This is a genomic window from Streptomyces sp. NPDC002788, from assembly GCF_053592115.1.
Map to the genome: position 1 here is coordinate 47704 of NZ_JBSFVB010000009.1, position 57671 is coordinate 105374.

Genomic DNA, 57671 nt, shown 5'->3' on the forward strand with positions numbered 1-57671 from the left:
GCGCGTATCCCGCCCGGCCCCGTCTACCCCCCCCCCGGGCCCCTCGGGGGTCCTTGCACTCGGCGCGTCGCATCGGGGGGTGTGGTCTGGTGCCTTGCGATGCACGGCACCAGACCACGCGGACCTGGGCGGGCACAGTGCAAGGACCCCTCAGTGCGTCAGCGGCGGACGCGGCTGCTGCGGGGCGTCGCCACCCGGCTCCTCCCTGACGACCTCGCCCTGGACGACCTTGCCGTCGGGCCGGTACATCCGCGCCTGCTGGAACGCACCGCCCAGGGTGCCCTCGGCGGCCTGCCTGAGCTTGCGCACGAAGGTGCGCTCGGCGGAACGGCTCACGGCCTTCTGCACCGGGGGCAGCAACAGGAGCAGGCCCACCGCGTCCGACACCAGGCCGGGGATGATCAGCAGCAGACCGCCCAGCATCATCAGGCCGTTGCCCCCGCTGTCCGGCCGGGCCGTCCCGGGCGTCACCCCGCTCTGCTGCTGTTGCAGCGCCTCGGAGAGACTGCGGAAGGCACGCCGTCCGGCTCGCTTGATCACCACCGAGCCGAGGACGAGGCCGGCCAGCAGCACGAGGAGGACCACCAGGCCGTTCGACGCCCCCGCGACCAGCGTGAGCAGCCAGATCTCCAGCACGAGCCACAGGGCGATGCCCAACGGCAGGAACGTGCGCAGCCGGGAGCGCCGGGGCCGGGCGGGGTCGGGGGTCTGAGCGCCAGTCGTCATGCGTCCAGTGTGCCTGGCCCCGGCTCAGCGCGGGATAAGCCCCCGATCAGCTGTTCCTGTGAGCGGCCGACCCGGATGCGGCCCGATCGGCGGCTACGGTTTCGACGGCTTGCCGCCGTGCCCCGTGACCTTGCCGACGCGCTCCCCCACACCCCACGCCGTGACCCGCCACAGGGCCTCGACGAGGATGTCGCGGTTCATCTTGGAGTCGCCGAGTTCGCGCTCGACGAAGGTGATGGGCACCTCGACGACGTGGTAGCCGGCCTTCACCGCGCGGCGGGCGAGATCGACCTGGAAGCAGTAGCCCTGGGACGCGACCTCGTCGAGGCCGAGGCCCTCAAGGGTCCCGCGGCGGAAGGCCCGGTAGCCGCCGGTGATGTCGCGCAGCGGCAGGTCGAGCGCCAGCCGGGAGTACAGGCTGCCGCCCCGGGAGATCACCTCGCGGGACTTCGGCCAGTTCACCACCCGGCCGCCCGGCACCCAGCGCGATCCCAGCACGAGGTCGGCGCTCTTGAGGGCGGTGAGCAGACGGGGCAGCTCCTCGGGCTGGTGGGAGCCATCGGCGTCCATCTCGACCAGCACGCCGTAGTCGCGCTCCAGGCCCCAGCGGAAGCCCGCGAGGTAGGCGGCGCCCAGGCCCTCCTTGCCCTTGCGGTGCAGCACGTGGACGTGGTCGTCCTCGACGGTCAGCTCGTCGGCCAGCTTGCCCGTTCCGTCCGGGCTGTTGTCGTCGGCCACGAGCACGTGCGCCTCGGGGACGGCCTTGCGCACGCGGCCGACGATGCTCTTGATGTTCTCCGCCTCGTTGTAGGTCGGGATGATCACCAAGGCCGTGCCGAGCGGGCCGAACTTCCTCCCCTGGGCTCCTGCCGCGAGGGTTCCGTCGCCGTCGTTCACTGATGCCCCTTCATGTCCATACGCAGGGGTCCACCATAGTGGGCCCGGCCTGCGATGACGTGACTGGACGTTCGAATCGTGGTGTCGAATCCGCAAGACGCGGGTAAGAGCGCGCCTGCGGTGCGCAGCGTACGGCGGATGGGGGCCCGGCAGCCCTTCGGGCCGACCTGGGATCCGCCGGCTGCGGATCGACCGAAAGCCGTTGTCTACTGAGCGCCCGGGCCCCACCCGGGTCACACCTCCCCGACCGGCCGGGAACGCTCCCCCGGCGCTGCGCCGGCCTGAGCCTGGCTCCCAGTGGCGGTGCCCCGGTGCGGCACACCGTCCCTGACCCGGCGGCGCCGCGGCGCGTTCTGGGACGTTCCCCGGTCGGGCGTCCGGTGGTGGACTCGGCCGAACCTACCGGCCCCCTGCGCCGCCTTCAACAGCCGCCCGACCTGCGCGTCTTCCGGCAAAGCCCTGGTCAGGGCAGAGGATGCGCAGGTCGCGCGCCGGGGGCGTGGCGCGCGACTTCATGCGCGCCACCCCCGTAGATCACTCGCCCGGCCGTACGAAGACCGTGCGGCCGCCCACGACAGTGCGCAGGCAGACGGGCAGGTCGCGGCCCGGGGTCAGGTCGGGCAGTCCCGGGGTGCCGGAACGGGGGTCCGTGGACCATCGGGCGACCCGGTCGTCCGGGGCCTGGACGACGAGATCGCCGGTGCGCCACACGGCGTAGTCGGCGGGGGCACCCGGGACCAGGACTCCGGCGTCGTCACGTCCGACGGCCCGCCAGCCGCCACGCGTGTGCGCCGTGAAGGCGGCGCGTACGGAGACGCGGTGCTCCGGCGTGCGATGGAAGGCGGCGGCCCGGACCGTGCCCCACGGGTCGAGCGGGGTGACCGGGCTGTCGGAACCGAAGGCGAGCGGGACACCGGCCCGCAGCAGGGCCGCGAAGGGGTTGAGTCCCCGGGCCCGCTCCGCCCCCAGTCGCTGGGCGTACATGCCGTCCTCGCCCCCCCACAGGGCGTCGAAGGCAGGCTGGACGGAGGCGGTGAGGCCGAGTTCGGCGAAGGCGGCGATCGACTCCGGGGTGAGCATCTCGGCATGCTCGACGCGGTGCCGGGCGGCCCGGACAGGGGCCGGACCGAGCTTCTCGCAGGCGGCGCGCACGCCCTCCACCACGGCGTCCACGGCCGCGTCGCCGATGGCGTGGAAACCGGCCTGCAGGCCCGCCTCGGTGCACGCCACGACGTGCGCGGCGACCGCGGCGGCATCGAGGTACGCCCTTCCGGTGTGTCCGGCGTCGGCGTACGGCTGGTGCAGACAGGCCGTGTGCGAGCCGAGGGCTCCGTCGACGAACAGATCCCCCGCGGCGCCGACCGCCCCCAGTTCCCGCGCCTTGGCGGCGTCCTGCTCGGCCCAGTAGCCGACGACGCGCGGCCCTGGCTCCTCCCCCGCGAGGCGCAGCAGGCCGGTGAAGTCGTCCTCGGAGGAGATCTCCGGGCCGGCGCACTCGTGCACCGTGCCGATCCCCAGGGAGACGGCGTGCGCCAGGGCCGCCCGCTGCGCCTCCGTGCGCTGTTGCGGCGTGACGGCGCCGAACGCGGCGGACCGGGCGGCGTGATGGGCGTCGGCCGTGAGCGGCCCGTCCTCGCGGCCGGCCTCCGGGACCAGATCGAGCAGGGCCGTGCTGACGACCGCCGAGTGGACGTCGATCCGGCTGAGGTAGAGGGGCCGGTGCCCGGTGGCCTCGTCGAGCTCGGCCCGCGCCGGGGGCCGGCCTCCGGGCCAGCGGGCGGCGTCCCACCCGTGCCCGAGCAGCACACGGTCGTCCGGACGGGCGGCGGCGAATTCCCGTACGAGGGTCAGGGCCGCCTCCAGGGAGGGAGCGGCGGACAGGTCGAGTCCGGTGAGGGCGAGACCGGTGGCGGTGGTGTGCACATGCGCGTCCGTGAACGCCGGGGTCACCAGGGCGCCGTCGAGGTCGATCACCTCGTCGACCCCGTCGGCGAATGCGTCGGCTGCCCCCTCGGAACCGACCCAGGCGACCTGCCCCCGCTCCACGACCATCGCGGTGGCGAACGGATCGGCAGGACTGTGCACCTCTCCGCGGCGGAGTAGAACGGTCTCGGTCGGGACACTGGACTCACTCATGGGGCACAGTCTCACAGGGCTGGGCCCAGCGCCCTCGACCAGGGGCGCGGGGAACTGCGCGACCAGCCCCCTGCGGCCCGCACGATCAAATCCGCGGCGGCCGCGCCTCGTACGGCGTGGACAGCACCACCGTCGTCCGCGTGGAAACCCCCGCCAACGACCGCACCCGGGCCAGCAGCTCCTCCAGTTCGTGCGGCGTGGCCACCCGCACCTTGAGGATGTAGTTCTCGTCCCCCGCGACGCTGTGGCACGCCTCGATCTCCGGCACCCCGGCCAGCCGGTCCGCGATGTCGTCCGGCGCACTGGGATCGAACGGCTTCACCGAGATGAACGCGGTCATGGGCAGCCCCACGGCTTCCGGGTCGACGACCGCCGCGTAGCCCCGGATGACACCCCGCTGCTCCAGCCGCCGCACCCGCTGATGCACGGCCGACGTGGACAGCCCCGTGGCCTTGCCCAGGTCGGTGTAGCTCATCCGCCCGTCCTTGACGAGCAGCTGCACGATCTGTCGGTCCAGCTCCTCCATGGCGCAAGAACCTACAGTGCGGCTGATCTCCTCGGATACCTGAGCAGGCCGGATCATGCCCGGTTCGTGATGTGGCCGGAAGCCGGCTGTCAGTCTTCCGGGGGACAAATGCGCCGCAGTGGACACCCGCGCAGGGCGTGTGACGAAGGCCACAGCACTCGAACAGTCTCCGTAATGTTCTCGTGATTACCACCGAGGGGGGACGGGAAGTGCTTGCTGTGGTCGAGGCCGCAGCGCCTGAACGGCCCAGCCCGAGGGGGAGAACCCAATGCAGAGTCTTAAGCGCCCTGGTCGCACCGCACCCAAGCGGCAGCAGCCCATCGTCGAGCCCGAGCCGGAGGGCGTCGAACCCGACGCCTTCGACGACGAACTCGACTACGACACCTTCGAGATGTTCCGGGTCGTCTGCCCGGACTGCGCGCAGCCCATCGCCCTGCTGGCGGACGAGGAGGTTCTGCCGGAGCACGCGCTGTGCGCCTCGCCGTGGAACCCGTTCGGACTCACGGTCTGCGCCGGAACCGGCCGCATGGCCTCGGACGCCCGCCCCGCCGACGAGTCCGTGGATCCTCAGGAGCAGGACACCGCCCTGCTGTTGACGCTCCCTCAGGGACTCGACTGGCGGACCCAGCCGTTCTCGCACGTCGGTGGCCCGGGCTCGCGCCCCATCAGGGTCCCGGTCATGCGCCGCGCGGCCTGAGCGCGGGGCTTTCCCGCACGCACGCCGCACTTCCGTAGCCGCCCCGCGCCACGGCTCTCGCACGCCGCCGTGGTGCGGGTCCGGCGTGTCCGGGTCCGCCGGAAACACGGTCAGCACGCCGGTCCGGGCAGTACGTCAATGCCGGGCAGCACGTCGGTGCCGGACCGTCCGTCGGTGCAGGACAGCACGTCGGTGCAGGACAGTACGTCGGTGCAGGGCCGGCCACCCGTCGATCCCGGACAGCACGTCGGCCCCGGGCCGCCCGAAGATCCGGACGCCCCTGAACGCACGCCCGATTGCCCACTCGGGTGACCTGTCCGCCCTCCCCCGCGTTGCCCTGGTATGACCCCCATCTCCTCAGCGACCGGGCGTCAGCGCCTCATGTACGTCCCGCCGCCCGCAGAATCGGTTCGGCCGACTCCGCCGCGCTACCAGGACCCGCCGATCTACCGCGACTTGATGCGGACCTGGGCCGAGGGCGGCCGCACCCTGCCGGGCCGGCACGACCCGGAGTGGATGCGGCTCGCGGCGCCCTGGCGGGGCCTCGACCAGTTCAGCGTCCCTCTGGACCCACGAGATGGCGGGCGATGACCATCCGCTGGATCTGGTTGGTGCCCTCGACGATCTGCAGCACCTTGGCCTCGCGCATGTAGCGCTCGGCCGGGAAGTCGGCGGTGTAGCCGTAGCCGCCGAGAATCTGCACGGCATCGGTGGTGACCCGCATCGCCGTGTCGGTGCAGTGCAGCTTGGCCATGGCGGCCTGCCGGGCGAAAGGCCGGCCCGCGTCCCGCAGCCGTGCCGCCGCGAGGTAGAGCGCGCGGCCCGCCTCGATCTGCGTCGCCATGTCGGCGAGCATGAAGCGCAGCCCCTGGAAGTCGGCGATCGGCTTGCCGAACTGGCGCCTCTCGGTCGCGTACGTCAGCGCCTGGTCCAGCGCCGCCTGCGCCACGCCGACCGCGCACGCGGCGATGCCGAGCCGCCCCGAGTCGAGCGCCGTAAGGGCGATCGTGAGGCCCTGCCCCTCCTCGCCGATGCGCCGGGCGTCGGAGACCCGGACACCGTCGAAGTGCACCTGAGCGGTGGGCGAGCCCTTCATGCCCATCTTCTTCTCGGGCGCCGCGGCGCTCAGCCCCTCCGCGTCGCCGGGCACCAGGAACGCGGTGATCCCGCGCGGGCCCTCCTCGCCGGTGCGTGCCATGACCGTGTAGAAGTCGGCGATCCCGCCGTGGGTGATCCAGGCCTTGGAGCCGGTGATCACCCAGCCGTCCCCGTCGCGCACGGCCTTGGTGCGCAGGGCGGCCGCGTCCGATCCGGAGTGCGGCTCGGAGAGACAGTAGGCCCCGAGCATGCCGCCGCCGAGCATCGCGGGCAGGTGCTCGACCTGCTGCTCCTTGGTGCCGTGGGCGGCGAGGGCGTAGGAGGCCAGGGAGTGCACGCTGACGCCGAGGCCGACGGTGAGGCGGGCCGCGGCGAGCTCCTCCAGGACCTGGAGGTAGACCTCGTAGGGCTGGTCGCCGCCGCCGTACTCGGAGTCGTACGGCAGGCCGAGCAACCCGGAGCGGGAGAGCAGGGTGAACAGTTCGCGGGGGAAGCGTCCGGCGTCCTCCTCCTCGGCCGCGTTCGGGATGATCTCCTGCTGCGCGATGTCGCGGACGAGTGAGATCAGGTCCCGGGCCTCCTCCGTGGGCAGTTGCCGGTCCACCGGCTGCGGGGCGCGGTCGGGCATGGCGACGCTCTCCTCCCTGTCGGGCACTGGCGGACGGGCCCGTGGGTGTGGGCGGCGCCGCCGGGTGGCTCTGGTGCCTGGCCGATGCTTGCAGTCCCGGGTCACGGAAGCTGCTGACCAGCGGCTGTGCGCTGTGAGTATGCCCGATCGGAGGCATCCCGTCACCAGTTAACGACCGCTTACTTCAAGAAAGGGCCGGGGGCGTCCGGAGCGGCGAAATCGGTCCGGCCCCTTGACCCAACTGGTCTAGTCCTCCTACCGTTTCCTCCACCGATTCACCGCGCAGAACCATCGTGCCCACGGCCTGCCGCGCTCCTCGACGCCGGTCTGCCGGCCGGCGCGGGCACCTCCGCCACCGCGGCGACCTCGGCTCAGGAGGCCGCCGCGAGCTCGAAGGCCGCTCGCACTGCCCCGACCGCCGGGGCCAAGGTCATCGGGGTGCGGTTGCCCTCGACCTGCGAGAGCCGGCAGGTCTGGGCGCGCGTTCTTCCGGGAGCTGAGCGGCGACACGTCGAACGGTGAGTTGATCAAGGGCATCGAGCAGGGCGGAGGAGTGAGGGGCGGAGGTCCTCGGCGGGCCCGCCGCCCTTTCTCATGCCCCCCGGCGGGCCGGCTGCGGGGCCGGGTAGGCGGGGTCCAGCTCCTCGATCGCCCGCAGGGCGCCGCCGAGCGTCTTCACCAGCAGCTCGCGCATGGTCGCGCGGGGCAGTTCGGGCCGGTCGATCCATTCGAGGGTGGCGCCCTCGACGCTGCACACCCACGCCAGCAGGCCCATACGCGCCAGCGGGGTGATGTCGACGCGGCCGTACGTGCCCTCGGCGATGGTCGTGACGACCGCCTCGCGCACCCCGTCGCGGATGGCGTGCACCTCGGTGTCGAAACCGACGCCGCCGCTGACGATCGTCCGGTAGGCGGCCTGGTTGTGCTCGGCGTAGCGCAGATAGCTGTCGACGGTGCGCTGGACCCGGTCTACCGGGGGAAGTTCGAGACCGCTCGCGGCCAGCGTGATCAGCTCGCTGACCGAGTCCTGGATGATGGCCAGGTAATAGCCCCGCTTGGACTGGAAGTAGTAGTAGATCAGCCCCTTGGCGACGTGCGCCTGCCGGGCGATGTCGTCCATCGACAGGGCGTCGTAGGACGTGTCGGCGAACAACCTGCGCCCGATGGCGATGAGTTCGGCACGGCGCGCCATCGAGCGCTCGGTACCGCGGGCTCTGGGGCGCGCGGCAGGCTGTGGGCTGATATTCAATTTCGACCCTGGTCTCAACGGGCGGGGTGGGACATCCGCAGTATGGCAGGCCGGAGTGCCGGGTCGTGGGTCAGGCCGCAGCACGCCGGACCGGGGTCACAGCAGCCCGAGCTGGGTCACGAGCATCGCGACGACCACGACGAGGGCCCAGCCCATGACGTGCTCGACGATCTTCGGGCCGTCTTCCTGAGGGCCGCCGGTGCGGACGCGGGTGGCGGTGGCGGAGTACGCGGTCATGGCTTCTCGCTGGCTCGGTGGTACGGACGGACTTCCCCCGAAGTTCTGTCCACCTTGCCACCCGGAGCGGCTTTTGCGGCCGAGAGCTTGGTCACACACGGACGCCCAAGGCCGCCAGCGCCTTGCGCTGGGCGGCGGTCGGGCGCGCCGGGAAGTAGAGGTAGCAGACGCCGCCGGTGCCGGAGACGACCTTGCCGGAGGCGTTGTACCGCTTGGTCCGCAGCCAGACGTTCTCGAACTCGCGCCGCCGGTAGACGCGCCGCACGGCCGCGTTGCTCTCCGAGGCAGGGTCGTTGGCAATCACGTCGCCCTCGGCGGTGAAGCCGATGACGGTCATCAGATGCCCGGCGGTGCCGTACCCGGCGCCGGTCAGCTCCTCCTTCAGGAAAGACTGAGACGTGATGGCCGGGATGCCCGCCGCGATCAGCTCCTCCAGGTCGGTGAGCGAGCCGAGCCGGGTGACCACGGCCTGGAGATCCTTGAACGTGGCAGCGTAGGCGGCGTTGAACGGCCAGTTGCCGCAGCCGGCGTACTGGTGGTCGTACGTGAACCGGGCGGCGTGGCAGACCTGCGGATCGGTGTACGACGGGTCCACCCAGGCCAGCTGCCCGGGGGTCAGCCGGCCGCCCCAGTACTCGATGATCATCTGGGAGGAAGTGGGGCTGCACCAGGCCTCGCCGCCGTTGTCGTACTCGGGGTACCGGCCGGTGTGGATCTCCTGCGAGTACCGCGGGACGATCAGCTCCTTCACGAGGCCGGGCGCGGATGCCGGGACGGTGAACCGGTCGGGCACGTCGGAGCCCATCGCGCCGAGCCGCCACACGGTGGGCGTGGCCCCGGTGCCCGGCTTGCGGTACAGCGTCAGGCGCAGCCGGTAGGAGGCGAGGCGCAGCCCTGTCGACGGGTCGTCGATCGCCAGGGTGTCGGTCCGGACGGTGCTCCTGCCGTCGCTCTGGCCGTCGACCGAGGTACGCCGGATGTCCTGGTCGCCGGCTGCCCAGCGACCCATCACGTACCAGGGGGTGCTGGTGCCGTCGGTGCAGGTGCCCTTGAGCTCGGCCTGGATCCAGGTGCCGGCGGGGGTGTGGGCGTTCCAGGAGACGATCGCCTCGGTCGCGGGGACGGTGAGCCTGTGCACGGGGGACGTCCACGTGCCGTACTCCCAGCGGGCGGTGGTGCCGGTGTGCGGGTCCGTGTAGTCGGTGGTCCCCGCGGGCTCGGCGATCGCCACGCCCGGGCGGGCGCCCGCGACGGCACGGGTGCCCTTGGCGGTGCCGCCCTGCCAGTCGCCGTGCGAGAGCCACGCCCGGTTGTCGACGGTGCGGGCAGGTGCCACCCGGGCGGGGTCGGCGGTGTCGGTCGTCATGGATGCCTCTGGATCGGCGGCCGCCGGGCCCGTGCCCGCTGCGACGGCGGCGATCGCGGCGGCCAGGACGGTTCTGCGGGACGGCTGTTCGGCTCTGCGCATGGCGGGGACCCCCGGATGTCGGAGTCGGGCAGGGTGGGCAGGTCCGCTGCACGGTCGGTCACACACGTGTGCGCCACATATGAGCACAGCCCGCGGTGCCCTGCCAGCACTTCGACGCGCGCCACGCCCACCGATATCGGCGTCGACCAGTGGCACCCGCCGCCGGCACCGTCGTTAGAGTGCTGCGCGAGATGAATCCGCCCTTCCGCCCCGCACCGGGGTCCGCCGTCCGTGATCTTGCCGCCCGGATCCGCCGCCTCTCCCCCTCCTGCGGCCCGGTCCGGCTCGTCGGTGTCGACGGGCACGCCGGCTCCGGGAAGTCCACGTTCGCTGGGCAGCTGGCCGCTGAGCTGGGCGGCGCGCCGGTACTGGGCCTCGACGACATCGCCAGCCACGACGAACTGTTCGCCTGGACCCGACGCCTGCTGGACCAGGTGATCGAACCGCTCTCCCACGGCCGGACCGCCCACTACGCCCCTTACGACTGGCGAACCGGCCGCTTCGGTCCCCCACGCCCCCTGCCGCCCGCCCCGGTGGTCCTCGTCGAGGGCGTCGGCGCGGGACGCCGGGTGCTGCGCCCCCACCTGGCCTTGCTGCTGTGGATGGAACTGCCGGGCGAGGAGGCCTGGGCGCGGGGACGCGCACGGGACGGGGAGGAGCAGCGCGACTTCTGGGACGGATGGGTTCCGGCGGAGCGCCGGCACTTCGCCGACGATCCCTCGCGGCCGTTCGCCGATCTCCTGGTGCGGCAGCGAGAAGGGGGGTACGAGGTACTTCCGGGACCTGCGGGGACCGTGGGACCGGACCAGCGGCTCACGCAGGGTGACGGACCGCCCCCAGCGCGCTGAACTCGCGAAGGGCCTTGCGGGACGACTTGCCGAAGTGCTTCAACTCGGCTTGACCGGCGGGCCGTACAGGACTTACGTTCTCAATGCGCGGCCATTCGGAGCCGCCCACAGACACGAAGCCCCCGGTTGTTCCCCCGTGATCGGGGGCTTCGTTCTGTCTTCTCCCGGTTTTCCGGCCGCCGCGCGGCGTGAACCGATCACCCTCGGTCACGATGCGCGAGTACGCCACATCGTCTCCCACCTCGCCGAACGGCCTGGGCGGCACCCTACGGGCGCGCCGCCCCCGCAGGTACGATGCCCTCGTCGCGACCTGCGGACGGTCGCTTCGCGCACGCTGCAACTCCCGTCCGCGGCACAGCGGTTCGAGCAGGGCAGTCGACCGGGGGACGGCTCGTTGGCATACCGACGGGGGCACGGTTCGTGGGGGACGTGATGGACTTCGGCACGCAGGGCCCTCAGGCCCCGGCCGACCTCGCCTGGCTGCGAGGCATCGATGCCTACACCATGGGCGCCTATCCGCAGGCGGAGGAGGAGTTCCGCGCCGCCGTGCGGATGGACCCCGGGATGGCCGACGGCTGGCTCGGGCTGCACGCGCTGCGCGTCGACACGACGACCGCGCTGCTGAAGATGTTCCACCACCGCGACCGCTTCGGGGAGCAGCGCACCCGCTACCGCCGCACCCTCAACTCCTGGTACTGGCTGGGCTGGTGGGTACAGCCCGTCCTGGAGAGCCCCCGCGACCTGCTGCTCGCGCACGCCTCGCACTGGCTGGACGGCCGCCACGTCCCCGAGCTGGACCGGGCTCTCGCCGGGGTGCCGCCGGTGGACACCGACCACCAGGTCCGCTTCCTGCACGCCTGCCGGGCCTACCTGGTCAAGGACTGGGAGCAGCTGCTCCACCACACCGACCCGCTCCTCGACGATCCGATGCTCGGCATCGAGGCGGGCCTGTTCGGCGGCATGGCACGGGTCCGCCTGGAGATGTACGGCCAGGCCGAACCGTTGCTGTCCGCGGCGTTGATGCGCTGCCGCAGTGAGCAGCCGCAGCGCAAGGAGCTGCGCTACTGGCTGGCCCGGGCGCACGAGGGCACCGGCCGCAGCGCCGCAGCGCTCCCCCTCTACCGGGCCGTGCACCGCGTCGACCCGGCCTTCATGGACACCTCGGCCCGGCTCACCGCGATAGCCGAGGGCGACGGGTACGAGGACTCCGCCGACCTCGCGGCGATCACGCTCACCGGAGCCGGCCAGGACGTCCTGGACGGACCGGACGGGTTCGACCCGCTCTTCGGCACGGAGGGACGTGACCTGCGACTGTCCGACCCCGAGCCGCCGGCCTCCGCTCCCTTGCCGCCGGTGGCCGGCCCGGCGGTCCGGGAGAGGACCGGCCCGGCTCCCTCCCTGCCCACCGGGCCCACCGACCCCGCCTTACTCGAGGAGGCGCTCGCCGAGCTCGAGCGCATGGTGGGTCTGGAGCCGGTGAAACGCCAGGTCAAGGCGCTGTCAGCGCAGCTGAACATGGCCCGGCTGCGGGCCGGGCAGGGCCTGCCGGTCCAGCCGCCGAAACGCCACTTCGTCTTCTCCGGCCCCTCCGGCACCGGCAAGACCACGGTCGCCCGCATCCTCGGCCGTGTCTTCTACGCCCTCGGACTGCTCGGCGGCGACCACCTCGTGGAGGCACAACGGGCGGACCTCGTCGGCGAGTACCTCGGGCAGACGGCCGTGAAGGCCAACGAACTGATCGACTCCGCCCTCGGCGGCGTGCTCTTCGTCGACGAGGCGTACTCGTTGTCCAACTCGGGCTACGGCAAGGGGGACGCCTACGGCGACGAGGCGCTCCAGGTGCTGCTGAAGCGGGCCGAGGACAACCGCGACCATCTCGTGGTGATCCTGGCCGGCTACCCGGAGGGCATGGACCGCCTGCTCGCCGCGAACCCCGGGCTGTCGTCCCGTTTCACCACCCGCGTCGACTTCCCCTCCTACCGGCCCCTCGAACTCACCGAGATCGGCAAGGTGCTCGCGGCGGAGAACGGTGACCTGTGGGACGAGGACGCCCTCGACGAGCTGCGGTCCATCGCCGGGCACGTGGTGGACCAGGGGTGGGTCGACGAGCTGGGCAACGGGCGGTTCCTGCGGACGCTGTACGAGAAGAGCTGTGCGTACCGGGATCTGCGATTGTCCGTGTATCCCGGCGTGCTGGGGAGGGAGGACCTGGCGACGCTGCGGCTGCCGGACCTGATGCAGGCGTACGGGGAGGTGCTGTCCGGGCGGGGGCCGCAGGATCCGTCCGGACTCTGACGGCCCGGCCGGCCCCCACCCGGCCCCGGCTACGTCGCCAGCACCTCCTCGCCGGACCTGGGCTCGGTCAGCTTCACCTCGCGCAGCTCCCGATGCGCCGGGTCCCGCACCTCGCCCACCAGCAGCTCCAGCACATCCTCCAGCGCGACCAGCCCGAGCACCTTGCCCGACCCGTCGGCCACCTGGGCCAAGTGCGTCGCCGCCCTCCGCATCACCGTGAGCGCGTCGTCCAGCGGCAGCTCGGACCTGAGTGTCGTCATGGGCCGCCACAGCTGCTGCGGCACGGCCCGGTCCGAGTCCTCCAGGTCTAGGACGTCCTTGACGTGCAGGTACCCCATGAAGGCACCGTTGTCCGCGGCGACCGGGAAACGCGAGTAGCCCGTGCGGGCCGTGAGCTCGACGATACGGCCGGGCGTGACCGACGGGCTGACCGTCACCAGGGACTCGCGCTTCAGCAGGACATCCGTCACCGGGCGGGAGCCCAACTCCAGGGCGTCCTCCAGGCGTTCGGCCTCCTCGGGGTCGAGCAGGCCCGCCTGCCCGGCGTCCTCCACCAGCCGGTTGAGCTGCTCGCTGGTGAAGACGGCCTCGACCTCGTCCTTGGGCTCGACGTGGAAGAGCCGCAGGATGCCCTGGGAGCAGGCGCCGAGGGCGGCGGTGATCGGCTTGCAGAAGCGGGCGAACCAGACCAGGCCGGGGCTGAGCCACAGCGCGGCCTTCTCGGGGGCCGCCATCGCCAGGTTCTTCGGCACCATCTCGCCGATGACGAGGTGGAAGAAGACGACCGTGGCGAGGGCGATGACGTAGCCGAGCGGGTGGATCACCGCTTGCGGCAGGTGGATCCACTCGAAGACCGGCTCCAGCAGATGCGCCACCGTCGGCTCGGCGACCGCGCCGAGGGTGAGGGAGCAGATGGTGATGCCGAACTGGGCCGCCGCCATCATCTGCGGCAGTCGCTCCAGGCCGTAGAGGACCTGTCGGGAGCGGGCGGTGCCGAGGGGTTCGATCTGGCTGCGGCGTACGGAGACGAGCGCGAACTCGGCGCCGACGAAGAAGCCGTTGGCGAGCACCAGGAGTGCCGCGAAGGTCAATTGGAGCACGCTCATCGGGCCGCCTCCACCACGGCGACCGGGGCCGTCCTGACCAGCCGCACCCGCTCGGCGCGGTAGTGGCCGACCTGGCGCACCGACAGCCGCCAGCCGGGCAGCTCCGCCTTGTCGCCGACGGCCGGGATACGGCCCAGCAGGTCGGCGATCAGACCCGCGACGGTCTCGTACGGGCCTTCGGGTACGTCGAGGCCTATACGCTGCAGGACGTCGATCCGGCAGCTGCCGTCGACGTCCCAGGCGGGCCTGCCGTCCTCGGGCGGCGCGGAGGCCAGCTCGGGCAGGTCGTGCCTGTCGTGCTCGTCGCGGACCTCGCCGACGAGTTCCTCGACGATGTCCTCCAGCGTGACGACACCGGCGGTGCCGCCGTACTCGTCGACGACGACCGCGATGGGCTGCTCGCTGCGCAGGCGCGCCAGCAGCGGCCGCACGGGCAGGGTCTCGGGGACGAGCAGCGCCGGGCGGGCGATGCGGCCGACGGGGGTGCGCAGCCGGTCCTGGACGGGCACGGCCAGTGCGTCCTTGAGGTGGACCATGCCGACGACCTCGTCGATCCGTTCCCGGTAGACGGGGAAGCGGGACAGGCCGGTGGCGCGGGTCAGGTTGACCACGTCCTCGGCGGTGGCCGAGGACTGCAGGGCGCTCACCTTCACGCGCGGCGTCATCACGTGCTGCGAGGTCAGCTCGCCGAGCGACAGGGTCCTCACGAAGAGGTCGGCCGTGTCCTGTTCCAGGGCGCCGGCCCGGGCCGAGTGGCGGGCGAGGGAGACGAGCTCGCCGGGGGTCCGGGCGGAGGCCAGTTCCTCGGCGGGCTCGAAGCCCAGGGCGCGCACGAGCCGGTTCGCGACGGCGTTGAGGCCGGCGATGACCGGCCGGAACAGCCGTGCGAAGACGTGCTGCGGACCCGCGACGAAGCGTGCGACCTGGAGCGGTCTGGACACCGCCCAGTTCTTGGGCAGGAGCTCGCCGATCACCATCTGCACGGCGGAGGCCAGCAGCATGCCGACGACGACCGTGACACCGGAGACGGCCCCCTCGGGGACGCCGATCGAGGTGAACGGGCCGTGCAGCAACTCGGCGAGTGCCGGTTCGGCGAGCATGCCGACGACGAGCGAGGTGATGGTGATGCCCAGCTGAGTGCCGGAGAGCTGGAAGGACAGCTCCTTGAGCGACTCGACGACGCGGAGGGCGCGCCGGTCGCCCTCGGCGGCGGCCTTCTCAGCCTCCGGCCGCTCGACCGTCACCAGTCCGAACTCGGCCGCCACGAAGAACCCGTTGGCGAGAATCAGCAGGAATGCGGCTGCCAGGAGCAGCAGGGGGGTGGTCATGATGCCGCCGCCTCCACACGGTCGCGGACAGGGTCCGCGTTATGTCGGCAGGGGGCGGCGCAGGTACTGCAGGACGATCCGTCCATCGCCGGAGGTGGTCACTCCTCGGTTAGCAGGAGCCCTTCTGCGCACCGGTCGGGGCAGCAGGGGCGGAGGCGCATCCTTCGCGCCTCCGCCAACAGGTTAATCAAGACACGGCCCGGTGCGGCAGTGGCGACCGCTGTGAGGATCCTCCGAGTCAGTTCTGATGCCGCTCGCGGTCCGCGACGGAACGGGCCTCGACGAGGGCCTTGAAGGCCCGGGCGTCGGCGATGGCGCGCTTTTTGGCCAGGCCGGGCTGGATGCCGAGGGCGGGCAGGCTGGTGCCGTCGCTGAGGTTGAGGAACACCCAGGGGTCGCCGGGCCGGAGGGTCACCTGAAGGATCTCGGCCCACTCCAGCCGGCGCTTGTTCGTGAGGTTGACCACGGTGACGCCGTCCTCGTCGGCGACGACCTTGGGACGGGCCAGCAGGAGCAGCACGGCGTCCAGCAGGAGCGCCGTGATGACGAAGCTGAGGCGCTCGGCGGGGCTGAGCTGCTTCAGCAGCATCGCAACGGCCGTGATCACGACGAGGATCGCGACGGCGGCGCAGAACAGCACCACACGGGTGCTGCCCGGCCGGAACGTGACGGGGAGGGTGGGCAGATCGGACATCAGCGCACGCCCCTCAGAGACGGCAGGCGTGGATGGCCGTGGTCAGGATGGCCCGGGCGCCGATGTCGTACAGGTCGTCCATGATCCGCTGCGCCTCCTTGGCCGGAACCATCGCACGGACGGCGACCCAGCCCTCGTTGTGCAGCGGGGAGACGGTCGGCGACTCCAGACCGGGCGTGAGGGCGACGGCCTTCTCCAGCTGCTCCACGCGGCAGTCGTAGTCCATCATCACGTACGTCCGGGCGACCAGGACGCCCTGGAGGCGGCGCAGGAACTGCTGCACCTTGGGGTCGTCGCCGTCCGCGCCGGTGCGGCGGATCACGACGGCCTCGGACTGCATGATCGGCTCGCCGACGACCTCCAGGCCGGCGTTGCGCAGCGAGGTGCCGGTCTCGACGACGTCGGCGATGACCTGGGCGACGCCGAGCTGGATGGCGGTCTCGACGGCGCCGTCGAGGTGGACGACGGAGGCGTCGATGCCGTGGTCGGCGAGGTGCGCCGCGACGATGCCCTCGTAGGAGGTGGCGACGGTCTTGCCCGCCAGGTCGGCCAGGCCGCTGATGGTGCCGGGCTTGCCGGCGTAGCGGAAGGTGGAGCGGGCGAAGCCGAGGGCGAGGATCTCCTCGGCGTCGGCGCCCGAGTCGATGAGCAGGTCCCGGCCGGTGAGGCCGATGTCGAGCTGCCCGGAAGCGACGTAGATGGCGATGTCGCGGGGGCGGAGGTAGAAGAACTCGACGTCGTTCACCGGGTCGACGATCCGCAGTTCCTTGGCCTCCCGGCGCTGCTGGTAGCCGGCCTCATGCAGCATCTCCGCCGCAGGGCCTGACAGGGAACCCTTGTTGGGGACGGCGATGCGCAGCATGAGGTCGGCTTCCTTTGCGTGGGTGTCTTGCGGGAACGGGGGCGGCTTACAGGTGGGCGTAGACGTCGTCGAGGGAGATGCCGCGGGCGACCATCATCACCTGGACGTGGTACAGCAGCTGCGAGATCTCCTCGGCGGCCGCCTCCTTGCCCTCGTACTCGGCGGCCATCCAGACCTCGGCGGCCTCTTCGACGACCTTCTTGCCGATGGCGTGGACGCCCTTCTCGACCAGTTCTGCGGTGCGGGAAGTGGCGGGATCGCCCTGGGCGGCCTTGTGCTGGAGCTCGGTGAAGAGCTCCTCGAACGTCTTCTTGGACATGGTGACGCTCAGCCTATGCCACAGGTGGCTTCCGTCAGCGCCAGGGTTCGGATACTGAGCGGAGGGTGGCCGCGGTCGCCACCGCCGCCGTCACCGCCTCGTGCCCCTTGTCCTCGTTGGAGCCCTCCAGGCCGGCGCGGTCCAGGGCCTGCTCCTCCGTGTCGCAGGTCAGTACGCCGAAGCCGACGGGGACACCGGTGTCGACGGAGACCTGGGTGAGGCCCTGGGTCACGCCCTGGCACACAAAGTCGAAGTGGGGGGTTCCGCCGCGGATGACGACACCGAGGGCGACGATCGCGTCGTAGCCGCGGCCCGCGAGGACCTTGGCGACGACCGGGAGTTCCCAGCTGCCGGGGACCCGGAGCAGGGTCGGCTCGTCGATGCCCAGGTCGTGCAGGGCGCGCAGGGCGCCGTCGACCAGACCGTCCATCACCTTCTCGTGCCACTGCGCCGCGATGACGGCGACCCGCAGGTCACCCACATTGCGTACGGACAGTTCCGGTGCACCCTTGCCGCTCACGTCTCTCCCTCTGTGCTCTCTTACTGGTTGCCGCAGGCCGGCACGGTGGTCGTGTCCAGCCAGGGCAGGTCGTGGCCCATCCGGTCCCGCTTGGTGCGCAGGTAGCGGAGGTTGTGCTCGCCGGCGCTCACGGGCATCGGCACACGGGCCTTGACCGCGATGCCGTGGCGGACGAGCGCGTCGGTCTTGTCGGGGTTGTTGGTCAGAAGGCGGACGCTGCGCACGCCGAGGTCGGCGAGGATCTGGGCCCCCGCGCCGTAGTCGCGGGCGTCGGCGGGCAGGCCCAGTTCGAGGTTGGCGTCGAGGGTGTCGCGGCCGTGCTCCTGCAGCTCGTAGGCGCGCAGCTTGGACATCAGGCCGATGCCGCGGCCCTCGTGTCCGCGCAGGTAGACCACCACGCCCCGGCCCTCGGCCTGGATGCGGGCGAGGGAGGCGTCGAGCTGGGGGCCGCAGTCGCAGCGGGCGGAGCCGAAGACGTCGCCGGTGAGGCATTCGGAGTGGACGCGGACGAGGACGTCCTGGCCGTCGCCGATCTCGCCGTGCACGAGGGCGACGTGCTCGACGCCGTCGACGGTGGAGCGGTAGCCGTACGCCGTGAACGTGCCGTGGGCGGTGGGCAGTCGGGTCCTGGCCTCGCGGCGGACGGTGGGCTCGCTGCCGCAGCGGTAGGCGATCAGATCCTCGATGGAGATGATCGTCAGGCCGTGCTTGCGAGCGAAGGGGATCAGCTCGGGCAGGCGCAGCATGGTGCCGTCCTCGCCGGCGATCTCGACGATCGCGCCGGCCGGGCGCAGGCCCGCGAGGCGGGCGAGGTCGACGGCGGCCTCGGTGTGGCCGTTGCGGGTCAGGACCCCGCCGGGCCGGGCGCGCAGCGGGAAGATGTGGCCGGGGCGGACGAAGTCGTCGGGCCCGCAGACGCCGTCGGCGAGCAGCTGGAGGGTGGTGGCGCGGTCGGAGGCGGAGATGCCGGTGCTCACGCCGTGCGCGGCCGAGGCGTCGACGGAGACCGTGAACGCGGTCTTCATCGACTCGGTGTTGTCCTCGACCATCTGCGGGAGCTTCAGCCGGTCCAGTTCCTCGCCCTCCATGGGGGCGCAGATCAGGCCGCGGCACTCGCTCATCATGAACGCGACGATCTCGGGGGTCGCCTTCTCGGCGGCGATGACGAGGTCGCCCTCGTTCTCCCGGTCCTCGTCGTCGACGACCACGACCGGGCGGCCGGCCGCGATGTCGGCGATGGCCTGCTCGACGGGGTCGAGCGCGAAGTCCTCGACGTCGTCGGTGCCGTACGGGGCGGTTGTCGAGGGGGCGGGGCGAAGCGCCTCGTTCAGGGCGGTGGCGGGCGGGCGGGCGTTCATGCCGGCGCTCCTTCCAGGGTGGGCCGCGCGGCCTGACGCGAGCGCATCCACCAGTCGCGCATGCCCCACAGGACGAGCGCGCCGTAGATGACATAGACGAAGCCGGAGAAGGCGTAGCCGTTGGCGAAGTTGAGGGGCACGCCGACGAGGTCGACGAGCAGCCAGGCGAACCAGAACTCGACCATGCCGCGCGCCTGGGCGTACATGGCGACGATGGTGCCGACGAAGATGTAGGCGTCCGGCCAGGGGTCCCAGGACAGGGTCGGGTACGCCGTGAAGAGCAGCGCCACCGCGACCGTGCCGGCGGCGGCCGCCGCGGCCATCACCGCGCGCTCGCGCCAGGTGGCGAACCGTACGGCGATGTGACCGTCCTCCGCCTGCCCCTTGCCGCGCTGCCACTGCCACCAGCCGTAGAGGGCCACGACCATGACGACCGCCTGCTTGCCCGCGCTGCCGGTCAGATGACCGAAGAAGGCCCCGAAGAGGATGAGGCCGGCCAGGAACTGCACGGGCCAGGTCCACAGGGAGCGCCGCCAGCCGAGGGCGAGGGCGGCCAGGCCGAAGAGGTTGCCGATCATGTCGGACCAGAGGATGTGCTGGCCGAAGAGGACGAACGCCTCGGAGTTCAGCTCGTTCACTTGGCCGCCTCCTGCGCACGGCCACCGAGCATCCGCTCGACGTACTTGGCGATGACGTCCACCTCGAGGTTGACCGGGTCGCCGGGCTGCTTGTGGCCGAGCGTGGTCAGGGCGAGCGTGGTGGGGATGAGACTGACCGTGAAGTGGTCGGGGCCGGCGTCGACGACGGTGAGGCTGATGCCGTCGACGGTGATGGAGCCCTTCTCGACCACGTACCGGGTGAGGTCGGCGGGGAGGGAGATCTTCACCAGCTCCCAGTGCTCCGACGGCTTGCGCTCCAGGATCTCGCCGGTGCCGTCCACGTGGCCCTGCACGATGTGCCCGCCGAGGCGTTCGCCGACGGCCATGGGGCGTTCGAGGTTGACGCGCGAGCCGGGCTTGAGGACGCCGAGGCTGGAGCGGTTCAGGGTCTCGGCCATGACGTCGGCGGTGAACTCGTCGCCCGCGTGGTCGACGACCGTGAGGCAGACGCCGTTGACGGCGATGGAGTCGCCGTGTTTGGCACCTTGGGTGACGACGGGGCCGCGCAGGCGGAAGCGACAGGCGTCGTCGAGGGTCTCGACGGCGGTGACCTCGCCCAGCTCTTCGACGATTCCGGTGAACACTTCCCGGGTCCTCCTGCCTCTTCGGGCACGGACTCCGGGGCTGTCGATGACGACAGAAGATACGAGCAGGAACACCGGGACGACGACGCCGGACGGAGTCCGCCGCGAGGACGGACTTCTTGGGCGGCGCGCACGGATGCCCGCTCGCCGCGCACTGCCTCCCATCCGGACTTTAACCGTCGGTCCAGGAATTTCACCTGGTCAACCGGCCGCTGGAGGCGACCGGGTCGCGGACTGTAACCGCCGGTTCGGACTTTCACCGACCCCGGAGTGCGCTGCTACTGGTACAGGGCCAGTGTGCCACGCCTGATCGATGTTCAGAGGGGCGAAGTCTGTGGGCTGCCTCACAGAACGTGTCGCACCCCTTCCCGAGCGCGACCGGCGCCCCAACTCCCCCGCCGGCCCAGCCTCTTGGCTCGGCATTGGTACACACCTATGGGGCGGTGTGGTCCCCAGCCCCCTCGACCGGCCCGGCGGCGGTGACGACGGTCCTCGCCCGCCGTCAGGCCTTCACGGGCGCAGCCGCTCCCGCGGTGTGAACAGCTCCTCCTGAGCGCGGTCCCGGGCCGTCAGCAGCGCACCGCGCAGGACCGCTCCACCCCCCAGGGCGGTGGTCCGCACCTGTGTCGACAGCGGCGTCATCCGGGCGGTCCGGTCCTGCACCCGCGCGGCGAGCTCGGCGCCGCCGGCCTGCCCGACCTCCCCGCCGAGCACCACGCACCCGGGGTCCAGGATCGCGACGACCGATGCGACACCGACGGCGACACGGTCGGCGAGGGCGTCGAGGAAAGCGGCGGCGGGAGCGGACCCCGAGCCGCGGGGCACGTCGAGGGAAGCGGCCCGTGGCTGTCGCCCCTGGGTCACCGCCCCCCGCACCACTTCGGCCGCAGCCCGGACCACCCCCACCTCCGACGCCCCCGCCGCAAGCCCGTACTCGGTTGCCAGGTCCAGGACCGCGGCCGCGGCGGCCAGTGAGTGGAAGCCGCCCTCGCAGTCCGTCGAGCTGGGCAGTGCGGTCGTGCCCGGGACCGGCAGGAAGCCGATCTCGCCCGTGCCGCCGGAGGCGCCGCGGCGCAGGGCGCCGTCGAGGACCACTGCCGCTCCCGTTCCGTGCCCGAGCCACAGCAGGACGAACGTGTCCCGGTCCCGGGCCGCCCCGTCGCGTTGCTCGGCCACCGCCGCGAGGTTGGTCTCGTTCTCGACGCTGACGCGGGCCTCGGGCAGCCGCTCCTGGAGGGTGGCGACGAGCCGGCGGTGCCACTCCGGCAGCCCGGTGGAGTCCCGGAGTTCGCCGTCGGAGGGTGCGATCAGGCCGGGCGCCCCGATCCCCACGGTGTGCAGGCGGTCGGCGCCCGCCTCCTTCACCACACGCTCGACGAGCGTGACCGCCTGCTCCACGGCGGGGCCGGTCCCCGTGTCGCCCCCGATGGGCACCGACGCCTCGGCCAGCACCCGCCCCACCAGATCCGCGACGGCCACGGCGACGCCCTCGGTGCGGACGTCGAGAGCTGCCAGGTGCGCTCGGTCGGCGACGATGCCGTACACCTTGGCGTTGGGTCCGCGCCGCTGCTCCCCCGCCTCCCCCACCACCGCGATCAGCCCGGCGGCGGTGAGGCGTTCGACGAGGTCGGCGACGGTCGGCCGGGACAGACCGGTCAGCTGCTTCAACTGCCCTGCCGTCAACGGGCCCTCCTGCTGGAGCAGACGCAGGGCGAGCCGGTCGTTGATGGCCCGGGCGGTGCTCGGGGATGCGGGCATGCCGGGATCCTTCCAGATCGGCGAAACCGTCGGCCGCGGTCGGCCGGGAATCCCTCTTATTATCAGGCAGGGTTCCTGATAGTTTACGCCCGCACGACGTGAGCACGGCAGAGACCTGGAGGGGGACCGCAGAATGGGCAACGTGGTGGACGAACTGCGCGAGGTGAAACGGTCCCGCTACGCCGTGGCGGCCGTCTTCGCCGTACACGGCGCTGTCACCGGCTCGTTCGCCACTCGCGTGCCGTGGATCCAGGACCACGCGGGCGTGAGCGCCGGTCAGTTGGGGATCGCGCTCGCGTTCCCCGCGCTCGGCGCGTCCGTCGCGATGCCGCTCGCCGGCAGCATCAGCCACCGCTTCGGCGCCCGCAACGCGCTGCGCGGACTGATCGCCCTGTGGACGCTCTCCCTGGTCCTGCCCTCCCTCGCCCCCGACCTCCTCACGCTCTGCCTGGCCCTGTTCACGTACGGCGCGACGGCGGGCATGGCGGACGTGGCCATGAACGCGCTGGGGGTCGAGGTCGAGAACCGTCTCGGCCGGTCGATCATGTCCGGGCTGCACGGCATGTGGAGCGCGGGCGCCCTGGTCGGCTCGGCAGCCGGCACGCTCGCCGCGCACCTCGGTTCGGACGCCCGGCTGCACCACGTCCTGGCCGCCGCGGCCCTCACCGTGGTCGGCGTGCTGTCCTGCCAGTGGGTACTCGACCTGCAGCCCGCCGAGGACGAGGAGCCGCCCCCGCGGTTCGCGTTGCCGCCCCGCTCGGCGCTGCTCATCGGGGCGATCGGGTTCTGCGCGGTGTTCGCGGAGGGCGCGAGCCTGGACTGGTCGGCGGTCTATCTGCGCGAACAGCTGGAGACCTCGGCCGGTCTGGCGGCGGCGTGCACGACGGGCTTCACGCTCACCATGGCCGTCGCCCGGATCGCCGGCGACAAGATCGTGGACCGCTTCGGTGCCGTGCGGACCGTGCGGACGAGCGGTGTGTTCGCCGTTCTCGGCGGGCTGATGATCGTCGTGGCGGATCACCCGGCGGTGGCCATGAGCGGGTTCGCGCTGATGGGGCTCGGCATCGCCGTCGTCGTACCGCTGTGCTTCGCGGCGGCGGGGCGCAGCGGCCCCAACCCGAGTCTGGCCATCGCGGGTGTCGCGACCATCACGTACACCTCGGGCCTGGTCGCGCCGAGCGCGATCGGCATGCTGGCCCAGGCGACCAGCCTGATGGTGTCGTTCTGCCTGGTGACGGCGCTGTCGTGCGGCCTGGTGGCGTTCGCGGGCGTGCTCCGCCCCGGCGAGCGGACGAAGAACGGCCGACCGGACGCGGTGGTGCCCGACCCGCGGCCCTGATCGGGCACGAGACCGTCCTGGTCGGCCCCGGTCACCACCGTTTTTGACGCACCCCGACAATGGTCCGGACACTCGCACGCACGACGAAAGCGAAACCGCACCATGGATCTCGGCGTCCGTTGGAAACTGCACGGCGACGGACGCACTCCGGCGCCCGGCGCGGTGGTCCGCCCCGACGAGCGGCTCTCCTGGCCCCGCACGGCCGGGCTCGGCGCCCAGCACGTGGTGGCGATGTTCGGGGCGTCCTTCGTGGCCCCGGTCCTGATGGGTCTCGACCCCAACCTCGCGATCATGATGTCGGGCGTCGCGACCGTCGTGTTCCTGCTGGCCACCCGCGGCCGCGTGCCCAGCTATCTGGGCTGCTCGCTCTCCTTCGTCGGTGTGGCGGCGGTGATCCGCGCGCAGGGCGGCAACAGCGCCACCGTCACCGGCGCGGTGTTCGTCGTCGGCGTCGCGCTGGTCCTGGTGGGGCTCGCCGTGCGGCGGTTCGGGGCGCGGATCATCCACGCCGCGATGCCGCCGGTCGTGACCGGCGCCGTGGTGATGCTGATCGGCTTCAACCTGGCCCCGGTGACGGCCTCGACGTACTGGCCGCAGGACCAGTGGACGGCCTTGCTGGTGATGCTGTTCACCGGTCTGGCGGTCGTCTGTCTGCGCGGTTTCTGGTCACGGATCGCGATCTTCCTGGGGCTGGTCTTCGGGTACGGCATCTCCTGGGTCTTCGACCTGGTCTTCGGAAAGATCCACTCGGTGGACGCGAGCGGCAAGCTCACCGACCACTGGCGGCTCGACCTGTCCGGCGTGGGCCAGGCCGACTGGATCGGGCTGCCGACCCTGCACGCGCCGTCCTTCGAGTGGTCGGCGATCCTGGTCGCCCTGCCGGTCGTCATCGCGCTGGTCGCGGAGAACGCGGGCCACGTGAAGGCGGTCGGCGAGATGACCGGCGACTCGCTGGACGACAAGCTCGGCACGGCGATCGCGGCCGACGGCGTCGGCTCGATGCTGTCCACCGCTGTCGGCGGCCCGCCCAACACCACGTACTCCGAGAACATCGGCGTGATGGCCGCGACCCGCGTCTACTCGACGGCCGCCTACTGGGCCGCCGCCGGCTTCGCCCTGCTGTTCGGCCTCTGCCCGAAGTTCGGCGCGGTCGTCGCGGCGATCCCGGGCGGGGTGCTCGGCGGCATCACCGTCATCCTGTACGGCATGATCGGCCTGCTCGGCGCCCAGATCTGGCTCAACGCCGAGGTGGACCTGCGCAATCCGCTGAACCTGGTCCCGGCGGCGGCGGGCATCATCATCGGCGTCGGCAACGTCTCGATGAAGGTCACGGACACGTTCTCGCTCAGCGGCATCGCGCTGGGCACCGTGGTCGTCATCACCGGCTACCACGCGCTGCGGGCCTTCGCCCCGGCCCACCTCAAGACGCAGCAGCCGCTGCTCGACGAGGGCACCTCCTCCTACGGCGAGGCCAAGTCGTAGGCGTACGACGCCGTGAACGTCCCCGGCCTGCCCTTGCAGCCGTCCGACTCCCCCGGCAGCTTCACCCACAGGTAGGCGTCGATCCGGGCCTCGCCGGTGCTGAGGGTGGGGCTCCGGCCGAGCTCGCGGCCCGCCGGGTCGCACCACTCGCCGTCCGCCGGGGCGCCGTTGCCGTTGCGGCTGGTGTCGATGACCGCGCCGAGGCCGGCCGGGCCGCCGAGGGCGTCGAGGACCTGCCGGTCGTAGGCGACCTCGTCGGCCGTGGTGTGGAAGTTGGAGACGTTGCTGAAGATCCCGTCGGAGGACTCGGGCGAGGCCGCACCGGCCTGACGCAGCCACGCCGCCTGCTTGCCGGGCGCGTGCCAGCCCGAGTGCCCCGCGTCGAAGTAGACGCGGGCCCGGGGATCGGCGGCCTTCAGGGCGCGTCCGGCCCGGGCCAGGGAGGCGAAGCGGTCCGCGCGCTCACCGGTGGAGAGGCACTCGGCCTGCGCGATCGAGTCGGGCTCCAGGACGACGATGACCTCGCCCGAGCCCAGCCCGGCCGCGAACCGGTCGATCCAGGCGTCGAGGCGTCCAGGTCGGGTGCACCGCCCTGAGAGTGGCCGCCGCAGTCCCGGCCGGGGATCGCGTAGGCCACGACGACGGGCACCCGGCCCTGCGCGGCCCCGCCCGACGTCACCGCGGCGACCGGTCGGTGATCGTGTCCGGAGAGTAGTCGGCGAACCAGACGGCGGCGGGTCGCTCGGCGATGCGGGACGCGATGACGGCGTGGCGGGGGTCGCCGGAGTGGGACCGGACCCACTCCAGCACCTGGGAGTCGGGATGGCGGTAGAGCCGGCCGGTCACGGTGGTGGTGCGCGCCTGCTTCTTCCCGCCGGCCCTGGGCGGTGTGGGGCTCTGCGTCCTGCGTACGGCGGGAGAAGACGAAGGGGGCGCGGACTCCGCGGCGGCCGTCGGGGAGGCCGGCGGCTCGGCGGGCGGCGGTGCCGGACGCGGGGAGGCGGACACCTCGGGGCGCCGGGCCTGATCCGAGCCGCTCCCGTCCTCGAACGCGGACAGGGCCCCCGCGACGATGCCCGCCACGACCATGACGGAGGCCGCCGCGACCATCGCGCCGCGCCGGGCGGCGCGCCTGCGCTGGGCCCTGCGGGCGGCCAGGCGCTGGGCGCGCGAGCCTGACACGGTGGTGCTCCCCCTCCCCCCGGCGGCGGGCGGCGTTCCCCCGTTTCGGGGAAGCGCCCGGCCCGCCGGTGCTGCCGCCAGCCTAGAGCTGGGACTCTGCCCGCATGCCGCGATGCGAACAAGTCCCCCCAGCCGTGGACACTCCGGTCGACGTCGTCATCCGCCGTATGCGCTCCCTTGACGCGGCCCTGCACCCGCGGGACGGGGTGGCGGTCTTCAACCGCGTCTACCTCGCCGTCACGGAGGCGGTGGACCGGTACGTCGACACCGGGCGGTTCGCCGACCCCTGTACCGCGATCACGCTGGACGTACGGTTCGCGCAGCGCTACCTGGACGCTGTCGAGGCGGTGTGGGACGAGCGGCGCCCACCGGCCTGTTGGAGGCCGCTGTTCCAGTTCCGCCGCCATCCCGGCGTACGGCCGCTGCAGTTCGCGCTGGCGGGCATCAACGCGCACGTCGGGCACGATCTGGCGCTGGCCGTCGTGGACACCTGTCGTACGCTCGGCTGCGCTCCCGCCGAGCTGGAGGACGAGTTCGACACGGTGGGCGATCTCCTCGTCTCGCTGGAGGAGCGCATCCGCGAAGATCTGATGCCGGGCCCCGACCTCCTGCAGATCGCCGACCCGCTGACGCATCTGCTCGGCTCCTGGAGCCTGGACCGTGCCCGGGAGGCCACCTGGACGACGGCCCGCGCCCTGTGGGCACTGCGCGGACTCCCCGATGTCGCCGAGGAGTTCACCGAGCGCCTGGACACGGCGGTGGGGTTCGCGGGACGCATGCTGCTCACGCCGCTGCGGAGCTGACCGGACTCGCGTCCGCGAACCGCGACTTCGGGCGCGCGGACGGCGACCTCGGGACCGCGCGATGCCCGCGCGGTATTTCCCGGGTGGTGTTCGGGCTCCTGCTCGCCCTGGTCCGGGGGAGCTTCGTAGGTTCCTGATGCGCGGCGGGGACCGTCTCGGAAAGTGATCGAGTCCTGCGGCGAGGGACCTCCGGTATGCCCGTCGGATCGCCACCCGCGCCGGGAACAGGCCGTGACGGCCGGGCCCGGCGCAGGGCCCCGTCCGGTCAGTCCTCCGGCAGCTCCACCGGCGCGATCTCGTCGTACACGTCACCGGGTCCCGGGTTGGTCGGGTCGGTCGTGCCGCCGAGGTGGTGCATGACGCCCCAGACGGCGTTGAGGGCGGTCTGGACGGCGCCCTCGGCCCAGCCGGCCGTCCAGGAGATGTCGTCACCGGCGAGGAAGATGCCGCGCTTGTCCTCGGGCAGCCGGTCCTGCATGAAGTGCGTGAACAGGCGCCGCTGGTAGCGGTAGTGGCCGGGCAGGTTGGCCTTGAACGCGCCCATGAAGTAGGGCTCGTTCTCCCAGGAGACGGTGACCGGGTTGCCGATGATGTGCTTGCGGATGTCGACCTTGGGATAGATCTCGCCGAGCGACTTCAGCATGACCTCCATCCGCTCGTTCGCGGACAGCGGCAGCCACTTCAGACTGTCGTCGCACCAGGTGTAGGAGAGGCAGATGACGGCGGGCTTGTCCGGGCCGTCGTCGAGCAGGTAAGTACCGCGCGTCATACGGTCGGTGAGCGTCATCGACATGACGTCCCGGCCCGTCTCCTCGTCCTTGTCCAGCCAGAAGGGACGGTCGACCGGCACGAAGAGCTTGGAGCTCTCCATGTAGTGGGTGCGCTCGATCGCCGTCCAGTGGTCGATCGGGAAGAGCGAGTCGTCGCACTGGATCTTCGACAGCAGCATCCAGGACTGGGCGGTGAAGATCGCCGCCTGGTAGGTGCGGATGTCGCCGTGCGCGTCCGTCACCGTGATCCGGTTGCCGGCCGTGCGGTGCAGGCGGGTCACCGCCGGGCGCGGTTCGCCGCCTTCGTGCAGGGTCGCGAGCGACGTCCCCGGCGCCCAGTGGACGATCTTCTGCGGCTCGCGCTCCCAGAGGCGCAGCGGCAGCTGCTGGGAGCCGCCGACGATGCCGCGGTGGTGGTCGTCGGCCTCGGTGTAGACGACGCGCAGGATCTCCAGGATGGAGTTGGGGAAGTCGGTGTCCCAGCCGCCCGTGCCGAAGCCGACCTGGCCGAAGATCTCGCGGTGCCGGAAGGACCTGAACGCCTCGGAGTCGCAGAGGAAGCCGTAGAAGGTCTGGTTGTCGAGCTTCTCCACGAGCCGGGACCAGATTTCACGGATGCGCGGTACGTCCCGTTCGCGCAGGGCGCGGTTCATGCCGGAGAAGTCGGCGCCCTCCTCCAGGCACCGGTTCCACGCCTGGGCGACGTCCCGGTACACCTGGGGCAGGTCGTCGATCGTCTCGGCGTAGTGCGACTCGCCCTTGAGGTCGACGACGGTCGACGGGGTCGCCTCCGCGAGGGGGTTGGGGAACGGCCGCGTCTGAAGGCCGGCGAGGTCGATGTAGTGCTGCAGCGCCGTGGAGGACGGCGGGAAGCGCATCGCGCCCATCTCGGCGGTGAGGGACTTCTCGCATCCGTCGAAGCCCACCGTCCGCAGCCGCCCGCCGATCCGGTCGGCCTCGTACACGACCGGCTTGAGGCCCATCTTCATCAGCTCGTACGCGGCGACGATGCCGGACAGCCCGCCGCCGATGACCGCGACCTCCGTGCCGTGCTCGGTCGCGGGTATCTGCCCGAGACCCGCCGGGTGGGCGAGGAAGTCGTCGTACGCGTACGGGAAGTCCGGGCCGAACATGGTGATCGGCGGCTGCTGCGCGTCTGCGTGCTCGACGGCGTTGGGCACGGTGGACGTCATGGGGTGCGGACTCCTTGCACAGATACGAACAGGCGTTTTGAGGGGTTTCAGACGAGCGGCCGGTACAGGCCGGGACGCCGGTCCCGCAGATACGGGTTGGCCTCGCGCGACGCGGCGAGGAAGGCGGGGTCGACGTCGGCCAGGACGAGGTCCTCACCGCGTCCGGCCCGGGCGCGGGCGACCCCGTCGGGGCCGGCGAGCGTGGACAGGCCCACGAATTCGAACTCGCCCTCCCGGCCGACCCGGTTGACGTACGCGACGTACATCTGGTTCTCGAAGGCCCGCACCGGGATCATCGACTCGGCGACGAACTGGAACGGGTGCATCTGCGCGGTGGGGACGACCAGCAGATCGGTGCCGGCGAGGGCGTGGGCGCGGACGTTCTCCGGGAACTCGACGTCGTAGCAGATCAGGAGCCCGACGCGCAGGCCGTCGATCTCCGCCTGGACGACCGGCTGGTCCCCGGGCGTGAAGTGGTCGCGCTCGAAGCAGCCGAAGAGGTGGGTCTTGCGGTAGTTCGCGAGCCGGGCGCCGTCGGCGGAGATCAGCTGGGCGGAGTTGAACACGGTGTCGCCGGCTCGCTCGGGGTAGCCGTAGGCGATCGCCAGGCCGTGGCTCGTGGCGATCTCGGCGATCGCGTCCGCGCAGTCGCCGTCGGCGGGCTCGGCGAGCCGTGCGATGCCGTCGCCGATCGCGTAGCCGGTGAGGAACATCTCCGGCGTGAGGAGCAGCCCCGCGCCGGCGGCGGCGGCCCGGCCCGCGGCCTCGTCGAGGACCTTGAGGTTCTCGACGGTGGAGCCGGGCCGGCCGGAGCTCTGGAGCAGGGCGGTGCGCATGCGTGTTCCTCACCGGTACGCGGGAGTTTCGGGGGCCGGATAGACGGTACGGTCGGCGGCTTCGGCGGGACAAGAAGCAGCCGTTGCGCGTCCGTGAGCGGATCATTGCGTCCGCACAGGGCTTGGCGGCGATTCGTTGCGGGCCCGTCCGGTCCTCCCTCGGGCGCAGGCCCGGGCGGTGTTTCCCCGCCGGGCGGCGGAGGCGGGGTCCGGTCTGCGGTGCGATGTGGCGCGGGCGCCGCGCCGGGACAGTGGTGAGCGTCCAGTCGACGTGCGTCACCTGAGGAAGGGACCACCATGAACCGCCGTACGAAGACCGCTTTACTCGGCTCCGCGCTGCTGCTCACCGTCGCCGCCGCGGCCGGCTCCGCCGGAGCCTCCGCCCCCGTCGAGAGCGGGCCCGAGGCCGCCGCGCTCACCGGCGAGGCCAAGCTGTACCGCTCGGCCGGGGACGACATCACCTTCTCCTTCGACGCGCACCTGGCCGCGAAGGACACGGCCGACCCGATGAAGGCCACCGGCACCTTCGAGTGGAGCCACTACCTGAACGGCCAGGGCGCCTGGGCGAAGGCGAAGGTCGACTGCCTGATCACCGGTGGCAAGGTCGCCGTCGTCTCCGGTGTCATCACCTCCTCCGACCTGCCCGGCGCGAAGGGCAAGCGTGTCGGGATCACCGTGCACGATGTCGGTCACCGCGACCGGCTCGGCTACAGCTGGGCCTCGACCGGCACCCCGACCGCCACGAAGGACCTGCCGAAGTGTGTCAGCGCCGCGCCCTTCGAGAAGGTCAAGGAGGGCACCGGCGACTTCTCGGTCACTCCCTGGCAGCCCGAGCTCTGACGGACGAGGGCCTGGCCGCCAGCAGCAGCGCCGTCACCAGGTACGGCACCGCGAACCACGCGAAGGCGGTGCCGTGCCCCGTGGCCGTGCCGAGCAGCCCGTAGCCGCCGTAGACGGTGATCGTGCCGAGGTCGGTGCCCAGCCCGGCGACCGAGGTGAGGGTGGCGCGCCGGGTGTCGTCGATGCGCCGCTGGAGCCGTACGTCGGCCAGGACGCTCGCCGCCTGGAACCCGCCGAAGGCCACGGCCACCAGGGCGACGCCGGACGGGCTGCCCGCGCCGGCACCCGCGGCCAGGGCGAGGGCCGCGCCCGCGAGCAGCGCCGCGAGGCCCTTGCCGCCCAGGCGCTCGCCCGCCCCGGCCAGCAGGCCTCCGGCCGTGGCGCCCGCCCAGATCAGCAGGAGCAGGTAGGGCACCAGCACGTCGGAGACGCCGGTGTCGCGCACCAGCAGCGGCGTGTACTCGTCGAGGGCGCCCCAGACGGCGGTGACGGCCGGGAGGAGCAGCAGCGCTCCGCGTACGGACCGGTCGGCCCGGGCCACGGCGAGTCCGTCCTTCAGGGTCGCGGTCCAGCCGTCCGGTGCGGCCGCCGGGGCGCGGTGTTCGGGGAGGCGGACCGCCGTCGCCGCGCCCAGCAGGCACACCAGCACGCTCGCGGCGCCGACGGCGGCGTGACCGCCCCGGGCGAGCACCGGCCCGGCCAGTGCCATCGCCGCCATCGTGGCCAGCAGGCCGGCCGCGCGGGCCCGGCCCATGACGTGGGCGTACCGGTCGGCCGCGCCGAGCCGTTCCAGTTCGTCGTAGACCAGTGCCTCCCGGGCGCCGGAGACCAGGGCTCCGCCGGCGCCCCAGAGGACGAAGCCGAGCGCGAAGGCGCCGTAGGACGGCAGGAGCGTCCAGAGGGCGAAGCCGACGGCGGTGAGCAGCGGCCCGAAGGCCAGCAGCAGCCGCCGGGAGCATGCGTCGGCCCAGGCGCCGGAGGGGACCTCCAGGGCCACGCCCGTGGCGGACCACAGGACGAACAGGGAGGAGATCTGCCAGACCGACAGACCGGTGTCGCTGAACAGCAGCGCGTACACCGGGTAGAGCAGGACGAAGTCTTCGAGGAACGCGTAGCCGTACAGCGTGCTCGTCAGCCGGCGGACACCGGTCGTGGGCACGCGTGCGGGTGTGAGAGTCATGGGGCCTTCCCGAGGGGGCGGTTCGGACACCGGACGTGCGGGACGTACGGCGGCCGAGGCGGCCCTCGGGAGGCGCGGCGGGTGGATCAATGTCGCCAGGTCATGACACCGATGGTAGGCGGGCCGGGGCCAGGACCACAGCGAGAATGCCTCGATGGGCGTACGCCGCCGGGAGCAGGGCGGGCGGCGCGCGCCTCCGCCGAGCGGCGGCGGACCTCCGCACACCGGAGGAGGCCTGCGCCCGAACCGGCGCGCGAGACTGTGAGGGGAAGCCGAACCCGCCGGCGAAGGGGATCTTCATGGACGCCGCCGCACCGCTGTCCCTCCCGTACGTCGACGAGCACACGACGGTCGTCGCCGCGGACGCCGATGTGGTCTGGAGGGAGCTCGGTGAGGTTCTCGACCGCTCCTTCGGGGGTGGCCGAGCGGCCGCGTACGCACGCCTGGTCGGCTGCGCCGACCGCACGGCCTCCGGGCCCAGCCCGCTGGCCGAGGGCTCGACGTTCCCCGGTTTCCGGGTGGCTTCCGCGGTTCCGGGCTCGGAGTTGGTCCTGATCGGACGCCATCACTTCTCGACGTACACCCTGCTCTTCCGCCTCGACGAGGCCGGCCCGGGTCGCACCCGGCTGCGTGCCCGGACCCGGGCGAGGTTCCCCGGCCCGGCCGGCGCTCTCTACCGGCTGCTCGTCCTGGCCACGGGCGGGCACGCGCTCGGCGTACGGCGGCTGCTGACGGCGGTCGGCGGACGCGCCCGACAGAGCGCTGGGCCGGCACGGCGCCAGGTCGGCAGTGCCCTAGGTCGGCGATCCCGAGGAGAAGCGCCGCAGCAGCGGCGACAGGACGAGCACGGACTTGGTCCGCTCGACGAACGGCTCCCCGGCGATCCGCTCCAGGACCCGTTCGAAGTGCCGCATGTCGGAGGCGAAGACCTGGGCGATCGCGTCCGCGTCCCCGGTGACGGTGGACGCGGCCACGACCTCCTGGTAGCGCTCCAGACCCCGCTGGATGGTCTCCGGGGAGGTGTTGCCCCGGCAGTAGATCTCGACGAACCCCTCGGTCTGCCAGCCGAGGGCAACCGGGTCCACCCGTACGGTGAAGCCGGTGATGGCTCCGGTGGCACGCAGCCGGTCCACGCGCCGTTTCACCGCGGGCGCGGACAGGCCGACGAGTTGGCCGATGTCGGCATAGGAGCGCCGGGCGTCCTCGGCGAGGGCGTGCACGATGCGTTCGTCGAGATCGTTCAGCACAGTGGGTTGGTCACTTTTCGGATGGTGCGAGTCGGGAACGGCGGTAGCCGTACACGAAGTAGAACACGAGCCCGGCGGCCATCCAGACACCGAAGACCACCCAGGTCACGGCCGACAGGCTGCCCATCATCCAGAGGCAGAAGGCGAAGCCCAGCGCGGGCAGGACCGGGGACAGCGGCACCCGGAAGGTGCGGGGCATGTCCGGCCGGGTCCGGCGCAGCACCACGACGGCCACGTTGACCAGCGCGAAGGCGAAGAGGGTGCCGATGCTGGTGGCGTCGGCGAGCTGCCCGAGCGGGATCGCGGCGGCCAGGACACCGCAGAACAGCGACACGATCAGGGTGTTGGCGCGGGGCGTGCCGGTCTTCGGGTGGACCTTGGCGAACACCTTCGGCACCAGCCCGTCGCGGGACATGGCGAACAGGATGCGGGTCTGGCCGTACAGCACGGTCAGCACCACGCTCGCGATGGCGATGACGGCGCAGAAGGCGAGCAGCGTGCCCCAGAACGTCTGCCCGGTGACCTCGCGCATGATCTGGGCGAGGGCGGCCTCGGAGTCGGTGAAGTTCTTCCAGGGCTTGGCACCGACGGCGACGGCGGCGACGAGGACGTACAGCGCGGTCACGATGACGAGCGACAGCATGATGGCGCGCGGCAGGTCGCGCTGGGCGTTCTTGGCCTCCTCGCCGGCGGTGGAGGCGGCGTCGAAGCCGATGTAGGAGAAGAACAGCGTGGCGCCGGCGGCGCTGACACCGGCCATGCCGAGCGGCATGAAGTTCTCGTAGTTGCCGGAGCGGAAGCCCTGGACGCCGATGGCGCAGAACATCACCAGCGCGGCGATCTTCACGATGACCATGACCGTGTTGGCGCGGGCGGACTCGCGGGCGCCGCCCAGCAGGAACGCCATCGCGAGCAGCACGACGATCAGCGCGGGCAGGTTGAACACTCCGCCGTCGCCGGGCGGTGCGGACAGGGCGGCGGGGATGGTGACGCCGATGGTCCCGTCGAGCAGTTCGTTGAGGTACTCGCCCCAGCCGACGGCGACGGCGGCGACGGACACGCCGTACTCCAGGACCAGACACCAGCCGCATATCCAGGCGATCAGCTCGCCCATCGTTGCGTACGCATACGAGTACGAGGAGCCGGAGACCGGGATGGTGCCCGCCAGCTCGGCGTAGGACAGGGCCGAGAAAAGGGCTGTCAGGCCGGCGATGACGAAGGCGAGCGTGACGGCCGGGCCCGCCTTGGGGACGGCCTCGCCGAGCACGACGAAGATGCCGGTGCCGAGGGTGGCACCGATGCTGATCATGGTGAGCTGCCACAGCCCGAGGGTGCGGCGCAGCGCCCCTCCCTCACCCTGGCCACCCTCCGCGACCAGGCGTTCCACGGGCTTGCGACGCATGAGGCGCGCACCGATGCCCGGGGCTGGCGGGGCGGTCTTACTGCTGCTGTGCGGGGGTGCTCCTTGGTCGAGCACGCGCGGCTCCTTCGTCGCTGCGGATCAGGGCGGCGGGAGCGCCGGCGTCCCCGTCCCACGGGGAACCCACCGAGCGGGGTCCCCGCCACGCCACGTACGAGGCGACAGCCTACGAGCAGCGGCGTTGCCCGTGTAATGCAGCAACCTTGCGCATGCCCGCAAGATCATTGCGTACATGGGAGCGTACCGGAGGTTCGTTGCACAGCGGTTTTCGTCCGTTGCGCAGGACTTGTTCAGGGCAGCTCTTTCACGAGGAAAGTGAGCTTCTCGACACATTCGAGCGTGACGCCGTCGTGGTCCTCGTAGGACCAGCGGCCGAGGTAAGGCGCGAGCGGCAGGTGACCGAGCCGGGCGTAGAGGGCGGCGGCGCGCGGGTTGTCGTCGGCGACCCCGAGGCCGATGGCCGTGCGGCCCTGCTCGCGGGCCATTTCCTCGGCCGCCCGGACCAGGGCGCTGCCGATGCCGCGCGAGCGCAGTGTCGCGGGCCACACGGTCAGCGCGTTGATCTCCGGGCAGCCGGGCCGCACCGCGCGTACGGTCGCTTCGTCACAGCCGTACCAACGCAGCTCCGTGTGCCCGACGGGCCGTTGGCCGAGCCAGGCGACGAGATACGTGCTCAGGCCCCGCTCCTGGCGCGCGAAGCGGCTCGCGTGGAACGAGGTGGCGCCCGGGGAGCCGATGTACTGGTCGAGCAGTGCCACGTCGGCGGCCCGGCAGCCGGTGATCTCCATGTCGTACGACGGTAGGGCGCCCGCACGCACAAGGCCCCCGATTTTCCGTCGAGGGCCTGGCGCGGGGGCGTCGGCGCGTCAGCTCCAGCTGGCGTGCAGCGGCTTGCCCTCGGCGTAGCCGGCGGCGCTCTGGATGCCGACGATGGCCTTCTCCGCGAACTCCTCCAGCGAGCCGGCACCGGCGTAGGTGCAGGAGGAGCGGACGCCCGCGATGATCGAGTCGATCAGGTCCTCGACACCCGGGCGGGCCGGGTCCAGGAACATGCGGGAGGTGGAGATGCCCTCTTCGAACAGCGCCTTGCGGGCCCGGTCGTACGCCGACTCCTCCGAGGTGCGGTTGCGCACGGCACGGGCGGACGCCATGCCGAAGGACTCCTTGTAGGCGCGCCCCTGGGCATCGTGCTGCAGGTCGCCCGGGGACTCGTAGGTGCCCGCGAACCAGGAGCCGACCATCACGTTGGACGCGCCGGCCGCGAGGGCCATGGCCACGTCACGAGGGTGCCGGACACCGCCGTCGGCCCACACGTGCTTGCCGTGCTTCTTCGCCTCGGCGGCGCACTCCAGGACGGCGGAGAACTGCGGCCGGCCGACGCCGGTCATCATGCGCGTGGTGCACATGGCGCCGGGTCCGACACCGACCTTGACGATGTCCGCGCCCGCCTCGATGAGGTCGCGCACGCCCGCCGCGGCCACCACGTTGCCCGCGGCGATCGGCACCTGCGGGTCGAGGTCGCGCACCAGCTTCAGGGCGCTGATCATCGACTCCTGGTGGCCGTGCGCGGTGTCGATGACGAGCGTGTCGACGCCGGCGTCCAGCAGTTGCTCGGCCTTGCCCGCGACGTCGCCGTTGATACCGACGGCGGCGGCGATGCGCAGCCGGCCCTGCGCGTCGGTGGCCGGCGTGTAGAGCGTGGCGCGCAGGGCGCCCTTACGGGTGAGGATGCCGGCGAGCGTGCCGTCCTTGTTGACGGCGGGGGCGTACCGGCGGTTGGCGTGGTCGAGGGTGTCGAAGGCCTCGCCCGGGTCCTTGTCCGCGTCGATGAGCAGCAGGTCCCGGGACATGACCTCGGCGAGTTGCGTGAAGCGGTCGACGCCGGACAGATCGGCGTCGGTGACCACGCCGACGGGCTTGTGGTTCTCGTCGACGACGACAGCGGCGTTGTGCGCCCGCTTGGGCAGCAGCCCCAGCGCGTCCGCGACGGTCTGGTGCGGGGACAGGATGATCGGGGTGTCCAGCACCAGATGGCGGCTCTTCACCCAGGAGACGACGTCGGTGACCACTTCGATCGGGATGTCCTGCGGTATCACCACGAGGCCGCCGCGGCGGGCCACGGTCTCGGCCATGCGGCGCCCTGCGATGGCGGTCATGTTGGCGACGACGAGCGGGATGGTGGTGCCCGTGCCGTCCGGGGAGCTGAGGTCGACGCCCTGCCGCGAGCCCACCGCGGAGCGGCTCGGCACCATGAAGACGTCGTCGTACGTCAGGTCGTACCCGGGCTGGATGTCATTGAGGAAACGCACGTGCCGCACATCCCAGTCGATCAGAGGTGACCCCCTGGCCGGCCGGACAGGGGGAAAGAGCACGTACTTCATTGTCCCATGAGACCGGCGCGGTCGACGCCCAGCGGATCATCCAGGCTGGTCGGGGCCCCGCTCGGAGGATGCTCCAAGGCCGAGGGTGACGAAGAGGCCCGGGCCCCGGTCCGTCGCCTCGGCGAAGATCTCCTCCGCGACCTGCCACTCCTCGGGCCGCGTCTTCGCGTACGTCCGCCAGCCCCGCACGACGACCAGCAGACCCCGCTCCTGGGCCCCTTCGGGCCACAGGGCGGGGTCGGCCAGGCAGTCGGCGAGGGCGTCCCAGTTGCGGCCGAACCATTCGGGCAGGACGAGGTCACGGGCGCAGCGGTCCATGAGGCCCGCCTTGTCCGTGACCCCGTCGAGGTCCAGGACGACCACGATCCGGCCCGCCGGGTCGTGCACCCCGTGCGCCTGGCCGACCACCCGTCAGACTCCGTCCGGGTCGGACCGGTTGAGCGCGGACCTGGGCGCCGGACCCGCCGTCATCAGGTAGTCCGCCGCCGACGTGTCCGTCACCAGGCTGGTGACGAGCCCGGAGCGCAGTACCGCGTCGATCGCGGGCCCCTTGCGCTGCCCGCCCGCGATCGCGACGACCTCCGGGATACGGCGGAGCTGGTCGGCCTTGACCGTGATGCACCGCTCCCCCAGGTCCCGCCCGACCCGGCGCCCCTCCGCGTCGAAGAGGTGCGCGGACATCTCGGCGGCGACGCCGAGCGAGGCGTAGTGCGCCCGCTCCTCGTCACTGAGCATGTCGTGCACCGTCGAGATACCCGGCTCCCAGGAACCGATGGAGACACAGGCGACCGTGACCTTGTCGAAGTACTCGAAGGCCCGGGCGATCCCGGTCTGATGGCGCAGTGCCATGGCCGTGGCCGCGTCGGGCAGCAGCATCGGCGCGTAGATGGGGTGCGCGTCACCGCCGGACACCTGGGCGGCACGACGTACGGCCTCGACCGAGCCGCGCTCGGCGGTCCCGGCGTCGTACACGCCCGTCAGCTGCACCACCGTGCAGGGCGGCAGCCGGTCGAGCGCCGCCGCCATGTGGATGGTGGAGCGGCCCCAGGCCAGGCCCAGCACATCGCCTTCGTTGACCAGCTCGGCGAGCAGGTCGGCGGCCACCTCTCCCAGGTTCTCGGGGTCGGGTGACTCCTCCGCCTCGGCCGGGGACTCGACCACGACGGCGTGCCTGAGGCCGTAGCGGGCGCGGAGCGCGTCCGAGCGCTCGGCGTCCAGCTCCGCAGGCACACGGATCTCGATACGCACGAGATCCCGTTCGAGGGCGGTCTCCAGGACCCGGGCCACCTTGAAGCGGCTGACGCCGAACTCCTCCGCGATCTGGATCTTGGACTTGCCCTCGAGGTAGAAGCGGCGGGCCATGGCCGCCGCCTGCACCAGCTCAGCGGGTCCCATCCGCATGGCTGACCGGCCCGCCGACATACCCGACACGGCGATCTCCTCACTGCTGTTCACACTCTGGATTCGCCGTTCATCCTTGCAGATCCGGCGCGGTTGATCAGCCCTGATGAGAGCCGTTCACTTTGCTGTGGCTCAGTGGTCGCAGGCCCAGGAGGCCTTGGCGGTGGTCGCCTCGGCCTGCGTGCGTAGTGCACGTACCGCCTCGGCCGGGTCGTTTGCCCCGTAGACCGCCGATCCGGCCACGAAGACGTCGGCTCCGGCGTCCGCGCACCGCTCGATGGTGGAAGCGGAAACTCCGCCGTCGACCTGGAGCCAGAGCTCCAGACCGTGCTTGCTGATCAACTCGCGGGTGCGGCGGATCTTCGGAAGCATGATGTCGAGGAAGGCCTGTCCCCCGAAGCCCGGTTCGACCGTCATGATCAGCAGCATGTCGAGCTCGGGGAGCAGGTCCTCGTACGGCTCGATGGGGGTCGCGGGCTTCAGCGCCATGGAGGCGCGGGCGCCCTTGGCCCGGATCTCCCGGGCGAGCCGGACCGGGGCGGCGGCGGCCTCGACATGGAAGGTGACGGAACCGGCCCCGGCTTCCACGTACTGGGGCGCCCACCGATCGGGGGCTTCGATCATCAGATGGCAGTCCAGCGGAGTGTCCGTCGCACGGGCGAGCGACTCCACGACCGGCACGCCGAGGGTGAGGTTCGGGACGAAATGGCTGTCCATGACGTCGACGTGGAGCCAGTCGGCTCCTTCCACGGCCTTCGCCTCGTCCGCGAGGCGGGCGAAGTCGGCGGACAGGATGCTGGGGTTGATCTGCACGGCCATGTCCTAAGACTATGCGCTGCGCTGTGCCTGGGCCGTAGGGGTGCCGAAGGGCCGGCGGTTCCGTCCGGCCGCGGGCTGGGTGTGACCGGCCGCGCGGTTCCCCGCGCCCGTGGCGGGGCGCTCCCGCGCAGGGGGTCGCCATGAAGAGCTGGGCGGCGGTACGGCGGCCCTGCCGGACATGGACGAGGCGACCACGCACGACAACCTGCTGATCATCCCGCTGGTGCTGGTGGTCGTCCTGATGATCCTCTGCGTCCTGCTGCGCGCCCTGATCGCCCCGCTGCTGCTCATCGGCACGGTGATCCTGTCGTTCGCGGCCGCCCTCGGCATCATCGCACTCGCTTTCCGGTACCTCTTCGGCTACGCGGGCGAGGCGACCGACTTCCCGCTGTTCGTGTTCGTGTTCCTGGTCGCCCTGGGCATCGACTACAACATCTTCCTGACCACCCGCATCCGCGAGGAGGCGGCCCGCCAGGGGACCAGAGCGGGCGTGATCACCGGCCTGGCCGCCACCGGCGCGGTCATCACCTCCGCCGGCCTGGTCCTGGCCGGCACGTTCGCCGCGCTCGGCACCCTCCCGATGGTCGGCTTCGCGGTCGCCCTCGGCGTCCTCATCGACACGTTCGTCGTGCGCTCGGTCCTGGTGACGTCGCTGTTCCTGGACGTGGGACCGAAGGTGTGGTGGCCGCACCGACTGGCCCGGGAGGACGCCGGTGCGGCGGCCAGGAGGACGTCTCTGCGGGTTCTCGTTTGCCATGACCAACCCACGGACCTGACCTGCGGTTCCCTGGCCGTCTCAGGTGTGGTCGGCCGCGTTTTCACGATCTTGGCCAATCGCGTCGCGAGGGGTTGTCGGCGCCGTGTCGGGCCACCGCCCGGCCTGTTGCCCGAGCGGTGACCCGACAGGTCTCGGGTCAGACGCGGCGGCGGGTGAAGCGCTGGTTGGCGTTGCCGGTGTAGGTCCACGTGGAGATGCGGGCGCCGTCGACGGTCGAGTACTCCCAGACGTCCATGGCCAGGCCGGACTCCCTGTTGACGAGGCTGATCACGTCACCGCCGTGGTCGACCACGCGCCACTGCTGGCCGGTGGCGCCGGTGCCGGCCTGCTGGACGACGTCCGCGCCGGTCGCGGTGCCCGTGGGCTGGAGGAACAGGCCGCTGTGCCGGGCCTTGACGCGGACGTGGCCGTCGCCGGCGTCCACGAACTCGAACTGCTGGTTGGGGCGGCTGTTGGCGGTCCACTGGACGAGCCGTGCCCCGGAGGCGGTGGAGGCCTCGTTGATGTCGGCGGCCTTGCCGCTGTGCTGGGCCACCAGGGCGTAGGCGGCCGGGCCGCCGGTCGAGTCACCCAGCTGGGCTTCCCACCGGGTGTTGGACCCGGCCGCGTCGGCCGGGAGGCGGTCCCGCGCTGCGGTGTCGCCGTACATCGTCCAGCGGGCCCAGTCGACGACGGTGTTCGGGAAGCGGTTGTCGCTCCAGAAGCTGGTGTGGCTGCCGCCGACGAAGGTGAGGAACGCCTTGGGCCAGCGCATCTCCGTGTACGCCTGCCGGGCCGAGGAGTACGACGTGGTCGAATCCCGGTCGCCGTGGACGAACAGGACCTTGGCGGAGACCGAGGCGGCGGGGTTGCCCATGTCCACGCAGGACTGCGGGTTGGCGGAGATGATCCGGCTGTCGGGCCAGGAAGTCAGCAGGCCATGGGTGACCATGCCGCCCAGGGAGTGGCCCGAGACGCCGACGCCGATGCCGGTGTTGATGCGCCCGGCCAGCGGTCCGCTCGCGTTGAGGGCGAGGGTGTTGGTGAGGACCTGCGAGACGTCCTTGGAGGTGTTGCCGTTGTTCACGTCGGTGAAGTTGTGGTTGAAGTGCGGGGCGGGGACGATGAAGCCCGCCGCGGCCAGGGCCCGGATGATGAACAGGGAGTTCTGCGGGCTGCTTCCGAAGCCGTGGGTGAAGTTGTAGACGGGGAAGACACCGCCTGCGACAGGGGCGTTCGTCACCGGGCTGCCGCCGGGGGTGCCGGTGGCGGGGTAGTAGACGTAGGTGGTGCACGGGCGGCTGCCACGGGTCCAGTCATACCGGCGCACACCGACCGCGAACGGCGTGGTCGGCGCCGTGGCCAGCGGACCGGCGGCGGCTGATGCCTGCCCCGCGGCGAGCAGGGACAGACCCACGCCCGTCGCTCCGGCCGCGCTCATCCTGAGGAATGTCCGTCGTTGCATGGTCATGGATGTCTCCTTGGGTGCGGGGAAGGGTGTGGCGATTGGTGTTCGGCCGGGCCCGTTGCCGGGTGCGTCCAGTCGGCGGCAGGTCGACCGGACGCGCGGCGCGAGAGCGGGTGCGGATGCTCCTGCCACTCGACGCGGCCGGCCGTCGCTTTTCATCGGGTACTGCTCGTTGCACAGCGCACCGCGGTCACGCGGTGTCGTGGTCCGAAGCACGCGACTCGGTACTCCCTGCCGGTGGAGAAGACCGGCAGAGAAGGGGAGGTCAGGCAGCCGCGGCACCGAGATCGAGGTAGTCGACGTTGGGCAGTCCGGCTGCCGTGGTCGGATCCAACCGGATGGTGTTGCTGCCGGCGTTCAACGAGACGGTCACGGTCTTGGTCGTCCACGTCGTCCACGCACCGGTGGACTCGAACGAAACCGTCCCCACCGTGGTTCCGTTGACGACCAGATTCGCCGGCCTCGCACCGCTGGTGGAGCCATTGGCGAACCGGACCGCCACCGTCGCCGTACCAGCGGTCGCCGGGGTCACCGTGAACTGCGCGAATGCCCCCGCAGCGGCACTGCCGTTGCAGAACCCGCTACCGGAAAAGCCCGCTTGGTTCGAGTCGATCGTGCCCTGACACACCGCCGGCGCGGTCTCTGCCTCGTAACGCTGTCCCGATGGCGCGTCGGCAGAGGTCTTGACCAGTGAGAGTTGGTCGACGGTGACGCCGCCCGAACCCGACGCCCGCACGGTGACGGTGGCGGCCCCGCTGGGCAGCGCTATGCCGGTGAGCTCGCGCTTGGCCCAGCCGCTCGACGACGGGATGCTGAGGGTGCGTTGGCTGCCGTTGGCGCCGGTGATCACGACCTGTCCGGCGCTACCCCGAGCGTGCAGGGACAGGGTGTAGGTGCCTGCGGGCACCGACTCGATCCGCTGCTCGACGCCGCCGCTGTTGCTCACCTGGAGGGCGAAGCGAGACCCGTTCGCACCACCGTTGACGTTGGTCACCGAACCGCCGAGGTTCCGCCATCCCCGCACACTGGAGACGATGATGCGGTCAGCCTGGATGTCCGGGTTGAGGATGTAGTTGTTCGCCGGCCCGACACGCCACTCTCCGGTCGTGACGTTGAACTGCCACTGGCTCACCGAGTGGAACCGCGGCCTCGCGCCGGTCTTGGTGATCGGCACCCACTGGTTGTACCCGATGCCGTTCCAGGCGAAGTCGGCCCAGCGGTCGCCGGCGTAGATCACCGTGTTCTGCTTGGTGCCCTTGACCGTCACGAAGAACCCGGTCTGGGTCACGTGGCTGTAGTCCATCTCGGTGCCGGCAAGGACGTACTCGCTGCTGTACGAGCCCTGAACGTTGCTGCTGGTCGACTCATTGACGTAGTTGACCGAGGTGTTCCAGCCGTGCAGGTCCGACGCCGCGTGGTAGTACTTGCCGTCGAGCTTGAACATGGCGTTGCCCTCGCGACCGTCGCCGCGGCGGATCTCCACGCCTGGCTCGATCCGCAGCGAGTCGGACTCCCGGAACTTGGCCACGAAGCCGCGCGATCGTCCTTCGCGGTTGGAGAAGATCAGGTAGTCCTTGCCGTTGTCGTCGGTGAAGACGGTCTGATCCCCGGTGCCGGTCGTGGGCGAGTTGGTGATCTGGGTCTGGAAGTAGCCGTAGTCGAAGGTGTCGGTGGGTGAGTCGCCCTGCAGCAGCAGAACGCCGTGCCCGCCCCTGCCCGTGTGCCACATCTGTACGGCGAGCACGTACTTGCCGGTGTTCTCGTTGTACGAGACGCCGAGCCGCCCGACCCAGCCCGCACCACCCAGGTTGGCGCCGCTGCCCACGCCGGTGGAGCGCGTCGCGACCCGGTTCTCGAACTTCCAGTTCACCAGGTCCTTGGACGAGTACACGGGGATCGAGACGAAGCTGACGTTGCCGTCGTACTTCCTCGTCGGATTGGCCCGGTAGAGCTCGGCGCCGGTGTAGTGCACGCCGTACCAGTAGTAGGTGTCGCCGAACTTGAAGACTCCGCCGCCCTGCGAATAGATGGGGTTGCCGCTGGTGTCGTTCCAGAAGGTGTTGTTCGTGATGGTCTGGAACGTGCCCTCGTCAGCGGCCTTCAGATCGGCGGCGGCGGTCATCAGTGCCGTCTTCGCGGCGGCGACGTCCGTTGTGGTGGCCGACGTGTCGCCGGCGACATCGGCGGCGGAGGTCAACGCCTTGGCGAAGGGCTTCCAGGAGTCAGCCGTGTACTTCGACGGAGTGCGTGTCCGGTAGTCGGACACCAGGTACTTGAGGCCGCGATCCACCACCGGAGCGGCAGCGGCATCCTGGTCCTGGAGCGCCGTTGCCGATGCCTTCATGGCCGATGTCTTCGTTGCAGGTGTCTCCGCCGCAGCGGTGCCCGCCGAGAGCGGTGCCGCTAACGCCACGGACAACAACGCGGCGGCAGCCACCTTCCAGTACTTCGAAACGACACGCGATCTTTGCCTCAAGATGTCACCTTCCATCGTTTTCAAAGGCGCCGAGGTCCGGCGCACTTCCGCTGAAGGGCAGTCCCACGTCGGTGCCCTTGTCGATCAGGGCACTGTTCGCCGCGAGACGGAGGTGGGGCAGCACGGGAAGGCTCCCGTCGGTCCGGCGGGGCGCGTCCCAGCCGGACGTCGACACGCTCTGGAACTGGGAGTTCGACAGGGGGACGCCGAGGCTCCAGGAGTTGTACGCGGCGTTCGTGCCGGTCATGTACGACGTCGGCGTTCCGGTGTAGGCGATGTTGTTGCGCAGGTTGCCCCGGCCGACGGCGGCGCCGCGCGAATCGACGCCACGCATGTTGAAGTTGGGGTGGTTTCCGTAGCCGGTGTTGTTGAAGAAGTCGTTGGCCACCGGGTGGTGGTTGGCGTAGAAGCCGGCCGCCTTGTTGAGGAACGCCACCGAGAAGCGGACGGTGTGCTTCGGCGCGTTGGCCTCGTAGTCACCCCCGTAGCCGCCCGACTTGAAGCCGGCTCCGTTGCCGGAGGGCGTCGTCGTCCCCGGCACGTACCCGTTGCGCCAGGCCCACGAGTTTTCGATGATCACGGGCGAGTAGGTGGAGATGAGGTCGAACCCGTCATCGGCGTTCCACCATGCGCGGCAGCCCCGGAACACGTTCGCGGGGCGGCCGGCCGGCGTGTAATGCGAACCGAACCCGTCGGCGTTTTCACCAGGCCCGTCACTGCTGCGCGGGTCGTAGTTGTCGTGCGCGTCCGAGTTGAGGACGAGGTTGCCGCCCCCGCCGCTGATGAACAGGCCGGTTCCCATGTGGTGGTGGGTGTTGATCTGCTCGAAGACGTTGTTGCTGCCGGAGACCCAGAGCCCCCAGGACTCGGCGTTCCGGTTGTTGTTCTGCGGAACGCCCTTGACTTCCAGTCCTTTGAGGTGGATCCAGCTGCCGGTGACGTTGAAGCCCTTGATGCGGCAGTTGTCCGTCATCCGCGAGAAGTCGAAGACCGGTTTCTCGCCCGGATGGGCCCAGTACCGGATCGGGTTGCCCGAGCTGCCGCTCTTGTTCAGGGTGATCGCGTCGACTCTGGCGGTCTGGCTCGAGCAGGCGCTGTTCGCGCGGGTGTAGGCGTAGGTGCCGCCCCGGAAGTAGACCGTGTCACCCGCCTTGGCGACGGCCTGCGCACGGGCGATCGATGCCCACGGAGCGGCCTGCGTACCTGCTGCGCCGTCATTCCCATTTGGGGCGACATAGTAGGTGTTTCCCGTCACCGCGTCGCTCGCGGACGCGGAGCCGGGGGCCATGGCGATGGAGCTCGCCGTGACCACCGGGAGCAGGAGGGCATGGGTGACGGACTTCGCGGTTCTCACTGCGTCATCTCCCGGGGTAGGTGATGTTCGGCCGGGGCGGCCGGGTCATGCCGGCACCGAGGAAGTAGTCGACGTGGTGGCACTGCGTGTATCCGGCGGCCGCTCCGGTGCCCAGCGCCAGAAGCCGGGTGACACTGTCCTTGGCGCGTGCCCCACCTTCCGAGCGAGCGGCCCACCCCTTGATCGCTCCGGTGGCGGCCGAACGGACTTCGCGAACGGCTGCTCCACGGAACTGGGACAGGCGTGCTTGAGGAGGCTCAGTTGAAGTACGGCGCGCAGGCCTTGTCCCCCGACACCCGCCGATGCCGGACTCCGGTCCCTTGCTGTGCAGTCGGCCACCGAGGGCTCAGACTCGTACGCTGGCCCGGGAACTACCGCAACTGTCGAGCCGACCGGCCGTGACTCACGCATGAAGTGCCTCCTGTCACCACCGATGCGGGGGTACAAAGGCCCGAGGTGGCGTGGGGCGATACCTGCGACCTGCTCGCTGCGGCCACATCACTGTGAACGCTCCCACACCATGTCGAATAACAGAAAGAGTCGCCACCGGACTCCCATCTGTCAATCTCTGCGACCCAATCCCTCTGAACTCGGGGGTCAGACCGCTGGCGCGCATCCCCGCCACCGCGACGCAACGCGGCGCGCAGCGCGCACCGTCGCCCCGATGTCTCCGACGGCCACCTCGTGCCGGGGACACACCCGGACATCGGCTGATTGATTGACATCCCGATGCCCGATCGGACGCCGAGTGAAGCAACCGAGCGACAGAGGGATCTCGCTTGCCGCCCACGGCTGCGAGTGCCACGGACGGTCACCGACGCACTGTGCACGTTCACATCACTTCGCGCACAACACTTGAAACGATCTCCAGCATGCGCTTACATCGGCGAACGGTTTGACCGTGTACGTTCATCGCCTTGACGCAGGGCCACACTTCGAACGAGGCCGGCGACTCCGGCCGCTGGATTCGAGTACGGCCTCATGCCCCCAGGACCGAAGGAAATCTGTGTCACGGCGAAGTGGTCGCGCCGCCCAGTCCGCCTAACCGCTCCGCGCATGCGCCGGCGCTTCCCTCTCATGATCACCGGGGGGCGAACGCCTGCGCCATGACCACCGCCACCGCGCCCAGGCAGATAGATGTACTTGATTTCTCCACCCTCAGGACTGGAAGAGAGGAATGACCCATGGTTTCACCAGCAGGGAAGATCAAAACCATTTTCCTTGCCGTGATGTTGGCGATCGCCGCATCTGTCACCGGCTTGACGAACCAGGCATCGGCCGACACCACGACACAGCTGAACGCCTCGCAGATCGTCGCGGACATGGGCGCCGGCTGGAACCTGGGGAACCAGCTGGATGCCAACTCCAACGGATACCCCAGCGAAACGGCGTGGGGCCAGCCGACCATCACGCAGGCCCTCATCGACAAGGTGAAATCCGCGGGATTCAAAACAATACGAATCCCGGTCTCCTATCTGCGGCACATAGGCCCCGGCCCGGACTACACGATCAACGCCGCCTGGCTGAACAGGATCCAGGAAGTCGTCAACTATGCCTACAACCGTGGCCTGTACGTGGTGATCAACATGCACGGCGACGGCTACAAGACCATCTACGACTCCTGGCTGATCTGTGACTCGTCCAACCAGACGGCGATCAGGGCCAAGTACCAGAAGGTCTGGCAACAGATCGCGACCAGGTTCCAGAACTACGACCAGCGCCTGATCCTGGAGTCCATGAACGAAAACTTCGACGGTCAATTCGGCCGCCCCACCCAGCCGTGCTACTCGAACATCAACAGCTACAACCAGATCTTCGTGGACACCGTCCGGAGGACCGGTGGGAACAACGGTTCAAGGTGGCTGCTCGTTCCCGGCTGGAACACGAACATAGAGTACACCGCAGGGAACTACGGCTTCGTGCTGCCGACCGACCAATATCGCTCCCCCTCCATCCCCAGTAATGAACAGCGCATCATGATCTCCGTTCATTACTACGACCCGTGGGACTTCGCCGGAGAGGAGAGCGGCACCATCACGCAATGGGGACGAGGGGCGACCAATCCGTCAAAGAAGTCGACCTGGGGACAGGAAGACTACCTGGACGCGCAATTGAAGAAGATGTACGACAAATTCGTCGTGCGGGGATACCCGGTAGTCGTCGGTGAGTACGGCGCGATCGACAAGTCATCGTTCGATTCATCGAACCCCAGGTACCGCGCGGACTACACGCGCGCCGTCGCGTCCACCGCCAAGAAGTACGGAGCGGCCCCGGTCTACTGGGACAACGGCGAAACCGGACGGTACGGGTTCGGGCTGTTCAACCGGCATTCCTATGCGGTGACCCAGCAGGGCATCATAGATGCCATCATGAGCGGCGTCGGCGGTGGTGGCAGCCCGGGCCTGCCGTCTGCCACCTACAGGATCAAAAACGTGGCGACGGGCAAGTACCTGGACTCGGACGCGAACGGCGCGGTCGTCCTCGCCGCCCCCAGCTCCTACGACGACCAGGACTGGGTCGTCACGCAGCACTCCTCCGGCGCTTGGACGATCAGGAACGCGAGAACCGGTCGGTTCTACGCCGACTCCGAACCGAACAACGCCGTCATCTGGAACTCCGGCGAAGTCACCCCGGATTCACTCTGGAGGCTCGAATCAACCGCCGGAGGCTTCCGGCTCAACAACGAACAATCCGACAGGCACTACATGTACGGATCCTCGGCCGGCGAAGTGAAATGGAACACCGGATCGACCGACAGCAGCACAATCTGGTCCTTCGAACGCAAGTAGCCATAATCCAAGAAGATCAACCTCGATCGTCCATGAGCCCTCGTCGCTTTGCCGACGGGGGCTCTGTGGTTGTGTGGTGCGGTTCTTTCCGGGCCGGGCACTACAGCCGTGACTCGCGATCTCGCTCGTCGCGGACTGGCTCCACGCCCTGCCGAACCCCGGCTGACCAGCAGTGGTTCGCCCGACCGGACGGCTGGACGCCACCACGCCGACCCCCTGCCTTGTCCACCGGCCAGAGGGGGAGCACATCCTCCCGACCACCACCCCGCCTCCGCCTGGACCCTCCCCTGCGGACGTGACAAGCCGCTACGGCCCGATCCCGACGGCGACAGCCATGCGCGGCTGACGGACACCGCGTCCGACCCGCCGAACACCAGTCCCAATTCTGACGCGCCCCATTGACGCGCCCCCTGCGCCCACATACCTTCCTCCGTCGAAGCGCTTCGACGTCCCGCATCGAAACGATTCGATGAACCCTGCGTGACGCCCCCCACGACGAGCGTGACGAGCACGACTCACCGGGACAGTGAGCCATCCGACTCCCCTGGAGGCACTGGATGTTGACGGCACGAAGGCGTGTGGTGGCGACCGCTGCGGCGGTTCTGAGCGGGACTTTGCTCCTGGCCTCCTGCGGCGACTCTGACAGTGGTGGATCAGACGGCAAGACGCTGAAACTGTGGCACTACGAGGGCCCGGACAGCGCGATGGGCGTGGCCTGGAACGCGGCCATCAAGGAGTTCGAGAAGACCCATCCGGGGGTCAAGGTGGAGTTCGAGGAGAAGGGCTTCGAACAGATCCAGAAGACCGCCCCGATGGTCCTCAACTCGGACGACGCACCCGACCTCATGGAGTACAACAAGGGCAACGCGACGGCGGGGCTCCTCTCCAAGCAGGGGCTCCTGACCGATCTGTCCGCCGAGGCCACCAAGCGCGGCTGGGACAAGAAGCTCAGCTCCGGGGTGCGGACGACCAGCCAGTACGACACCAATGGCGTGATGGGTTCCGGAAAGTGGTACGGGATCCCCAACTACGCCGAGTACACGATGGTGTTCTACAACAAGGATCTCTTCAAGAAGTACGGGATCCAGGAACCCACCACGTTCGACGAACTCACGGCAGCCATGGACAGGTTCGTCGACGAGGGCGTCACGCCGCTGGCCAACGCGGGCGCCGAGTACATGGCCGGGCAGTACCTCTACCAGCTCGCGCTGTCGAAGGCCGACCGCGCGTGGGTCGACTCGTACCAGCTCTACAAGGGCAAGACCGACTTCCACGACGCCGCCTGGACGTACGCTGCCGAGACCTTCGCGGACTGGGTGAGGAAGGGCTACATCAGCAAGAAGTCCAGCGGTACGAAGGCGGAGGACGCCGGGGTCTCCTTCATCCAGGGCAAGAGCCCGATCCTGTTCTCCGGCAGCTGGTGGTACGGCCGGTTCGCCGCGGAGAACAAGTTCGACTGGGGCACCTTCCTCTGGCCGGACTCGGACATGACCCTCGGTTCCGGCGGCAACCTCTGGGTCGTCCCCAAGGGCGCCAAGAACAAGGAGCTGGCGTACGACTTCATCGACATCACCATGTCGAAGAAGATCCAGAACCTGCTCGGCAACAAGGGCGGCGTCCCGGTGGCGGCCGACCCCGCCGCCATCACCGACCCGCAGGCCAAGGCGCTCATCGCCGACTTCAACACGCTCTCCGAGCGGGACGGCCTGGCCTTCTACCCGGACTGGCCCGTTCCCGGCTTCTACGACGTCCTCGTCTCCGAGACGCAGAAGCTGATCACGGGGAGCGCGAAACCGGAGGCCTTCCTGGACGCGGTGCAGGAGGCGTACGACAAGGGCGCACCGAAGACGTGACGGTCACCGTCGAACGGGGACGACGGGGCGGCCGGGTCACCGAGAAGCACCAGCACGCGAAGGACCCTCGCCGCCCGCGGGACTCGTACAACCTGTTCCTGCTCCCGGGGATCCTCGCCTTCTTCGCGATCATCATCGTGCCGTTCCTCATGAACACGGGCGTGAGTTTCACAGAGTGGCAGGGCGTCGGCACCCCGAAGTGGGCCGGGCTCGCCAACTACCGGGAGCTGATGGGCGATTCGGAGTTCTGGGCGTCCTTCCGGCACAGCCTGTTCATGGTCGTGGCGATGGCGGCGGTGCCGACGGTGATGGGGCTGGTTCTCGCGGCCGCCCTGTTCGACTTCGTCGGCAAGCACTTCGGGACGAAGACGGTCACCGTGCTCCGGGCCTGCTTCTATCTCCCGCAGGTCCTGCCGATCGCGGTCGCGGGCATCGTGTGGAGCTGGATCCTCGCACCGGAGAACGGCTCCCTGAACGAGCTCCTGAAGGCCATCGGGCTCGGCAGCCTCCAGCAGGACTGGCTCGGCGACCCCGACATCGCGCTCTACAGCGTGATGGGCGTGATGGTGTGGGTGCAGCTCGGCTTTCCGCTGGTGATCTTCATGGCGGGCCTGCAACGCGTCGATCCGCAGTTGTACGAGGCCGCCGAGCTGGACGGCGCCGACTGGTGGCGACGGTTCTGGCACGTCACACTCCCCCAGATCCGTCCAGAGATCTACGTCGTCCTCCTCTGGTGCACGATCGCCGCGCTCAAGGTGTTCGGCGCGGTGTACGTCCTCACGAAAGGCGGGCCCGGCGGTGCGACCGACGTCCCCTCCTACTTCTCCTTCACCACCTTCTTCGAGAAGACCCAGGTCGGCTACGGCGCTGCGATCTCGACCGTGCTGACCGTGGTCATCCTCGTGCTGGCGCTCATCGGCCTCAAGCTCCAGACCCGCGCCGAGGACGCCGAGGAAGGGCTCCGCACATGACAGCCGTACAAGCCGTACGCACCAGGTCACGCCGGTCCGTCCGCTCCGTCGTCGGCCGCTTTCCCGTCCTCGTCGCCCTGATCATCGGGGCCCTGTTCATGGTCCTGCCCTTCCTGATCGTCACGCTCAACGCGGTGAAGTCGCCGGCCGAGTACTCCTCGAACGGTCCGCTCAGCCTCCCCGAGGGCGTCTACCTGGACGGCCTGAAGGACTTCTGGGAGCGCGTCGACTTCGGGCAGAAGCTCGTGAACTCCGTACTGATCAGCGGCAGTGTGGCTCTCCTGGCCGTCGTCCTGTCCGTCCTCAACGCGTACGCGATCGGGATCGGCCGCATCAAGGGCCGCACCTGGGTGCTCGCCTTCTTCGTCCTGGCGAACATGCTGCCGCAGGAGGCGCTGGTCTACCCGGTCTACTACCTGAGCAAGGAAGCCGGCCTGTACGACACCCGGTTGAGCGTCGTCATCGTCTTCACCGTGGTCCAGGCCGCGTTCGGTACGTATCTCCTCTCGGCCGTGCTCGGCCGGTTCCCGCGCGAGATCATCGAGGCCGCCAAGATCGACGGGGCGAACAAGTGGCAGGTGCTGTGGCGGATCGTGGTCCCCGTCAGCCGCCCGACCATCGGCGTACTGCTGGTCTTCTTCTTCATCTGGACCTGGAACGAGTTCCTGCTGCCCCTGGTCATGCTGATCTCCAATGACAACCAGACCGTGTCGGTGGCGCTCGGTGTGCTCCAGGGCCAGCGCCTGATGGACGCCACGATGACGAACGCCGCCGCGCTGCTGGGCGTGCTGCCCGCCATCGTCTTCTTCCTCGTCTTCCAGCGGACTCTCACCCGTGGGATCGCCGTGGGTGCCGTCAAGTAAGGGGTACGCAGTGAAGTTCACCGATGGCTACTGGCTGCTGCGCGAGGGTGTGACCGCGGCCCATCCGGTCGAGGTCCTGGATGTGACCGCCGGGTCAGGCGCCCTGGAGATCCACGCGCCGACCCAGCCCATCCGCCACCGCGGCGACTTGCTGAAGGGACCGGTCGTGACCATCAGCGCGCACGCGCCGATGCCGGACGTCATCGGCGTCACGTTCACGCACTTCGAGGGCGAGGAGCCGCACGGACCCCAGTTCGAACTGGCGAAGGAGGAGTTCACGGCCCTCACCGCGTACGACGAGGAGTCCGCCACCCTCACCGCGGGCGCCCTGGCCATCAGAGTGAACCGCACCGGCCCCTGGCACGTCGACTTCCTCGCGAACGGCCGCACCCTCACCTCGAGCGGCCCCAAGGGCATGGGCATCATGCGGGACACCGGCACCGGCGGCCACTATCTGCGCGAGCAGCTGAACCTCGGCGTGGGCACGCAGGTCTTCGGACTCGGCGAACGCTTCGGGCCGCTGGTCAAGAACGGTCAGGTCGTGGACATGTGGAACGCCGACGGCGGCACGGCCACGGAGCAGGCCTACAAGAACGTGCCGTTCTATCTGACGGACGCGGGCTACGGCGTCTTCGTCGACCATCCGGGCCGGGTGTCGTTCGAGGTCGGCTCGGAGGCGGTGTCGCGGGTCCAGTTCAGCGCCGAGACACAGCAGTTGACGTACTACGTCATCTACGGCCCGACCCCGAAGGACATCCTCCGCAAGTACACGGCCCTCACCGGCCGCCCGGCCCTGCCGCCCGCCTGGTCGTTCGGGCTGTGGCTGTCGACGTCCTTCACCACCTCGTACGACGAGACCACCGTCACCTCCTTCATCGACGGCATGAAGGAGCGCGAACTCCCGCTCTCCGTCTTCCACTTCGACTGCTTCTGGATGCGCGAGTTCAACTGGTGCGACTTCGAGTGGGATCCGCGGGTCTTCCCGGACCCGGAGGGGATGCTGGCCCGCCTCAAGAACCGCGGCCTGCACATCTCCGTATGGATCAACCCGTACATCGCGCAGCGCTCGCCGCTCTTCGCGGAGGGCAAGGCCCTCGGGCATCTGCTGAAGCGACCGAACGGCAGCGTCTGGCAGTGGGACCTGTGGCAGCCGGGGATGGCCCTCGTCGACTTCACCAGCGAGGCCGCCCGCGCGTGGTACGCGTCGAAGCTGGAGGCTTTGCTCGCGCAGGGCGTCGACTGCTTCAAGACCGACTTCGGGGAGCGGGTCCCGGTCGACGTCGCGTACGCGGACGGCGCCGACCCCGAGCGGATGCACAACTACTACACGTACCTGTACAACCGCACGGTCTTCGACGTGCTCCGCAAGCACCGCGGCGAGGAGGAGGCCGTCCTCTTCGCCCGCTCGGCGACGGCCGGCAGCCAGAAGTTCCCCGTGCACTGGGGCGGCGACTGCGAGGCGACGTACGAGTCGATGGCCGAGTCCCTGCGCGGCGGGCTGTCCCTCGGTCTGTCCGGGTTCGGCTTCTGGAGCCATGACATCGGCGGCTTCGAGGGCACTCCGACGCCCGCCCTCTTCAAACGGTGGATCGCCTTCGGGCTGCTGTCCTCGCACAGCCGGCTGCACGGCAGCTCCTCCTACCGCGTCCCCTGGCTCTTCGACGAGGAGTCCGTGGACGTCCTGCGCCTCTTCACCCGTCTGAAACTGCGCCTCATGCCCTACCTGTACGAGGCCGCCCGGACCGCCCACACCGAGGGCGTGCCGATGATGCGCGCCATGGTCCTGGAGTTCCCGGACGACCCCGGGTGCGCGCATCTGGAAAGGCAGTACATGCTCGGCCCCGACCTGCTGGTCGCGCCCGTGTTCTCCGACGAGGGGGACGTCTCGTACTACGTCCCCGAGGGCACCTGGACCCACTTCCTCAGTGGGCGGTCGGTCACCGGACCGCGCTGGGTGCGCGAGCGGCACGGCTTCCTGAGCGTTCCGCTGCTGGTCAGGCCGGGTGCGGTGATCCCGGTGGGGGCTGTGGACGACCGGCCCGACTACGCGTACGCCGACGGCGTCACCCTGCACGCGTACGAGCTCGGGCGCGGCGCCCAGGTGACGGTTCCGGTGGGAGACGTGACCTTCACCGTCGTCCGCGAAGGGGACACGCTGCGGGCTTCCTGCAGCGACCCCTCGGCGCCCTGGGGGCTGGCCTCGTGCGGGCGTGAGGTGCGGGCGAAGGCCGGCACCGGATTCCTGACGGTGGAGCTCGGCTGATGGTCAAGATCACCGATGTGGCGCGGCACGCAGGGGTCTCCCCCAGCACCGTCTCGTACGCCCTGAGCGGCAAGCGCCCGATCTCCAAGGAGACCCGGCAGCGCATCGAGGCGTCCATCCTCCAACTCGGCTACAGTCCGCACGCCGGGGCCCGGGCGCTGGCTAGCAGCAGGTCGAACGTGCTGGCGCTGGTGATTCCGTTACGGGCCGGCATCCATGTGCCGGTGGTGATGCAGTTCGCGGTGTCGGTGGTGACCTCCGCCCGTCAGTACGACCACGACGTGCTGCTGCTGACGCAGGAGGAGGGTGAGGCGGGGCTGCGGCGCGTCGCGGACACGGCACTGGTCGACGCGCTGATCGTGATGGACCTCCAGCTTCACGATCCCCGGTTGCCGTTGCTCCGCGCCCTGGACCGGCCCTCGGTGCTGATCGGATTCCCCCAGTCGCCCGATGGACTGACCTGCGTCGACCTGGACTTCAGGGCGGCGGGTGAGCTGTGCGTCGAGCATCTGGCCGGGCTCGGGCACCGGGTGATCGGGCTCGTGGGGTCGCCGCCCGAGGTGTACGTACGGGAGACGGGGTTCGCCCAGCGCTTGGTCCAGGGCTTCACCGCCGCGGCCGACCGGAACGGGCTGTCCTCCTCGGTCCACCCCTGCGAGTCGACGCCCGCGGCGGCTCGCCAGGTCGCCGAGCAACTCCTGCGGGAGCGGCCCGCGTTGACTGGTGTCGTCGTGCACAACGAGCCGATCCTGGAGTCGCTGATCGACGCGTTCGAGGGGCTCGGCCTACGGGTCCCGGGGGATCTGTCGGTCACGGCGATCTGCCCGGACGAACTGGCCGAGCACGTCCGCGTCCCCGTCACGTCGATCGCCATACCGGCCGTCGAGGTGGGCGCCGGTGCGGTGGACCTGCTGATGAAGAAACTCGGCGGCGGTACCGCACCGGAGGTGACTCTGCTGTCACCTCGGCTCACCGTGCGGGCCAGCACCATGCCCCGCCCCTGAACCACCCCCCACCCCACTCCCCCACGGAAGCAATCTTGTCCGAGCCCCAGATGCAAGGCCCTAGTTGAAGGAGCCGTGTCATGAAAGGCAAGAGAAGTCGGAGAACCACCGTGGGACGGGGCGCCCCCGCCCTGGCCTTGGTGCTGGGCCTGGTCGCCGGACTCGGCGTCACGGCCACCGGAACGGCCGCGGCGAACGACCCGGCGTACGCCTTCCGCAACCCGAAGCTCTCCGTCGACCGCCGCGTCGACGACCTCCTCGCCCGCCTCACCCTCGACGAGAAGATCTCCCTGCTCCACCAATACCAGCCGGCGATCCCCCGCCTCGGCATCCGGTCGTTCAAGACCGGCACAGAGGCCCTGCACGGCGTCGCCTGGCTCGGCGAGACCACTGTCTTCCCGCAAGCCGTGGGCCTCGCGTCGACCTGGGACCCGGCGCTGGTGAAGAAGGTCGGCTCGGCAGTGGGCGACGAAGCACGCGGCTTCCAGCAGGAGCGCCCGCCCGGCTGGGGCCTCAACCTGTGGGCCCCGGTGGTCAATCCGCTGCGCGACCCGCGCTGGGGCCGCAACGAGGAGGGCTATTCCGAGGACCCGTACCTGACGAGCGCGATGGCGACCGCGTACGGCACCGGCCTCACCGGCGGCGACCCCGACCACCTCAAGACGGCGCCCACGCTCAAGCACTTCCTCGGCAACAACAACGAGGTCGACCGCACCACCACCTCGTCCGACCTGCGCCCACGTGTGCTGAAGGAGTACGAGGAGCCGGCCTTCAGGCCGTCGATCGAGGCGGACGCGGCGACCGGCGTGATGTCCTCGTACAACCTCGTCAACGGCCGCCCGGCGACGGTCAATCCGGCGCTGGACGACGTACGCGCTTGGACCTCCCACGACCTCCTGAACGTCACCGACGCCTACGCGCCCAACAACCTGATCGGCAGCGGCAGTCAGAAGTACTACGACACCCTGACCGAGGGCAACGCGGCCACGCTGAAGGCGGGCATCGACAGCTTCACGACGGACGACTCGAACTCCGCGCGGACCACGTCGGCCATCAAGTCGGCGGTGTCCGAAGGGCTGTTGAAGGAGTCGGACGTCGACACGGCGGCCGGGCACATCCTGAACATCCGTGTCCGGCTCGGTGAATTCGACCCGGGCGGCGGGAAATACGGCTCCCTCGACAAGTCCGTCATCAACAGCCCGGCCCATCAGAAGCTCGCGCGGAAGGCGGCGGCCGATGCGGCGGTGCTGCTGAAGAACTCCGGCGCCACCCTGCCCCTGAAGGCCTCCGCGTCCCAAGACGTGGCGGTCGTGGGCCCGCTCGCCGACACCCTCTACACCGACTGGTACTCGGGCACCCTGCCGTACGCCGTGACGCCCAAGGAGGGCATCGCCGCGAAACTCGGCACGTCGGTCGCGAGCAGTGAAGGCGTGGACCGGATCACGCTGAAGAACGCGGAGAGCGGAAGGTACGTGACGGCGGGGACGGACGCCGACGGCGAGGCGCTGAGGGAGAGCGCGTCCGGTGGGGCCGAGGCCCGGTTCGACGTGTTCGACTGGGGCGCCGGCATCGTGACCCTGCGGTCGGCCGCGAACGGCAAGTACGTCGGCTACAACTGGTCGAACTTCGTCAACGACCAGGTCCAGCCGAACGGTTGGTTCGTGCAGCAGCAGTTCGCGCTGGAGGAGCAGGCCGACGGCACGTACCTGCTGCGGTACGCGGGCTACGAGACCCGGGAGCCCTGGTGGTCCAGCCCGGTCTACCTCGGCCCGACCGGCGACGACGGCACCCTCGGTCTGGTCGCCAAGGCCGAGGCCGCGCGCTACACCAAGGACGTCGTCCGCAGCGGCGCCGAGGATGCCGTGGCGGCGGTGAAGAACAAGGACGCGGCGGTCGTGGTGGTCGGATCCATGCCGGCGATCAACGGCCGCGAGAACGACGACCGCGAGGACATGAGCCTGGCCCCGTCCCAGGAAGCCCTGGTCAAGGCGGTGCGAGCGGCCAACCCGAAGACGGTCGTGGTCGTCGAGAACAGCTACCCGACCACCCTCGGCGCCCTCCAGAAGGAGGTCCCGGCCCTCCTCTGGACCACCCACGCGGGCCAGGAGACCGGCAACGCCCTCGCCGACGTCCTCTTCGGCGACGTGAACCCGGCCGGACGGCTCACCCAGACCTGGTACGAGTCGGAGGCCGACCTCCCCTCCATCCTGGAGTACGACAACATCAAGCACGACCGCACGTACCAGTACTTCAAGGGTGACCCGCTCTACGAGTTCGGCTACGGACTCTCGTACTCTTCCTTCCGTTACGGGAAGTTGAAGCGCTTCGACGACGGATATGAGGTCGCCGTCACGAATACCGGCAAGCGTGCCGGTGACGAGGTCGTGCAGCTCTACACCCACCAGCGCGTCTCACGCGACAAGCAGCCGCTGAAACAGCTGGAGGCGTTCCAGCGGGTATCGCTCGAGCCGGGCCAGACGAAAACCGTCAAGCTGAGGCTCACGACGAAGGACCTCGCACACTGGGACGTCACCCGTTCCAAGTGGGTGGTCGAGAGCAGCACGTACGACGTCCTCGTGGGCGCGTCCTCCGAGGACATCCGCTCCCGTACATCCCTGAAGGTGCGCGGCGAGACGATCCCGGCCCGGGATCTCTCACGGCCGACCCGGGCCGAGAACTTCGACGACTACGAGGGTGTGCGGCTGGTCGACGAGTCCAAGGTCCGCGGAACCGCGGTGGGGGCTTCGGCCGACGGGGCCTGGCTCGAGTTCGCCGATGCCCAACTGGGCTCCGGCGCGGCGAAGTTCAGTGCGCGGGTGGCCGGAGCGGCGGGGAAGGTCGAGATACGGCTCGGCTCGCCGACCGGCACGCTCATCGGCACGGCGAAGACGTCCGGAACGGGGTCGGTGTACGCGTACGAGACGGTGAACGCCTCGCTGTCCGCCTCCGCGAAGGGGCGCCAGGACGTGTACCTCGTGCTGAGCGAG

At 70.4% G+C, this 57671-nt stretch carries 45 protein-coding genes, 4 pseudogenes and 1 riboswitch (1 of these 50 running past the window's edge); of the genes and pseudogenes, 16 read left to right on the plus strand and 33 right to left on the minus strand.

Annotation, left to right across the window (positions count from 1 at the left end):
- Positions 1 to 150: 150 nt before the first annotated feature.
- The 4 genes from fxsA to ACWD1U_RS18080 form a co-directional block, all read right to left on the minus strand.
- Positions 151 to 726, minus strand: a complete 576-nt coding sequence (gene fxsA, locus ACWD1U_RS18065; protein ID WP_451108568.1) for an FxsA family membrane protein — start codon at positions 724 to 726, stop codon at positions 151 to 153.
- A 93-nt stretch (positions 727 to 819) separates the two neighbouring features.
- A complete protein-coding gene (locus ACWD1U_RS18070) occupies positions 820 to 1623 on the minus strand; it encodes a polyprenol monophosphomannose synthase (protein ID WP_451108570.1) in 804 nt (267 codons plus the stop codon).
- A 534-nt stretch (positions 1624 to 2157) separates the two neighbouring features.
- Positions 2158 to 3759, minus strand: coding sequence for an amidohydrolase (locus ACWD1U_RS18075; protein WP_451108572.1), 1602 nt, complete (start codon positions 3757 to 3759; stop codon positions 2158 to 2160).
- 85 nt (positions 3760 to 3844) lie between these two features.
- Positions 3845 to 4285: an Lrp/AsnC family transcriptional regulator gene (locus tag ACWD1U_RS18080; protein WP_006136660.1), complete on the minus strand. Its 441-nt coding sequence runs from the start codon at positions 4283 to 4285 to the stop codon at positions 3845 to 3847.
- Between the two features lie 268 nt (positions 4286 to 4553).
- On the opposite strand from ACWD1U_RS18080, the gene ACWD1U_RS18085 reads away from it, so the two are divergent.
- Both ACWD1U_RS18085 and ACWD1U_RS18090 read left to right on the plus strand, forming a co-directional pair.
- Positions 4554 to 4982 carry a hypothetical protein gene (locus ACWD1U_RS18085; RefSeq protein ID WP_451108574.1) on the plus strand — a complete coding sequence of 143 codons (429 nt, stop codon included), beginning with the start codon at positions 4554 to 4556 and terminating at the stop codon, positions 4980 to 4982.
- A gap of 342 nt (positions 4983 to 5324) precedes the next feature.
- The gene (locus ACWD1U_RS18090; RefSeq protein WP_451108576.1) at positions 5325 to 5573 is read left to right on the plus strand and encodes a hypothetical protein; all 249 of its coding nucleotides are present in this window, start codon (positions 5325 to 5327) and stop codon (positions 5571 to 5573) included.
- Here the strand turns inward: ACWD1U_RS18090 and ACWD1U_RS18095 are convergent.
- The 4 genes from ACWD1U_RS18095 to ACWD1U_RS18110 form a co-directional block, all read right to left on the minus strand.
- Complete coding sequence (locus ACWD1U_RS18095; RefSeq protein WP_451108578.1) at positions 5536 to 6708, minus strand: acyl-CoA dehydrogenase family protein; 1173 nt, start codon at positions 6706 to 6708, stop codon at positions 5536 to 5538. The two genes, ACWD1U_RS18090 and ACWD1U_RS18095, sit on opposite strands and share 38 nt — an antisense overlap.
- 592 nt (positions 6709 to 7300) lie before the next feature.
- Positions 7301 to 7957, minus strand: coding sequence for a TetR/AcrR family transcriptional regulator (locus ACWD1U_RS18100; RefSeq protein WP_451108579.1), 657 nt, complete (start codon positions 7955 to 7957; stop codon positions 7301 to 7303).
- A 96-nt stretch (positions 7958 to 8053) separates the two neighbouring features.
- Complete coding sequence (locus tag ACWD1U_RS18105; protein WP_451108580.1) at positions 8054 to 8194, minus strand: SCO1431 family membrane protein; 141 nt, start codon at positions 8192 to 8194, stop codon at positions 8054 to 8056.
- Between the two features lie 91 nt (positions 8195 to 8285).
- On the minus strand, positions 8286 to 9662 hold the full coding sequence (locus ACWD1U_RS18110; protein ID WP_451108582.1) for a peptidase C39 family protein: 1377 nt from the start codon (positions 9660 to 9662) through the stop codon (positions 8286 to 8288).
- Between the two features lie 191 nt (positions 9663 to 9853).
- Here ACWD1U_RS18110 and ACWD1U_RS18115 point away from each other — a divergent pair, with 191 nt between their 5' ends.
- Entirely contained in the window at positions 9854 to 10510 is a 657-nt protein-coding gene (locus tag ACWD1U_RS18115) for a uridine kinase family protein (RefSeq protein WP_451108966.1), read from the plus strand.
- 432 nt (positions 10511 to 10942) lie between these two features.
- Positions 10943 to 12805 carry an AAA family ATPase gene (locus ACWD1U_RS18120; protein WP_451108584.1) on the plus strand — a complete coding sequence of 621 codons (1863 nt, stop codon included), beginning with the start codon at positions 10943 to 10945 and terminating at the stop codon, positions 12803 to 12805.
- Between the two features lie 29 nt (positions 12806 to 12834).
- Here the strand turns inward: ACWD1U_RS18120 and ACWD1U_RS18125 are convergent, their stop codons facing one another.
- The 10 genes from ACWD1U_RS18125 to ACWD1U_RS18170 form a co-directional block, all read right to left on the minus strand.
- Positions 12835 to 13911, minus strand: a complete 1077-nt coding sequence (locus ACWD1U_RS18125; RefSeq protein WP_451108586.1) for a hemolysin family protein — start codon at positions 13909 to 13911, stop codon at positions 12835 to 12837.
- Positions 13908 to 15239 (minus strand): hemolysin family protein, encoded by a 1332-nt coding sequence (locus ACWD1U_RS18130; RefSeq protein ID WP_451108587.1) that lies wholly within the window; start codon positions 15237 to 15239, stop codon positions 13908 to 13910. Before ACWD1U_RS18130 ends, ACWD1U_RS18125 begins: the two co-directional genes overlap by 4 nt.
- Before the next feature lie 238 nt (positions 15240 to 15477).
- Positions 15478 to 15933, minus strand: coding sequence for a PH domain-containing protein (locus tag ACWD1U_RS18135; RefSeq protein ID WP_451108589.1), 456 nt, complete (start codon positions 15931 to 15933; stop codon positions 15478 to 15480).
- A gap of 13 nt (positions 15934 to 15946) precedes the next feature.
- Positions 15947 to 16795, minus strand: coding sequence for an ATP phosphoribosyltransferase (gene hisG / locus ACWD1U_RS18140; RefSeq protein WP_451108591.1), 849 nt, complete (start codon positions 16793 to 16795; stop codon positions 15947 to 15949).
- 46 nt (positions 16796 to 16841) lie between these two features.
- Positions 16842 to 17114, minus strand: coding sequence for a phosphoribosyl-ATP diphosphatase (locus tag ACWD1U_RS18145; RefSeq protein ID WP_003988914.1), 273 nt, complete (start codon positions 17112 to 17114; stop codon positions 16842 to 16844).
- A gap of 34 nt (positions 17115 to 17148) precedes the next feature.
- Positions 17149 to 17634, minus strand: coding sequence for a 6,7-dimethyl-8-ribityllumazine synthase (gene ribH, locus ACWD1U_RS18150; RefSeq protein ID WP_451108593.1), 486 nt, complete (start codon positions 17632 to 17634; stop codon positions 17149 to 17151).
- 20 nt (positions 17635 to 17654) lie between these two features.
- Positions 17655 to 18992 carry a bifunctional 3,4-dihydroxy-2-butanone-4-phosphate synthase/GTP cyclohydrolase II gene (locus tag ACWD1U_RS18155; protein ID WP_451108595.1) on the minus strand — a complete coding sequence of 446 codons (1338 nt, stop codon included), beginning with the start codon at positions 18990 to 18992 and terminating at the stop codon, positions 17655 to 17657.
- The gene (locus ACWD1U_RS18160; protein WP_451108597.1) at positions 18989 to 19630 is read right to left on the minus strand and encodes a nicotinamide mononucleotide transporter family protein; all 642 of its coding nucleotides are present in this window, start codon (positions 19628 to 19630) and stop codon (positions 18989 to 18991) included. Before ACWD1U_RS18160 ends, ACWD1U_RS18155 begins: the two co-directional genes overlap by 4 nt.
- The gene (locus ACWD1U_RS18165) at positions 19627 to 20235 is read right to left on the minus strand and encodes a riboflavin synthase (protein ID WP_451108599.1); all 609 of its coding nucleotides are present in this window, start codon (positions 20233 to 20235) and stop codon (positions 19627 to 19629) included. The genes ACWD1U_RS18160 and ACWD1U_RS18165 overlap by 4 nt, the downstream gene beginning before the upstream one ends.
- A 147-nt stretch (positions 20236 to 20382) precedes the next feature.
- A riboswitch (FMN riboswitch) is annotated at positions 20383 to 20513 on the minus strand.
- A gap of 232 nt (positions 20514 to 20745) precedes the next feature.
- Positions 20746 to 21993 carry an ROK family transcriptional regulator gene (locus ACWD1U_RS18170; protein WP_451108600.1) on the minus strand — a complete coding sequence of 416 codons (1248 nt, stop codon included), beginning with the start codon at positions 21991 to 21993 and terminating at the stop codon, positions 20746 to 20748.
- 133 nt (positions 21994 to 22126) lie between these two features.
- On the opposite strand from ACWD1U_RS18170, the gene ACWD1U_RS18175 reads away from it, so the two are divergent.
- Both ACWD1U_RS18175 and ACWD1U_RS18180 read left to right on the plus strand, forming a co-directional pair.
- Positions 22127 to 23332, plus strand: coding sequence for an MFS transporter (locus ACWD1U_RS18175; RefSeq protein WP_451108602.1), 1206 nt, complete (start codon positions 22127 to 22129; stop codon positions 23330 to 23332).
- Positions 23333 to 23434: 102 nt separating this feature from the next.
- Positions 23435 to 24814: a uracil-xanthine permease family protein gene (locus ACWD1U_RS18180; RefSeq protein ID WP_451108604.1), complete on the plus strand. Its 1380-nt coding sequence runs from the start codon at positions 23435 to 23437 to the stop codon at positions 24812 to 24814.
- Here the strand turns inward: ACWD1U_RS18180 and ACWD1U_RS18185 are convergent.
- Positions 24793 to 25924, minus strand: a pseudogene (locus ACWD1U_RS18185) (glycoside hydrolase family 6 protein). The gene ACWD1U_RS18180 and the pseudogene ACWD1U_RS18185 overlap by 22 nt on opposite strands.
- Positions 25925 to 26100: 176 nt before the next feature.
- Here ACWD1U_RS18185 and ACWD1U_RS18190 point away from each other — a divergent pair.
- Positions 26101 to 26799: a DUF5995 family protein gene (locus tag ACWD1U_RS18190; RefSeq protein WP_451108606.1), complete on the plus strand. Its 699-nt coding sequence runs from the start codon at positions 26101 to 26103 to the stop codon at positions 26797 to 26799.
- A gap of 265 nt (positions 26800 to 27064) precedes the next feature.
- On the opposite strand, the gene ACWD1U_RS18195 is transcribed toward ACWD1U_RS18190, so the two are convergent.
- Both ACWD1U_RS18195 and ACWD1U_RS18200 read right to left on the minus strand, forming a co-directional pair.
- Positions 27065 to 28762: a flavin monoamine oxidase family protein gene (locus ACWD1U_RS18195; protein WP_451108608.1), complete on the minus strand. Its 1698-nt coding sequence runs from the start codon at positions 28760 to 28762 to the stop codon at positions 27065 to 27067.
- Between the two features lie 47 nt (positions 28763 to 28809).
- Positions 28810 to 29598, minus strand: coding sequence for a carbon-nitrogen hydrolase family protein (locus ACWD1U_RS18200; RefSeq protein WP_451108610.1), 789 nt, complete (start codon positions 29596 to 29598; stop codon positions 28810 to 28812).
- A 297-nt stretch (positions 29599 to 29895) separates the two neighbouring features.
- Between ACWD1U_RS18200 and ACWD1U_RS18205 the strand changes: the two genes are divergently transcribed.
- Positions 29896 to 30438 carry a Repetin gene (locus ACWD1U_RS18205; RefSeq protein WP_451108612.1) on the plus strand — a complete coding sequence of 181 codons (543 nt, stop codon included), beginning with the start codon at positions 29896 to 29898 and terminating at the stop codon, positions 30436 to 30438.
- Here the strand turns inward: ACWD1U_RS18205 and ACWD1U_RS18210 are convergent.
- The 8 genes from ACWD1U_RS18210 to rpe form a co-directional block, all read right to left on the minus strand.
- Positions 30413 to 31618 (minus strand): MFS transporter, encoded by a 1206-nt coding sequence (locus tag ACWD1U_RS18210; RefSeq protein ID WP_451108614.1) that lies wholly within the window; start codon positions 31616 to 31618, stop codon positions 30413 to 30415. The genes ACWD1U_RS18205 and ACWD1U_RS18210 overlap by 26 nt on opposite strands.
- 794 nt (positions 31619 to 32412) lie before the next feature.
- Positions 32413 to 32865 (minus strand): Lrp/AsnC family transcriptional regulator, encoded by a 453-nt coding sequence (locus ACWD1U_RS18215; RefSeq protein WP_451108616.1) that lies wholly within the window; start codon positions 32863 to 32865, stop codon positions 32413 to 32415.
- A 10-nt stretch (positions 32866 to 32875) separates the two neighbouring features.
- The gene (locus tag ACWD1U_RS18220) at positions 32876 to 34342 is read right to left on the minus strand and encodes an amino acid permease (RefSeq protein ID WP_451108618.1); all 1467 of its coding nucleotides are present in this window, start codon (positions 34340 to 34342) and stop codon (positions 32876 to 32878) included.
- A gap of 233 nt (positions 34343 to 34575) precedes the next feature.
- Positions 34576 to 35073, minus strand: coding sequence for a GNAT family N-acetyltransferase (locus tag ACWD1U_RS18225; RefSeq protein WP_451108619.1), 498 nt, complete (start codon positions 35071 to 35073; stop codon positions 34576 to 34578).
- A gap of 78 nt (positions 35074 to 35151) precedes the next feature.
- A complete protein-coding gene (locus ACWD1U_RS18230) occupies positions 35152 to 36594 on the minus strand; it encodes a GuaB1 family IMP dehydrogenase-related protein (protein ID WP_451108621.1) in 1443 nt (480 codons plus the stop codon).
- A 108-nt stretch (positions 36595 to 36702) separates the two neighbouring features.
- Entirely contained in the window at positions 36703 to 37074 is a 372-nt protein-coding gene (locus tag ACWD1U_RS18235) for a barstar family protein (RefSeq protein ID WP_451108623.1), read from the minus strand.
- A gap of 3 nt (positions 37075 to 37077) precedes the next feature.
- Complete coding sequence (locus tag ACWD1U_RS18240; protein ID WP_451108625.1) at positions 37078 to 38121, minus strand: sugar-binding transcriptional regulator; 1044 nt, start codon at positions 38119 to 38121, stop codon at positions 37078 to 37080.
- 78 nt (positions 38122 to 38199) lie between these two features.
- The gene (gene rpe, locus ACWD1U_RS18245) at positions 38200 to 38886 is read right to left on the minus strand and encodes a ribulose-phosphate 3-epimerase (protein ID WP_451108627.1); all 687 of its coding nucleotides are present in this window, start codon (positions 38884 to 38886) and stop codon (positions 38200 to 38202) included.
- Positions 38887 to 39031: 145 nt separating this feature from the next.
- Here rpe and ACWD1U_RS18250 point away from each other — a divergent pair.
- Positions 39032 to 39607, plus strand: a pseudogene (locus ACWD1U_RS18250) (MMPL family transporter); the annotation flags it as partial.
- Positions 39608 to 39800: 193 nt separating this feature from the next.
- Here ACWD1U_RS18250 and ACWD1U_RS18255 read toward each other — a convergent pair.
- From ACWD1U_RS18255 to ACWD1U_RS18270, 4 genes and pseudogenes are all read right to left on the minus strand, one after another.
- Positions 39801 to 41114 carry an RICIN domain-containing protein gene (locus ACWD1U_RS18255; RefSeq protein WP_451108629.1) on the minus strand — a complete coding sequence of 438 codons (1314 nt, stop codon included), beginning with the start codon at positions 41112 to 41114 and terminating at the stop codon, positions 39801 to 39803.
- 283 nt (positions 41115 to 41397) lie between these two features.
- Positions 41398 to 41802 (minus strand): annotated as a pseudogene (locus ACWD1U_RS18260) (carbohydrate-binding protein); the annotation flags it as partial.
- Between the two features lie 639 nt (positions 41803 to 42441).
- Positions 42442 to 43602 (minus strand): annotated as a pseudogene (locus ACWD1U_RS18265) (family 43 glycosylhydrolase); the annotation flags it as partial.
- Complete coding sequence (locus tag ACWD1U_RS18270) at positions 43592 to 44941, minus strand: right-handed parallel beta-helix repeat-containing protein (RefSeq protein WP_451108631.1); 1350 nt, start codon at positions 44939 to 44941, stop codon at positions 43592 to 43594. The gene ACWD1U_RS18270 and the pseudogene ACWD1U_RS18265, both read right to left, overlap by 11 nt.
- Positions 44942 to 46125: 1184 nt before the next feature.
- On the opposite strand from ACWD1U_RS18270, the gene ACWD1U_RS18275 reads away from it, so the two are divergent.
- From ACWD1U_RS18275 to ACWD1U_RS18305, 7 genes are all read left to right on the plus strand, one after another.
- Positions 46126 to 47730: a cellulase family glycosylhydrolase gene (locus tag ACWD1U_RS18275; protein WP_451108633.1), complete on the plus strand. Its 1605-nt coding sequence runs from the start codon at positions 46126 to 46128 to the stop codon at positions 47728 to 47730.
- A 557-nt stretch (positions 47731 to 48287) separates the two neighbouring features.
- Positions 48288 to 49583 (plus strand): ABC transporter substrate-binding protein, encoded by a 1296-nt coding sequence (locus tag ACWD1U_RS18280; protein WP_451108635.1) that lies wholly within the window; start codon positions 48288 to 48290, stop codon positions 49581 to 49583.
- Positions 49580 to 50554 (plus strand): carbohydrate ABC transporter permease, encoded by a 975-nt coding sequence (locus ACWD1U_RS18285; RefSeq protein WP_451108637.1) that lies wholly within the window; start codon positions 49580 to 49582, stop codon positions 50552 to 50554. Before ACWD1U_RS18280 ends, ACWD1U_RS18285 begins: the two co-directional genes overlap by 4 nt.
- Positions 50551 to 51417 carry a carbohydrate ABC transporter permease gene (locus tag ACWD1U_RS18290; RefSeq protein WP_451108639.1) on the plus strand — a complete coding sequence of 289 codons (867 nt, stop codon included), beginning with the start codon at positions 50551 to 50553 and terminating at the stop codon, positions 51415 to 51417. Before ACWD1U_RS18285 ends, ACWD1U_RS18290 begins: the two co-directional genes overlap by 4 nt.
- Positions 51418 to 51427: 10 nt before the next feature.
- Positions 51428 to 53680, plus strand: coding sequence for an alpha-xylosidase (gene yicI, locus ACWD1U_RS18295; RefSeq protein ID WP_451108641.1), 2253 nt, complete (start codon positions 51428 to 51430; stop codon positions 53678 to 53680).
- Entirely contained in the window at positions 53680 to 54684 is a 1005-nt protein-coding gene (locus tag ACWD1U_RS18300; RefSeq protein ID WP_451108643.1) for a LacI family DNA-binding transcriptional regulator, read from the plus strand. The genes yicI and ACWD1U_RS18300 overlap by 1 nt, the downstream gene beginning before the upstream one ends.
- Positions 54685 to 54764: 80 nt before the next feature.
- On the plus strand, positions 54765 to 57671 hold the 5' portion of the coding sequence (locus ACWD1U_RS18305; protein WP_451108644.1) for a glycoside hydrolase family 3 C-terminal domain-containing protein. Its footprint extends 33 nt past the window's final position; only the first 2907 of its 2940 coding nucleotides appear in the window; the start codon lies at positions 54765 to 54767; its stop codon lies beyond the right edge, outside the window.

Bases quoted from the DNA above. Each gene is read 5' to 3' on its own strand.
- fxsA (WP_451108568.1), bottom strand. From the start codon at position 726: ATGACGACTGGCGCTCAGACCCCCGACCCCGCCCGGCCCCGGCGCTCC.
- ACWD1U_RS18075 (WP_451108572.1), bottom strand. From the start codon at position 3,759: ATGAGTGAGTCCAGTGTCCCGACCGAGACCGTTCTACTCCGCCGCGGA.
- ACWD1U_RS18080 (WP_006136660.1), bottom strand. From the start codon at position 4,285: ATGGAGGAGCTGGACCGACAGATCGTGCAGCTGCTCGTCAAGGACGGG.
- ACWD1U_RS18085 (WP_451108574.1), top strand. From the start codon at position 4,554: ATGCAGAGTCTTAAGCGCCCTGGTCGCACCGCACCCAAGCGGCAGCAG.
- ACWD1U_RS18090 (WP_451108576.1), top strand. From the start codon at position 5,325: ATGACCCCCATCTCCTCAGCGACCGGGCGTCAGCGCCTCATGTACGTC.
- ACWD1U_RS18095 (WP_451108578.1), bottom strand. From the start codon at position 6,708: ATGCCCGACCGCGCCCCGCAGCCGGTGGACCGGCAACTGCCCACGGAG.
- ACWD1U_RS18105 (WP_451108580.1), bottom strand. From the start codon at position 8,194: ATGACCGCGTACTCCGCCACCGCCACCCGCGTCCGCACCGGCGGCCCT.
- ACWD1U_RS18110 (WP_451108582.1), bottom strand. From the start codon at position 9,662: ATGCGCAGAGCCGAACAGCCGTCCCGCAGAACCGTCCTGGCCGCCGCG.
- ACWD1U_RS18115 (WP_451108966.1), top strand. From the start codon at position 9,854: ATGAATCCGCCCTTCCGCCCCGCACCGGGGTCCGCCGTCCGTGATCTT.
- ACWD1U_RS18120 (WP_451108584.1), top strand. From the start codon at position 10,943: ATGGACTTCGGCACGCAGGGCCCTCAGGCCCCGGCCGACCTCGCCTGG.
- ACWD1U_RS18125 (WP_451108586.1), bottom strand. From the start codon at position 13,911: ATGAGCGTGCTCCAATTGACCTTCGCGGCACTCCTGGTGCTCGCCAAC.
- ACWD1U_RS18130 (WP_451108587.1), bottom strand. From the start codon at position 15,239: ATGACCACCCCCCTGCTGCTCCTGGCAGCCGCATTCCTGCTGATTCTC.
- ACWD1U_RS18135 (WP_451108589.1), bottom strand. From the start codon at position 15,933: ATGTCCGATCTGCCCACCCTCCCCGTCACGTTCCGGCCGGGCAGCACC.
- hisG (WP_451108591.1), bottom strand. From the start codon at position 16,795: ATGCTGCGCATCGCCGTCCCCAACAAGGGTTCCCTGTCAGGCCCTGCG.
- ACWD1U_RS18145 (WP_003988914.1), bottom strand. From the start codon at position 17,114: ATGTCCAAGAAGACGTTCGAGGAGCTCTTCACCGAGCTCCAGCACAAG.
- ACWD1U_RS18155 (WP_451108595.1), bottom strand. From the start codon at position 18,992: ATGAACGCCCGCCCGCCCGCCACCGCCCTGAACGAGGCGCTTCGCCCC.
- ACWD1U_RS18170 (WP_451108600.1), bottom strand. From the start codon at position 21,993: ATGCCCGCATCCCCGAGCACCGCCCGGGCCATCAACGACCGGCTCGCC.
- ACWD1U_RS18175 (WP_451108602.1), top strand. From the start codon at position 22,127: ATGGGCAACGTGGTGGACGAACTGCGCGAGGTGAAACGGTCCCGCTAC.
- ACWD1U_RS18180 (WP_451108604.1), top strand. From the start codon at position 23,435: ATGGATCTCGGCGTCCGTTGGAAACTGCACGGCGACGGACGCACTCCG.
- ACWD1U_RS18190 (WP_451108606.1), top strand. From the start codon at position 26,101: ATGCCGCGATGCGAACAAGTCCCCCCAGCCGTGGACACTCCGGTCGAC.
- ACWD1U_RS18195 (WP_451108608.1), bottom strand. From the start codon at position 28,762: ATGACGTCCACCGTGCCCAACGCCGTCGAGCACGCAGACGCGCAGCAG.
- ACWD1U_RS18200 (WP_451108610.1), bottom strand. From the start codon at position 29,598: ATGCGCACCGCCCTGCTCCAGAGCTCCGGCCGGCCCGGCTCCACCGTC.
- ACWD1U_RS18205 (WP_451108612.1), top strand. From the start codon at position 29,896: ATGAACCGCCGTACGAAGACCGCTTTACTCGGCTCCGCGCTGCTGCTC.
- ACWD1U_RS18210 (WP_451108614.1), bottom strand. From the start codon at position 31,618: ATGACTCTCACACCCGCACGCGTGCCCACGACCGGTGTCCGCCGGCTG.
- ACWD1U_RS18225 (WP_451108619.1), bottom strand. From the start codon at position 35,073: ATGGAGATCACCGGCTGCCGGGCCGCCGACGTGGCACTGCTCGACCAG.
- rpe (WP_451108627.1), bottom strand. From the start codon at position 38,886: ATGGCCGTGCAGATCAACCCCAGCATCCTGTCCGCCGACTTCGCCCGC.
- ACWD1U_RS18255 (WP_451108629.1), bottom strand. From the start codon at position 41,114: ATGACCATGCAACGACGGACATTCCTCAGGATGAGCGCGGCCGGAGCG.
- ACWD1U_RS18275 (WP_451108633.1), top strand. From the start codon at position 46,126: ATGGTTTCACCAGCAGGGAAGATCAAAACCATTTTCCTTGCCGTGATG.
- ACWD1U_RS18280 (WP_451108635.1), top strand. From the start codon at position 48,288: ATGTTGACGGCACGAAGGCGTGTGGTGGCGACCGCTGCGGCGGTTCTG.
- ACWD1U_RS18290 (WP_451108639.1), top strand. From the start codon at position 50,551: ATGACAGCCGTACAAGCCGTACGCACCAGGTCACGCCGGTCCGTCCGC.
- ACWD1U_RS18300 (WP_451108643.1), top strand. From the start codon at position 53,680: ATGGTCAAGATCACCGATGTGGCGCGGCACGCAGGGGTCTCCCCCAGC.